Source organism: Syntrophobacterales bacterium, from assembly GCA_019429105.1.
GTDB lineage: Bacteria > Desulfobacterota > Syntrophia > Syntrophales > UBA5619 > DYTH01.
The window spans coordinates 1-57,671 of the sequence record JAHYJE010000003.1 but is presented as its reverse complement, the minus strand read 5'-3'; the positions used below and the strand labels follow the sequence as shown (position 1 = coordinate 57,671).

General features: G+C 55.7%; 54 protein-coding genes (1 of these 54 running past the window's edge). 18 read left to right on the top strand and 36 right to left on the bottom strand.

All coding sequences use genetic code 11. The features are described 5' to 3' along the window. The 3 genes in view from K0B01_01825 to fdnG are tightly spaced (at most 12 nt apart) and all read right to left on the bottom strand, a layout consistent with a single transcriptional unit that may run on beyond the window. A protein-coding gene (locus tag K0B01_01825; GenBank protein MBW6484876.1) for a cytochrome b/b6 domain-containing protein crosses the window boundary here: on the bottom strand, nucleotides 1-664 show its 5' portion. It extends 59 nt beyond the left edge of the window; only the first 664 of its 723 coding nucleotides appear in the window; it begins with the start codon at nucleotides 662-664; the stop codon falls past the left edge of the window. Then, nucleotides 661-1,464, bottom strand: a complete 804-nt coding sequence (locus K0B01_01820) for a 4Fe-4S dicluster domain-containing protein (protein ID MBW6484875.1) — start codon at nucleotides 1,462-1,464, stop codon at nucleotides 661-663. The genes K0B01_01825 and K0B01_01820 overlap by 4 nt, the downstream gene beginning before the upstream one ends. 12 nt (nucleotides 1,465-1,476) lie before the next feature. Then, nucleotides 1,477-4,536 carry a formate dehydrogenase-N subunit alpha gene (gene fdnG / locus K0B01_01815; protein ID MBW6484874.1) on the bottom strand — a complete coding sequence of 1,020 codons (3,060 nt, stop codon included), beginning with the start codon at nucleotides 4,534-4,536 and terminating at the stop codon, nucleotides 1,477-1,479. A gap of 568 nt (nucleotides 4,537-5,104) precedes the next feature. Here fdnG and K0B01_01810 point away from each other — a divergent pair. Beyond that, a complete protein-coding gene (locus K0B01_01810) occupies nucleotides 5,105-6,784 on the top strand; it encodes a hypothetical protein (protein ID MBW6484873.1) in 1,680 nt (559 codons plus the stop codon). Here the strand turns inward: K0B01_01810 and K0B01_01805 are convergent. Next, complete coding sequence (locus K0B01_01805; protein MBW6484872.1) at nucleotides 6,754-6,900, bottom strand: hypothetical protein; 147 nt, start codon at nucleotides 6,898-6,900, stop codon at nucleotides 6,754-6,756. The two genes, K0B01_01810 and K0B01_01805, sit on opposite strands and share 31 nt — an antisense overlap. A 31-nt stretch (nucleotides 6,901-6,931) precedes the next feature. Continuing rightward, nucleotides 6,932-7,969, bottom strand: a complete 1,038-nt coding sequence (locus K0B01_01800) for an AI-2E family transporter (GenBank protein MBW6484871.1) — start codon at nucleotides 7,967-7,969, stop codon at nucleotides 6,932-6,934. A gap of 151 nt (nucleotides 7,970-8,120) precedes the next feature. Here K0B01_01800 and K0B01_01795 point away from each other — a divergent pair, with 151 nt between their 5' ends. The 3 genes from K0B01_01795 (at nucleotide 8,121) to K0B01_01785 (ending at nucleotide 12,022) form a co-directional block, all read left to right on the top strand. After that, complete coding sequence (locus K0B01_01795) at nucleotides 8,121-9,266, top strand: methyltransferase (GenBank protein MBW6484870.1); 1,146 nt, start codon at nucleotides 8,121-8,123, stop codon at nucleotides 9,264-9,266. Nucleotides 9,267-9,356: 90 nt separating this feature from the next. Continuing rightward, on the top strand, nucleotides 9,357-10,745 hold the full coding sequence (locus K0B01_01790; GenBank protein ID MBW6484869.1) for an FAD-binding protein: 1,389 nt from the start codon (nucleotides 9,357-9,359) through the stop codon (nucleotides 10,743-10,745). Nucleotides 10,746-10,795: 50 nt separating this feature from the next. Next, nucleotides 10,796-12,022, top strand: coding sequence for a (Fe-S)-binding protein (locus K0B01_01785; protein ID MBW6484868.1), 1,227 nt, complete (start codon nucleotides 10,796-10,798; stop codon nucleotides 12,020-12,022). 29 nt (nucleotides 12,023-12,051) lie between these two features. Here the strand turns inward: K0B01_01785 and K0B01_01780 are convergent, their stop codons facing one another. From K0B01_01780 to K0B01_01705, 16 genes are all read right to left on the bottom strand, one after another. Then, nucleotides 12,052-12,567, bottom strand: coding sequence for a GNAT family N-acetyltransferase (locus K0B01_01780; GenBank protein ID MBW6484867.1), 516 nt, complete (start codon nucleotides 12,565-12,567; stop codon nucleotides 12,052-12,054). A 293-nt stretch (nucleotides 12,568-12,860) separates the two neighbouring features. Continuing rightward, nucleotides 12,861-13,655, bottom strand: a complete 795-nt coding sequence (locus K0B01_01775; protein MBW6484866.1) for a class I SAM-dependent methyltransferase — start codon at nucleotides 13,653-13,655, stop codon at nucleotides 12,861-12,863. Between the two features lie 104 nt (nucleotides 13,656-13,759). Beyond that, on the bottom strand, nucleotides 13,760-14,554 hold the full coding sequence (locus K0B01_01770) for a cation transporter (protein ID MBW6484865.1): 795 nt from the start codon (nucleotides 14,552-14,554) through the stop codon (nucleotides 13,760-13,762). A gap of 126 nt (nucleotides 14,555-14,680) precedes the next feature. After that, entirely contained in the window at nucleotides 14,681-14,992 is a 312-nt protein-coding gene (locus K0B01_01765) for a HigA family addiction module antidote protein (protein ID MBW6484864.1), read from the bottom strand. Nucleotides 14,993-15,794: 802 nt separating this feature from the next. After that, a complete protein-coding gene (locus tag K0B01_01760) occupies nucleotides 15,795-17,426 on the bottom strand; it encodes a DUF4080 domain-containing protein (protein MBW6484863.1) in 1,632 nt (543 codons plus the stop codon). Continuing rightward, entirely contained in the window at nucleotides 17,423-17,833 is a 411-nt protein-coding gene (locus K0B01_01755) for a CoA transferase (GenBank protein MBW6484862.1), read from the bottom strand. Before K0B01_01755 ends, K0B01_01760 begins: the two co-directional genes overlap by 4 nt. Before the next feature lie 9 nt (nucleotides 17,834-17,842). After that, complete coding sequence (locus K0B01_01750) at nucleotides 17,843-18,148, bottom strand: CoA transferase (protein MBW6484861.1); 306 nt, start codon at nucleotides 18,146-18,148, stop codon at nucleotides 17,843-17,845. After that, the gene (locus K0B01_01745) at nucleotides 18,114-18,317 is read right to left on the bottom strand and encodes a hypothetical protein (protein ID MBW6484860.1); all 204 of its coding nucleotides are present in this window, start codon (nucleotides 18,315-18,317) and stop codon (nucleotides 18,114-18,116) included. Before K0B01_01745 ends, K0B01_01750 begins: the two co-directional genes overlap by 35 nt. A gap of 77 nt (nucleotides 18,318-18,394) precedes the next feature. Continuing rightward, nucleotides 18,395-19,423 (bottom strand): C15orf41 family protein, encoded by a 1,029-nt coding sequence (locus K0B01_01740; protein ID MBW6484859.1) that lies wholly within the window; start codon nucleotides 19,421-19,423, stop codon nucleotides 18,395-18,397. Next, nucleotides 19,407-21,620, bottom strand: a complete 2,214-nt coding sequence (locus K0B01_01735; GenBank protein MBW6484858.1) for a hypothetical protein — start codon at nucleotides 21,618-21,620, stop codon at nucleotides 19,407-19,409. The genes K0B01_01740 and K0B01_01735 overlap by 17 nt, the downstream gene beginning before the upstream one ends. Nucleotides 21,621-22,496: 876 nt before the next feature. After that, entirely contained in the window at nucleotides 22,497-22,976 is a 480-nt protein-coding gene (locus tag K0B01_01730) for an AAA family ATPase (GenBank protein ID MBW6484857.1), read from the bottom strand. A gap of 173 nt (nucleotides 22,977-23,149) precedes the next feature. Beyond that, nucleotides 23,150-25,027 (bottom strand): aldehyde ferredoxin oxidoreductase family protein, encoded by a 1,878-nt coding sequence (locus tag K0B01_01725; GenBank protein MBW6484856.1) that lies wholly within the window; start codon nucleotides 25,025-25,027, stop codon nucleotides 23,150-23,152. 84 nt (nucleotides 25,028-25,111) lie between these two features. After that, nucleotides 25,112-25,531, bottom strand: coding sequence for an SCP2 sterol-binding domain-containing protein (locus K0B01_01720; GenBank protein ID MBW6484855.1), 420 nt, complete (start codon nucleotides 25,529-25,531; stop codon nucleotides 25,112-25,114). A gap of 14 nt (nucleotides 25,532-25,545) precedes the next feature. Then, nucleotides 25,546-26,745, bottom strand: coding sequence for an iron-containing alcohol dehydrogenase (locus tag K0B01_01715; protein ID MBW6484854.1), 1,200 nt, complete (start codon nucleotides 26,743-26,745; stop codon nucleotides 25,546-25,548). An 85-nt stretch (nucleotides 26,746-26,830) separates the two neighbouring features. Continuing rightward, nucleotides 26,831-28,636, bottom strand: a complete 1,806-nt coding sequence (typA, locus tag K0B01_01710) for a translational GTPase TypA (GenBank protein ID MBW6484853.1) — start codon at nucleotides 28,634-28,636, stop codon at nucleotides 26,831-26,833. Between the two features lie 50 nt (nucleotides 28,637-28,686). Next, complete coding sequence (locus tag K0B01_01705; GenBank protein MBW6484852.1) at nucleotides 28,687-30,240, bottom strand: DEAD/DEAH box helicase; 1,554 nt, start codon at nucleotides 30,238-30,240, stop codon at nucleotides 28,687-28,689. A 379-nt stretch (nucleotides 30,241-30,619) separates the two neighbouring features. Here K0B01_01705 and K0B01_01700 point away from each other — a divergent pair, with 379 nt between their 5' ends. Further along, nucleotides 30,620-31,105, top strand: coding sequence for a zinc ribbon domain-containing protein (locus K0B01_01700; protein MBW6484851.1), 486 nt, complete (start codon nucleotides 30,620-30,622; stop codon nucleotides 31,103-31,105). A gap of 202 nt (nucleotides 31,106-31,307) precedes the next feature. On the opposite strand, the gene ilvC is transcribed toward K0B01_01700, so the two are convergent. The 4 genes from ilvC to K0B01_01680 form a co-directional block, all read right to left on the bottom strand. Further along, nucleotides 31,308-32,357 carry a ketol-acid reductoisomerase gene (ilvC, locus tag K0B01_01695; GenBank protein ID MBW6484850.1) on the bottom strand — a complete coding sequence of 350 codons (1,050 nt, stop codon included), beginning with the start codon at nucleotides 32,355-32,357 and terminating at the stop codon, nucleotides 31,308-31,310. A gap of 143 nt (nucleotides 32,358-32,500) precedes the next feature. Next, nucleotides 32,501-32,995, bottom strand: a complete 495-nt coding sequence (gene ilvN / locus K0B01_01690; protein MBW6484849.1) for an acetolactate synthase small subunit — start codon at nucleotides 32,993-32,995, stop codon at nucleotides 32,501-32,503. A gap of 82 nt (nucleotides 32,996-33,077) precedes the next feature. Beyond that, nucleotides 33,078-34,736, bottom strand: coding sequence for a biosynthetic-type acetolactate synthase large subunit (gene ilvB, locus K0B01_01685; protein ID MBW6484848.1), 1,659 nt, complete (start codon nucleotides 34,734-34,736; stop codon nucleotides 33,078-33,080). Nucleotides 34,737-35,115: 379 nt separating this feature from the next. Then, nucleotides 35,116-36,453 (bottom strand): Gfo/Idh/MocA family oxidoreductase, encoded by a 1,338-nt coding sequence (locus tag K0B01_01680; GenBank protein ID MBW6484847.1) that lies wholly within the window; start codon nucleotides 36,451-36,453, stop codon nucleotides 35,116-35,118. Nucleotides 36,454-36,565: 112 nt separating this feature from the next. On the opposite strand from K0B01_01680, the gene K0B01_01675 reads away from it, so the two are divergent. Next, entirely contained in the window at nucleotides 36,566-36,730 is a 165-nt protein-coding gene (locus tag K0B01_01675) for a hypothetical protein (protein ID MBW6484846.1), read from the top strand. 25 nt (nucleotides 36,731-36,755) lie between these two features. Here the strand turns inward: K0B01_01675 and K0B01_01670 are convergent, their stop codons facing one another. From K0B01_01670 to hpt, 4 genes are read right to left on the bottom strand one after another with little or no spacing between them, the layout of a single operon-like run. Continuing rightward, nucleotides 36,756-38,102 (bottom strand): amidase, encoded by a 1,347-nt coding sequence (locus K0B01_01670; GenBank protein ID MBW6484845.1) that lies wholly within the window; start codon nucleotides 38,100-38,102, stop codon nucleotides 36,756-36,758. Continuing rightward, on the bottom strand, nucleotides 38,095-39,072 hold the full coding sequence (locus tag K0B01_01665) for a D-glycerate dehydrogenase (GenBank protein MBW6484844.1): 978 nt from the start codon (nucleotides 39,070-39,072) through the stop codon (nucleotides 38,095-38,097). The genes K0B01_01670 and K0B01_01665 overlap by 8 nt, the downstream gene beginning before the upstream one ends. A 56-nt stretch (nucleotides 39,073-39,128) precedes the next feature. Beyond that, entirely contained in the window at nucleotides 39,129-40,145 is a 1,017-nt protein-coding gene (locus tag K0B01_01660; GenBank protein ID MBW6484843.1) for a zinc-ribbon domain-containing protein, read from the bottom strand. Nucleotides 40,146-40,193: 48 nt separating this feature from the next. Further along, the gene (gene hpt, locus K0B01_01655) at nucleotides 40,194-40,814 is read right to left on the bottom strand and encodes a hypoxanthine phosphoribosyltransferase (protein ID MBW6484842.1); all 621 of its coding nucleotides are present in this window, start codon (nucleotides 40,812-40,814) and stop codon (nucleotides 40,194-40,196) included. Nucleotides 40,815-41,025: 211 nt separating this feature from the next. Between hpt and K0B01_01650 the strand changes: the two genes are divergently transcribed. The 12 genes from K0B01_01650 (at nucleotide 41,026) to K0B01_01595 (ending at nucleotide 52,071) form a co-directional block, all read left to right on the top strand. Next, nucleotides 41,026-43,578: a TIGR03960 family B12-binding radical SAM protein gene (locus tag K0B01_01650; GenBank protein ID MBW6484841.1), complete on the top strand. Its 2,553-nt coding sequence runs from the start codon at nucleotides 41,026-41,028 to the stop codon at nucleotides 43,576-43,578. A 100-nt stretch (nucleotides 43,579-43,678) separates the two neighbouring features. After that, nucleotides 43,679-43,990 (top strand): 50S ribosomal protein L21, encoded by a 312-nt coding sequence (rplU, locus tag K0B01_01645; GenBank protein MBW6484840.1) that lies wholly within the window; start codon nucleotides 43,679-43,681, stop codon nucleotides 43,988-43,990. A 12-nt stretch (nucleotides 43,991-44,002) separates the two neighbouring features. Continuing rightward, entirely contained in the window at nucleotides 44,003-44,260 is a 258-nt protein-coding gene (gene rpmA, locus K0B01_01640) for a 50S ribosomal protein L27 (GenBank protein ID MBW6484839.1), read from the top strand. A gap of 439 nt (nucleotides 44,261-44,699) precedes the next feature. Further along, nucleotides 44,700-45,737: a GTPase ObgE gene (gene obgE / locus K0B01_01635; protein MBW6484838.1), complete on the top strand. Its 1,038-nt coding sequence runs from the start codon at nucleotides 44,700-44,702 to the stop codon at nucleotides 45,735-45,737. A gap of 70 nt (nucleotides 45,738-45,807) precedes the next feature. Continuing rightward, entirely contained in the window at nucleotides 45,808-46,956 is a 1,149-nt protein-coding gene (proB, locus tag K0B01_01630; GenBank protein MBW6484837.1) for a glutamate 5-kinase, read from the top strand. Between the two features lie 74 nt (nucleotides 46,957-47,030). Beyond that, nucleotides 47,031-48,566: a hydroxylamine oxidase gene (locus K0B01_01625; protein ID MBW6484836.1), complete on the top strand. Its 1,536-nt coding sequence runs from the start codon at nucleotides 47,031-47,033 to the stop codon at nucleotides 48,564-48,566. Between the two features lie 29 nt (nucleotides 48,567-48,595). Then, the gene (locus tag K0B01_01620; protein MBW6484835.1) at nucleotides 48,596-49,819 is read left to right on the top strand and encodes an FprA family A-type flavoprotein; all 1,224 of its coding nucleotides are present in this window, start codon (nucleotides 48,596-48,598) and stop codon (nucleotides 49,817-49,819) included. A 59-nt stretch (nucleotides 49,820-49,878) separates the two neighbouring features. Continuing rightward, nucleotides 49,879-50,583 (top strand): Crp/Fnr family transcriptional regulator, encoded by a 705-nt coding sequence (locus K0B01_01615; GenBank protein MBW6484834.1) that lies wholly within the window; start codon nucleotides 49,879-49,881, stop codon nucleotides 50,581-50,583. A gap of 38 nt (nucleotides 50,584-50,621) precedes the next feature. Next, nucleotides 50,622-50,786, top strand: a complete 165-nt coding sequence (locus K0B01_01610) for a hypothetical protein (protein ID MBW6484833.1) — start codon at nucleotides 50,622-50,624, stop codon at nucleotides 50,784-50,786. A 5-nt stretch (nucleotides 50,787-50,791) separates the two neighbouring features. Further along, complete coding sequence (locus K0B01_01605) at nucleotides 50,792-51,571, top strand: AAA family ATPase (GenBank protein ID MBW6484832.1); 780 nt, start codon at nucleotides 50,792-50,794, stop codon at nucleotides 51,569-51,571. A gap of 27 nt (nucleotides 51,572-51,598) precedes the next feature. Further along, entirely contained in the window at nucleotides 51,599-51,832 is a 234-nt protein-coding gene (locus tag K0B01_01600) for a CooT family nickel-binding protein (GenBank protein MBW6484831.1), read from the top strand. Between the two features lie 65 nt (nucleotides 51,833-51,897). Then, complete coding sequence (locus K0B01_01595; protein MBW6484830.1) at nucleotides 51,898-52,071, top strand: DUF3842 family protein; 174 nt, start codon at nucleotides 51,898-51,900, stop codon at nucleotides 52,069-52,071. Between the two features lie 29 nt (nucleotides 52,072-52,100). Here K0B01_01595 and K0B01_01590 read toward each other — a convergent pair whose 3' ends face one another. From K0B01_01590 to K0B01_01560, 7 genes are all read right to left on the bottom strand, one after another. Continuing rightward, nucleotides 52,101-53,075, bottom strand: coding sequence for a hydroxyacid dehydrogenase (locus K0B01_01590; protein ID MBW6484829.1), 975 nt, complete (start codon nucleotides 53,073-53,075; stop codon nucleotides 52,101-52,103). Between the two features lie 36 nt (nucleotides 53,076-53,111). Then, nucleotides 53,112-54,200 carry an ABC transporter ATP-binding protein gene (locus K0B01_01585; protein MBW6484828.1) on the bottom strand — a complete coding sequence of 363 codons (1,089 nt, stop codon included), beginning with the start codon at nucleotides 54,198-54,200 and terminating at the stop codon, nucleotides 53,112-53,114. Next, the gene (locus tag K0B01_01580; GenBank protein MBW6484827.1) at nucleotides 54,193-54,969 is read right to left on the bottom strand and encodes an ABC transporter permease; all 777 of its coding nucleotides are present in this window, start codon (nucleotides 54,967-54,969) and stop codon (nucleotides 54,193-54,195) included. The genes K0B01_01585 and K0B01_01580 overlap by 8 nt, the downstream gene beginning before the upstream one ends. Beyond that, complete coding sequence (locus K0B01_01575) at nucleotides 54,966-55,823, bottom strand: extracellular solute-binding protein (protein ID MBW6484826.1); 858 nt, start codon at nucleotides 55,821-55,823, stop codon at nucleotides 54,966-54,968. Before K0B01_01575 ends, K0B01_01580 begins: the two co-directional genes overlap by 4 nt. A gap of 122 nt (nucleotides 55,824-55,945) precedes the next feature. Continuing rightward, nucleotides 55,946-56,296, bottom strand: coding sequence for a LysR family transcriptional regulator (locus K0B01_01570; protein MBW6484825.1), 351 nt, complete (start codon nucleotides 56,294-56,296; stop codon nucleotides 55,946-55,948). Then, nucleotides 56,293-56,796, bottom strand: a complete 504-nt coding sequence (gene mobB / locus K0B01_01565; GenBank protein ID MBW6484824.1) for a molybdopterin-guanine dinucleotide biosynthesis protein B — start codon at nucleotides 56,794-56,796, stop codon at nucleotides 56,293-56,295. Before mobB ends, K0B01_01570 begins: the two co-directional genes overlap by 4 nt. Before the next feature lie 597 nt (nucleotides 56,797-57,393). Beyond that, a complete protein-coding gene (locus K0B01_01560) occupies nucleotides 57,394-57,669 on the bottom strand; it encodes a tyrosine-type recombinase/integrase (GenBank protein MBW6484823.1) in 276 nt (91 codons plus the stop codon). Between the last annotated feature and the right edge of the window lie 2 nt (nucleotides 57,670-57,671).

Below are 57,671 nucleotides of genomic sequence, written 5' to 3'. Positions count from 1 at the left end.
GTCCATAATACCACTTCGCATGGTGTTCGGCCGCATAAGTGGCGGAGGTGACGCCGAAACGCATGCTGACCAGGGCGGCCCACATCAGCGGATGCGCCACCGCCAGAAACAGATGGACTATGAGCATGCAGAAGGCGACGATCATGGCCAGGTCATGGACCACCACCATCCAGCGGAACAGTTCAGGCGATACGATTCCCTTGCCGTACCACATGATCAAACCGCTGACTACGAACAGTATCCAGGAGACGATCATGACCACCGCATTGATCTTTTCCCCGGTATTGAACCGGCCCTGCGGCGGCATGGCATCGTGCTTTCCCCATACGTAATAACCGAAGGCGTTTTTCAGCCAGCCCAGATCATCCCTTCCAAAGCCGAACTCTTTCAAATGCATCCACAAGCGCCGCGGTTGCAGGATGCCGTATATCAAGGGTACCGCGATGAAAAGAATTGCTGTCAAACGGTGCATGAGGCGCATCCATTGCCCGGCGTCCCCCTGAGCCAGGGGTTTGAAAACGTCCAGATAGAGAACGAGACCTGTGACCACCAGAGGGATGAAAAGGGCGGTATTAATCCAGTGCAGGAAACGCTCTACAAATGTGTACTTCGGGATCCAGCGGATCTGGAAGACATGTCCTGCTTTTTCTCCTTGACCGTTCATTCGACTTCCTCCATATTGATATTCCGGCGGATAATCAACCAGGCCACCAAGGTCCCCAGCACCGTTCCCCCAATGGCAATCTTGCCCAAAGGCTGAATGACGTTTTGCCACATCACGGCCAGGGCTGGATACTGGGGATTCGCCGGAAGTCCATAGGCCTCTGGTTTTTCGACCAGCACATACAGGCGCCCGAGCCCGCCAACGGCCTCCTCCCCATAGAGATTGGCCGCGGCGAATCCACGGGTCTTGAGCGTTTCCACCCGTTTCTTTCCCGCCGCGATCATCTGGTCCCGGTCACCCCAGTGGAGGGCCTGGGCCGGGCAGGTCTTCACACAGGAGGGAATCAGACCGTTATCCGTACGGTCCTGGCAGAAGGTGCATTTGGAGGCCTTAGCCTTCCCTGTGAGCACATTGGAAACTTCAAGTTTAGGGACGCCGAAGGGGCAGAACTGGGAGCAGTAACCGCAGCCGTTGCACAGATCCGGCTCCAGCGTCACCCTGCCGTCGGCCTGCTTCTTCAGGGCCTTCGTCGGACAGACGTCCACACAGACGGCCTCTCCGCAGTGCATGCAGCCTTCTTTCAGAAAAAGCCACCTAAATCCCTGAGGGCCGTCATATTCGGTAAATTTAATCCGCGTCCACGTCTGCGGGGTAAGTTTCGGAGGATTCTCATAGCCGCCTGTGTTGACGGTCTTTGAATAATTCCACCCCGTAAGTTCATTCCACTGCTTGCAGGCCACCTGGCATCCGCGACAGGCGGTGCACTTGGATTCGTCAATCAACATCGCTTTGCGCGCCATAAGCTCCCCTTTCTATGCCTTTTTGATATCGACCAGGAATGCCTTGTATTCCGGAATCGTCGTATTGGCATCCCCCACGTGGGGCGTCAGATCGTTGGCCGTATCTCCCGTCGCCAGGCCGGCCCATCCGAAATGCCAGGGCATTCCGACTTGGTGGACGGTTTTTCCCTCCACCATGAAAGGCTTGAAGCGGGCCGTAACCACCGCTACCGCTGTGATTTCCCCTCGGGCGGAACTGACTTTGACGCGATCTCCGTTACCAATCCTGCGCTCGGCCGCCAATTCCTTGCTCATCTCGACAAACATCTGGGGCTGGCATTCGGTCAGCCAGTCCAGCCAGCGCGACATCCCCCCGGCCTGCCAGTGCTCGACAACCCGGTATGTCGTGGCCACGATGGGGAATTTGTCCAGCTTCCCCACATTGTCCCCAATCGCTTTCCCCTGATCCGTCTTCCAGATTTTGATTGCCGGATTGTGCAGGCGGGAAGAAAAAGGATTCTTCGCGACCGGCGTCTCCAGGGGTTCGTAGTGTTCCGGCAGCGGTCCCTCGCCGAGGGGGGAGAAGAGCCCCCCTCGCCCGTCCGCGCGCATGATGAAAGGATCTTTCCCGCCGGGATCCGAAGGGGCCTTGGTGGGGGCGAAATCGGGAACGTCGTAGCCCACCCATTTTTTCTGGGTCATGTCCCACCAGATCAGTTTTTTCTCCTCGCTCCAGGGCTTGCCGTTGGGATCTGCGGAACAGCGGTTGTAAATGATGCGCCGGTTGGCCGGCCACGCAAAGGCCCAGAACGGGTACATTCCCAGCCCACCGGGGTCTTTCTGCCCCCGACGCTTGGTTGCGGGCATCATCTTCCCGGTCCCGTCATCGGCGGGCGCAAAATATCCCCCATAGATCCAGCAGCCGCACGCCGTGCTCCCGTCTGCCTGCAACAGGCCGAACGTTTTCAGGATTTCTCCCTCCCGGGCGACGATATTGCCCTGCGGATCCTTGATCGGGGCAATGGCATATCCGTTGAGTTCCCGGGCCACCTTCTCCACACTCAATTCCTTGCCGTAATCCCAGTTGAGATGAAGGAGCGGATCGGCGAAGGGTCCGGGGGCGGCAGCATAGAGCGCCTTCAATTTAAGCGCGATAAGATTGAGGATCTGATGATCCGGCAGCGCCATCCCTGGGGCAGCGGCCACCTGGGAGCGCCATTGAATCAAGCGGCCGCTGGTGGCGATGCTTCCCTCTTTCTCCATGGCGTCCGCCGCCGGCAGGATAAAGACTTCGGTCTTGATATCGGCGGGTTTTACGTCCGGGGCGCGCCAGAACGAACAGGTTTCGGTATCGAAGATCTCCTGAACGACCATCCATTTGAGTTTCTTCAGGGCCTCCCGCTCCAGCCGGGAATTGGGTCCGCTGACCGCCGGATTCTGTCCCATGAGCCACAGGCCTTGAATTTTCCCGGCGTACATATCCTCAAACAGACTAATCCAGTAATGTTTGGCTGGACTCTCCACCTTGGGCAGATAATCATAGGCGAATTGGTTTTCCGCAGTTGCATGATCTCCCCACCAAGCCTTCAGCAGACTGACGAAGAATTTCGGTTTGTTGGACCAGTAGCCCGTTTTGGGGGTTTCCTTCTCAAGGTAGGCGGCCAATGTGGGATGATCCCCCGCCCTGGGGATGCCCAAATATCCGGGAATCAGATGCGCCAGGATGCCCTGGTCCGTCGACCCCTGGACGTTGGACTCGCCGCGCAGCGCATTCACCCCGCCTCCCGGAACGCCCATGTTGCCCAAAAGCAGTTGGATCATGGCCATACAGCGTATGTTCTGAGATCCCACGGTATGCTGCGTTTGCCCCATGGCATAGAGAATGGTCCCGGATTTGTTGCGGGCCCCCGTGGAGGCGTATAGTTTATAGGCCGCCTCCAGTTTGTCCGGCGGACAGCCGGTGATTCCGGAGACCGTTTTTAGCGTATACCGGGCGTAATGACGCTTCATAATCTGAAACACGCAGCCGGGGTTCCGCAGGGTCTCGTCCCGGAGCGGGTTTCCCTGGGCATCGATCTGGTACTTCCATGTGCCCTGATCATATTTGCCGAAACCGTCGCCGTTATCCACGAACCCTGAAAACACGCCATCCAGATCCGCGGGGCCTTTGAAGCCGGGGGCGATTACGTTGGCCGCATTGGTATAATGGATCACGTACTCCTTCTGGATCAATTGCTTGTCCACCAGGTATTTCATCATTCCGCCGAAGAAGGCGATATCGGTGCCGCTGCGGATCGCGACGTAAAGGTCTGCCTGCGAGGCCGTCCTTGTGAAACGGGGATCCACGACGATGAGCTTCGCGCCTCTGTCATCCTTCGCCTTATTGATCCAGGTCATCGATGCCGGGTGATTTTCTGCACAATTGGAGCCGTCGACCAGGATCACATCGGCATTTTTCAGATCCACCCAGGTATTGGTCATTGCACCCCGACCAAAACTTGCGGCCAGACCGGCCACAGTAGATGAGTGTCAGACCCGGGCCTGATGTTCGATATACACCATGCCCAGAGCACGGCTTAACTTGGCCGCCAGATAACCTTCCTCATTGTTGTTGGCGGCGCCGCCCATAAAGGCAATGCCGGTGTTGCGGTTCACCGTCACGCCCTTGTCGTTTGTCTTCTGAAAGGTGGCATCCCGGGTCGTTTTGATCCGTTTGGCCACTTCGGCAATCGTCCAATCCCAGTCCTTTTCCTCAAACTTGTCGCTGCCCGGCGCTCGGTATAGAGGCTTTTTCAGGCGCAACGGGCTCTGGGAAAGTTGCCGGACGGCGACAGATTTCGGATCGAGCGCCCCGCGGTTGACGGGATTGTCGGGGTCCCCCTCCACATTGATGATGTGTCCATCGGGCCCCGTGGCAATGAGCAACCCGCAGCCGCAGGAACAGTAAGGACAGATCGTGGCGGCTTCCCTGATTGGCTTATGCATTGGAAATGCTTTGACTTTTTCCGAGGATACCGCCATACCGGAAGGCAAAAGAATAGATCCTGCGGTAAGCCCTGAATACTGCAAAAATTTCCGTCGAGAGATTCCCATAGACGTCAGATCCTCCTTACAAGAATTGATTTTTAATGGCTGATTTTGATATTGGACAGAAACAACTTTTAGGATGTCGGATTCTACAACTATAAGATTTGGTGCCAATGGAAAACATAACGGCCCCGCAACCGGTGCACAGAATTCCGAGCGGCCGAGCGCCGCCTTCCTTGATGACGTTGCAAAATACGCAATAAACATGCCAGAAAATCATATTTTAATTTACTACTATAATTAGATAATTACGCAGATAGAGTTATTAATCCCCACTCCGATCTGGGCATATGGCCAGATCGAAGTGGGGATTTCACGAGATTCCATGAGCTATACCGAACATCGGCGGGGATAATTGACGGCTACAAGAAAAGTCCCCTGCTGCGTTCAAGCTTTTTCATTGACAAGTTCCGCTGACAACGATATCAGGCATTTACGAAAAACTCCGTACGGAAAAGGAGTAAACAACGAGGAGGAAGCGCTTGCCGCCAGTCTGGCCGCGCAATGAATCGCCGCTGCAGACGAAAACGGAGCAGCCTTTCTACGCCCCACAGAGGAAAAGGAGCTATAAATAGTGACTTCACCATTAACTTTATCAAAACGCCTTTACGGAAAAGCCAGCAATATTGATTTGCTGTCGCTTTCCGGCGACAAGCTGCTCCAGCGCATCCTCGACAGCGAAAACCCCGGGGAGTTGGTGCGGAAATTGCCCGCCGAGGATCTTTTCTGGATCGTCAAGCGCATCGGCCAAGAGGACTGCCTTGCCCTACTTGAAGTTGCGAGCGAAGAACAATGGCAGTATCTGGTTGATCTCGATGTCTGGCGCAAGGATCTGTTGTCCCCCCAAAAGGCCCTGGGCTGGTTGAAAATCCTTGCCGAAGCCGATCCGGAGAGGCTGTCCGCCTGGCTGTTCGAAGAGGAGCAGACATTTCTGTCGCTGCTTTTGTTCCGCATGGCCGAGGTGATCATCAAGGATGAGGGTGATGACACTGACCTCCCGAACACCTGGTTTACGCTGGATGGACGGTTCTACATCAAGGCCTTTCACGAAGAGGACCAGGAGACGATCGAGGAGCTGCTTTCCCTGCTGGGAAAGAACGACCACGAAGAGTATCAGGAACTGCTCTTCGGTCTTGCCGCGCTCAGCCCCACCGAGGCGGAGGAGGAATTGTACCGCCTCAGGAACAACCGCATCGCCGAGCATGGTTTTCTCCCGTTTGCAGAGGCGATTGCAGTTTACGCCCCGCTTGCCGTGTCTGCCCTCGACGCGGAAACGCTGCCGCTTGCGCCCGGCAAACTCTTTGACCAGAGCGAAAACGAGCTGATCCCCACGCTGCCGCTTTTACAGGTTGCCAAGGAGAGTCTGTTTTCCCTGTCTCTTTCCCGCATTTCCGATTCCCTGCTATTTGACCGCCTCTCTCTGGAATTCGCCGATCTTGCCAACCGGATTATCGCCGCCGGAAACTTCCCCGAGCTCTCCGATCCGGATGTTCTTGCCGCTTCCTGCAAACAGGCAGCAGGATACTTGAATATCGTTCTGGAGCGTCTCTGCGGCAATAATAGCGCCGCAGCAGAAAATCTTTTGCGCAAACACTCCCTTTTGACTCTCTTTCGCTCCGGATACGGTTTTGCGGTCAGCCTGCAACGGGACGCAAAACGGTGGCGGCAGGAAAGCTGGTTCTTTGGCCAGGGCTGGAAAAACGAGTTCTGGGGAAGCCCCTGGGGCGACACTTTGGACGGCCTCCTTGGGGAGCGCCCCCACTTTTTCACGGGCGATAAAAATGACGAACCATTCAATGAATTTGCCAGTATGGAGGAGCTGGATCACGCCCGAGAGCAGCTCCGCATGATGCAGGCCCTCGACCGGATGCTGGCCCGCCTGTCGCCCGTGGGCCACGCTGATCAGTTACGACTTGCCGAACGCAAGGACGTTCACTCCCTGCTGTTCACCCGCTGGGCGCACAAAATTCTGGACGGCGGCCAGTCGTTTACCCCCCTTTCGCGCAGCGAAGCCGGCCGGTTCTTCCACTCGCTGCGTCAAGGGGAAGAACACCCCCCGTATCGGATGCTGTCATATAAAAATTTATTTATAAACGCTTTTCTGGAAGGAGCTCCCGATTTTGAACCAGATGCGGCCAACTCCCTGCGCGCGGCGCTGGAGCTTATCTGGGAGGAATTTTCCGAGGAATACAAAAATATCGCCGAAAACGACCTGGAAGGGCGCTACTCCCCGTTCCTGCTGATTGCCCCGTAGAACAGAAATATCTCCCCGCCCTTGCCCTTCTGGTCCGCAAGAATTGCGGATGCCTTTGCAAAGGTAAAAAACGCCCCGGCCACGCCTAAGGCAAGCCCCGAAGTCATAAGCGTCAAGGCTTCCGGCAGACGTTTAGCGGTTATAGAGCTATTTCCGGTAAAACTTCTCGCGCAGCTCCCAGACGGCAATCAAAAGTGCGGTAACAACCGGGCCGATGACGAATCCGGAAAAACCGAACAGGGCGATCCCGCCGAGCGTCGAAAGAAAGATTAAAAGCGGGTGCATCTCCACATCCCGTCCAACCAGAACCGGGCGGAGCAGATTGTCCACCGCACTGATCAGGAAAAAACCGGCGGCGAGGATCAGGATTCCCTCCCAGACATTGCCCAGTAACAGCATGATGACGCCAGCCGGCGCCCAGATGATCGTGCAGCCGACAACTGGCACGATTGACATGACGACCATCATCCCGCCCCAGATAAACGCCCCCTTTACCCCGGCAATCAAAAAGACAACCGCCCCGATTGCCCCCTGGATGCCGCCGATGATCAGCGTCGCCTTCAGCGTCGAGCGGGCCGTAGCGATAAACTGCTTGAAGAGGAATCGCTGCTGTTCCTCATCGCCAGGCAGGATTTTTGCCGCCATAGAAATAAAACTGTCTCCATCCCGCAGGAAAAAAAAGAGTGTGTAGAGCATGATGCCGAACTGGACCAGCATACCGAGGGTGTTTTGCGTGATACTCGTCAGATGGATCACAAGATAATTCGCCAGGGAGCGCACCGCGTCAGTTGCCTTGGCAAGCGCCATCTCCCGGTTTACACCGGCCAGCCGGGCGAAGTAGTTGTCCGTAAATGCGTCGATAATCCGCTGAAAACCGGCGTTGATGCTGTTTTCTCCGGGCTTCGCCATCTGATACAGGGCCGCGGCTTCATCAAAAATCATCACCCCCAGCCCCGCCAGCAGAACCAGCAGGACAAACACACCGGCAACAAAGAGCAGCGAGAGACTCAGGGTTGGGCGCCCAAGCCGTTTGTTTATCCGGGAGTAGCAAGGGCGGGCAATGCCGGCGATGACAGCGGCCCAGAAGATCGGGAAGGCAAAGGGTTTCAGCAGCCAGAAAAAAAGGAGCGTCACAAACCACAACAGGATCAAAAAGGGAATATTGCTATTTTTTTTGAGTTCCATCTTTTTTCGCCTCCTGCGGCAAAAAGCATTGATATTCTCAGCGTTGCCAGAGCAGCTCCCCTGTCGGCAATCTACCTGTTGCCATTAAAACAGCTTGATTTTCTACCTGCTTCCGGCGAAGATAGCAAACGATTTTTGAGGAGACCAGCCGATGCCGCTTAACGATTATAAAGAAAAAATTCTGATCACCTGCCCGAAGGGAATCGCTCCGTGGCTGGTCGGGGAGGTCCGCGCCCTCGGTTTTTCCGCCCTGAAGGAGGGAGAGGCATCCGTCGAGACGCAAGGAACGCTCGCCGACACAATGCTTCTCAATCTGCACCTGCGGACGGGGCATCGGGTTTTGTACCGGCTCAAAACCTTCCGCGCGAATAATCCCTTCGACCTCTACCGAGGGGTACGGGGGATCTCCTGGGAGGATATCCTCTGGGATCGGGGAGAACACGCCTATCTGTGCGTCACCTCGACGGTGGACACCCCGTCCATTACCGACACCCGCTTCGTCAACCAGAAGACGAAAGACGCGATAGTGGATCGGATGCTGGAGAGGCGGGGCAGAAGACCCGATTCCGGACCGACGCGGGACAAGGCGGTGGTGCATGTTTTCTGGAAGGAAAACGACGTCGAGGTTTATCTCGATACCTCCGGCGAGCCGCTTTCCCGGCGGGGCTACCGCAAGATTCCGCTCGCGGCGCCGATGCGCGAAACCCTGGCCGCCGCGGTTATCGCCGCAACCGGCTGGGACAAAACAGGATTTTTTATAAATCCCATGTGCGGCAGCGGCACGCTCGCGATTGAGGCGGCGCTTCAGGCTGAGGGGATGGCGCCGGGATTGCTCCGGAGCAATTATGGGTTTCACCATCTGCGGGGGTTCGACCCAGTCGAGTGGCGTAAACTCCGTCTGCACGCGCGAGCCGCAAAACATCCAAGCAATGCCCGGATCGTCGCTGCGGATATCGATCCGGAAGCCATCGCTGCGGCGAGACAAAATGCCAAGACCGCCGGCGTGGAGCAGACAATCGAATTCACCGTCTGCCCGCTCGCCGAGACGCCCGTCCCCGGCGGCGGCGTGATCGTCGTCAACCCGCCCTACGGGGAGAGAACCGGAGACATTGCAACGCTGGGAGGACTGTACAAGGAAATCGGCGATTTCTTCAAGCAGCGAGGGAAAGGGTGCAGCGGCTTCATCTTCACCGGCAACCTGACTTTGGCCAAGAGCATCGGCCTACGGACAAAAAGGCGCATCCCCTTTTACAACGGTGCGATAGAATGCCGTCTTCTCGAATATCCCCTTTACTGAAAGCGCCGGGGAATGCCTGCCCTGTTTCACCCGTTGTATCGCCGGCCTGGTTATGCTAAAAACTGCCGGCTTGAAAGGAGAACGCCCAATATGCTGTCCAACGATATAGTACAGAAAATCCGTGATGTTGTCGGCGCCCCCAACGTACTCGATGCCGAGCTTGATCTCTTCGGCTACTCCTACGACTCGTCGTTCGTCCCGCTTGTGCCGGCCAACAAACCGGAGCTGGTTGTCCGCCCTCTGACCACGGACGAGGTGTCGCGGGTCATGGCAATCGCCTCGGAACATGAAATTTTCGTAACGCCGCGGGGCGCCGCAAGCGGCCGCACCGGGGGCAGCATCCCGCTCAAGGGCGGCATTGCCCTTTCGCTGGACCGGATGAAACAGATCATCGAGCTCGACTACCGCAACATGATGGTTACAGCCGAGGCCGGCGTCCGCACGGTTGACCTCTACGACTGCTGCGCCGCCAAGGGACTGTTCTATCCCCCCGATCCGGCCAGTTGGAAATTTTCGACGATCGGCGGCAATGTGGCGGAAAACTCCGGCGGAATGCGCGCCGTCAAGTACGGGGTGACAAAAAACTATGTGATGGGGCTCGAGGTGGTGCTGGCTGACGGCTCGATCCTGCATACCGGCGGCAAGATGATCAAAAATGTCACCGGGTACGATCTGACGAGCATCTTTGTCGGTTCCGAGGGAACCCTCGGCGTGATCACCCGGGTACTGATGCGGCTGATTGCGATGCCGGAAAAACGGGGCACGCTGCAGGTCATGTTCGCCTCGCTCGACGACGGCTGCCGGATGATCCACGATATGCTGCAGGCGGGCATTGTCCCTGCCGCCTCGGAAATACTTGACAAAACCTGCCTCACGATCGCTGCCGAACGGCGGAACATGACACTCCCCGCCGACGCTGCCGCCGCGGTCATCATCGAAATAGACGGAAATGATGATCCGTCTTTGGATGCACAGACAAACAAAATAAAGAACGTTGCCCAATCCTGCGGGGCGCTTTTGTTTCGAGCCGCCGGCTCGCAACAGGAGGCTGACGAACTGTGGGCAATCCGCCGGGGAATCAGCTCGGCCATTTCCACCCTCGCCCCCGACCATTTCAGCGAGGACATCTCCGTCCCCCGCGACGCGTTTCCCGAGGTCGTGCGACTGATCAAAAAGATTGGAGAAAAACATGATCTGCTCATCGCGGTTTACGGCCACGCTGGCGACGGGAACCTTCATCCGTCGCTCCTCTGCGATATTTCCCGGCCGGGTGCAAAGGAAAAGGTGCACCAGGCGATTGAAGAGATCTTCGCCGCGGCGCTCAGCGTTGGCGGCACCCTTTCCGGGGAGCACGGCATCGGCATCACCAAGCGGCCGTACTTTGCCAATGCCGTAGGCGACATCGCCCTCAAAACGATGAAGGCCGTCAAGGCCGCGCTCGATCCCCAGGGATTGCTCAATCCCGGAAAAATATGGTGAAGCACTCGTGGCGGCGCTCCGTCACAAAAAAAGATAAAGAAGAGGAAACAATGGAGAAAGAAGCCAATGGCACGCTCCTTGAGGCGGCGGCAAAAAGAATACACAGTTGCGACCGCTGCGGCTCTTGCCTGACGGTTTGCCCGCTCTTCGGGGTAAAGGAAATCGAAGCGACCGGGGCAAGGGGGAAAAATTCGCTTGTTCTCGCCCTGGCCCGGGGGGGATTGAAGCCGACTCGGGCCTTGCAAAAGGCGGTCGATTTCTGCCTGTTGTGCCGGGCCTGTGTGGAAATCTGCCCGGCCAATGTTCCTACCGACGAGGCAATGGTTGATGTCCGCCAGCACCTCGTTGATCTGTTCGGCGGGCCAAGTCTGGAATACAGAATAGTCGGCGGCATCCTGAAGCGGCGGGGGGTTGTCTCGGCGGCGGCAAAAACCCTGGCGCTGCTGCGCCGCACCGGCCTCAATAGTCTCGTCCCGCACGGCATGGCGCCGGAGGAGTACACCCGCTCCCATTTTCTGGTTTCGTTCGCGGGACCCGCCGCCCTCGGCCGGCAGGCGCCTCCCTCCGACAAAACAGTGACCAAGGGCGCCCCCGTTTCCTATTTTCACGGCTGCGGCATGGAGATGATGTTCCCCGAAGCCGCCGCCCAAAGTCGGAAAATAATCGGAACCACCGCCCCCCTGGTTGAAAAAAGGAACGTCTGCTGCGGCCTGCCCCATCTGGCCCACGGCGAACGGCAGGATTTTCTCGCCCTTGCCCGTAAAAACATCGAAATCTTCGCTGACGCCGAGGTTGTCGTCACGGATTGCGCAAGCTGCGGCGCGACCCTTAAAAATTACGGCTCGTTCTTCACGGACGATCCGGAGATAAAGGAAAAGGCGGAAAGATTCAGCAACAAGGTTATGGACCTGACCGAATATCTCGCGCAGGCTGGTTACACCCCTCGCCAGAGGACAGACGCGGTTTTGACCTATCACGATCCCTGTCACCTGGCGCGTGGTCAAGGAATAACGAAAGAGCCGCGCGCGCTGCTCCGCAAAGCGGGAAATTTTGTCGAGATGAACGGGGCCAGCGTCTGCTGCGGCGGCGCCGGTTCGTTTCATGTCGATCATCCCGATACAGCGGCCAAGATTCTGGCAAATAAACAAAAAAATATCGAAGAAACAGGCGCTTCTCTGGTCGTAACCGACTGCCCCGGCTGCCTGATTCAGCTTTCCAAGGCGGCTGCGGCCTCCGGCGGGCTGTTCAAAGCCGTCCATATAAGCCAGGTGCTCTGAAGCCGCAACGGGCGCATCTTCACGGATATTTATAATTTTTTGGCGTAATCGATCATGTGACCGACGCCAAATCCCATTTTGCTGAAGAAATCGCGGAGCTGCATATCACGCTCGTCGATCGGTATCCGGAGCTCCCTGACCCCCAGTGATTTGTATTTTTCGATCAGCGCGTCGGCCAGTTTCTTCGCTACCCCCTTGCCCCAATGCTCGGGGTTTACCCCCATGATCAGGATAAGCCCTATCTCCGTCGGCGGCTCGCCGATGGAGGCCTTGCGGCTGATAATGAATCCCGCTACCTTGCCATTCATTTTCGCGACAAAGCTTGTCTCCAGCATCCCGGCGATGTCTCCGGTAATCATGTCCGCATAGCTGCTCGCGTTTTTCCCCCGGCCTATCCTGTCGATGGTCAGGATAGACTCCGTCGTCGCGTGGAGATAGGTGATCGCCTCCCCGATCCTCCTTATCTTCTTGTCAATCCCCAAAACGGCGTCAACGTCCTCGATAAGCATCTTCTGAACAATCACTGCGCTTTTCAAATCGTCCATACTGTGCACCTCCTTCGCAAAAGTTGACCGGCCAACATTTTAACCGCCGTGCTGTCTCCCGGATGGGCAGTTCGGCGAAATCATAAACGTCTGATCGAAAGAGAGAGGCCTTATGCCGCGATGTGTTTGGGAAGATTATGATTTGTTCATAGTAAAAAGCCGACGCGTCTGTCAAGAAAATTTTCCGGCGGAGGGTTGTTCAAGGAGGCGTGTTTGCAGAAAAGCCGCGGCAATAAATGGCTCTACATTCAGGGAGTCCTCCAGGCAGAGGAACGAACAAGTAGCCGCCGTAATTATGCTTTTGCCATCCGCCAGACCACAGCTCCCCCGTCCGCAAAATCTGCGAGGGAGTCACATAAAGCACATGCCCGGTTACGGCGCTCTTCGTAGGCGAGGCCTGGAAAAAGCGAGGAGGATTGGGCAGGGATGGAAAAGAAATCTTTCAGAAACCCGATATCCAGCGGCCGTACCCAACGGTAGTGGCTTACCGGCCCCTTATGCTCTGCCAGCGCCCGGCACGCCGCTTCGTAACTGGCGATCACCCGGAATTTGGGAGGGGTGTAACCGGTTCTCCGAAACGCCTCGTCCAGCAGATCCTCGTCCTGCGGGCCGACCAGCAGGGGATAGAAGGAAAAGGCCATTTCTCCTCCTTTTTTCAGACATCGAGCCGCTTCCCGGACGGCCTGGTCAACATCGGGAAAAACGAAAATGGAGGCATTGTAGAGTACATAGTCGAAGCGTTCCTCCCCCGCCGCCGTGCCGGGCGCCTCGCCGTCGCCCACCACTAGGCGGACATCTGCGAGATCGCCCAGTCGCTTTTGGCCAGCCTCGACCATTTTCGGGGAAAGGTCGATCCCCAGAACCCGGCAGCCGTAACGTTCACAAAGGACGCGCGCTGAAATGCCGCTGCCGCAGCCCAAATCCAGAACCGCTGAACCGGGACGTACGCCGACCCAGTCAGCCAGTTGTCCCGCCATTTCCGCAAATAAGCGATGCTTGTCTTCAAAATCCTGGTAAATTGCAAAGCTCTGATCGAAATTGGCGGCGACGCTCTGTTTGACCTTGCGGCTGAAATCCGGGGACTTCATCGTTTTTCCTCCGAATGTTTTCTGGCAGTTGCTGTTTTGCGGACAACCACCCGGTTAAAAATATTTTGGATATCAGCTTCCTTATCTTGAGTCGCAAAGGAAAATCACTTTGATAATTGAAGAATTCTATACGCTCCCCTGCCGACAAGGATGAAAACGATCGTTCCGACTGCCAGGTCAGGCAGTTTCGACCCTGTCAGATAGACAAGCACGCCCGCGGCAATAACGCCGAGGTTGGCAATTACATCCAACGACGTGAAGATCATGCTCGCCTGCATATGAGCGTCTTTACTCCGGGACTGCTGAAGCAGTTTAAGACAAATTGCATTGCCGGCCAGCGCGAGCAGCGAGATAATAATCATCAGGGAAAAATCGGGCATCTCTGCGCGTCCCCAAAAACGCCTGATAACCTCGGCAAACCCCAAAACGGCCAGCGCCATTTGGAAGTAACCGGCAACCTTGGCAATATTTTTTTTCCGTGAGACCGCTTTCCCGACAGCAAACAGCGAAAGCGCATAGACCAGGCTGTCAGCCAGCATATCCAGGCTGTCAGCAACAAGCCCCATGGAATCAGCAATAAAACCCGTGAGCATTTCCAGGATAAAAAAGAAAAAGTTGATGGCGAGGACTTGCCAGAGGATCCCTCTTTCCTGACGGCGGCTCTCTTTTCGGTCCTGCATATCAATCTCTTCCGAGGAAACAAATTTGGTGTCGAATTGGAGACTGTCGAGGGCAGCAAGGATGCTGTCATAGCTACCCGCGTGGCATACCTCCAACCTGCGGCCCGGTATATCAAACTGCAGGGATTGGATATCAGTCAGGCCCGCCAGTTTCATCCGGATCATCTGCTCTTCAGCCGGGCAGTCCATCCGGGATATGTGGAATGTCGTTTTCAACATAATTTTTTTACTGCTCTCCTTTTTGTCTTCACCCTATATTTTTCAGTGATCCCCGTCGATAGACACCTGATAGAGGCAAATGCCTCGTATCACTTGAGGGCACGCTTTGTTGGCTTGCCTGCTCGCTTACACATGACTTGGTGTTTGGGTTAATACCTTGACTTCACGATTAATTTTGTTGCTCAATTCGCCTTCTGCAACTTCCAAATCATAGCGGACTTGCAAACGAAGCCAAACTGCCGCACTTGTGCCAAAATAACGGGCAAGACTCATGGCAGTATCAACGGTGACTGAACGTTCACCATTAACAATCTGACTGATACGAATTGGAGTAACGCCGATGTCATGCGCCAAGCTATACTGACTTAAGCCAAGAGGCTTCCTAAAATCTTCCGGCAAAATCTCGCCAGGGTGAATAGGTGATAAAGTTTTGTCCATCGTATTTTCTCTCATCCGTGATAATCCACAATCTCAAAATCTTTTGCCGACTTTGCCGCCTGTGGACTTTCGAAACCTTGCAAGCAGGGGAACTATTGGATGTGACTTATAATATCGGGACAACCATTTATCAAGCATTCTTTTTTTGTCTTTCCGTATATCACGCCAATTTCAATGTCATTTCCACTCAGAAGGTTAAATTATCACAACGGTCACGCCGGCGTCGCAGGCGGGATGTGATGGACATCGGCAATGGTCATGAAAAATGGTTCCGCCATGAACAGCCAATCCGCTGATGAAGCCGCCGTTGCGTCGAGCATCCGCATTCAGGATTGCCACGTTTACAAAGATTGAAATACCGCTATTTCGTCCATTTAATCAGCAAATAGCGCTGCACATGAAGATTCGTTTTGCGCAAAAATCGATAAAATGGTCGCCTTCCCAATGCCCTGAGCGGCTGTTTCGAAAAATTGCTGCGCCGCAACAATAATTAAAACATCGGAGCCAATTGCAAAACTATTTGTCATTCCCGAAAGCGGAGCTTAATGTACACAATGCTTCTATCGGGAATACGGTTTTTCAAGCAGTTAGAACCAGATTATGAACATTAAACTTCGTTTTCCCGCTTAAAATCATTGCGGGAATGACAGAATGTGAGAGTTTTGCAATTGCCTCATTAGATCATAGATAAAAGCGAACGAAAAAGATGAGTGGCGGTGGCCAAGGATTTTGCCGCGAAGCGCCACCGCCCGCTTCCTGCTTGGTTATTGTGCCGATGGTATTTTATCCCCCGTTGAACACGTCAGGTAAGGCAAACCTGAATATCGATCATGCCGTGGTTTACGGACAGAACGGCTTCGCAGGACTTTTCCGGTAGGCTGAAGACAAGTTCCTCAATGTTGATCGTTCCGGCTTCCATCTGCGCCAGTAATTCCATGGGGTCGTGGTTGAAGGCTACGCGGCAGGATGGCGGGGCCTGGCGGTCCGGATCGGTCGTTTGGACATCCATCAGTTTGGCAGCGTAGCCGAAGTAGCTGATGATGTCCGCGGCAACGCTGCCCAGCAGGGAATTGCCTGTTTCCTCAAAGAGAGACGCGACGAAATCCCGTTGCGTTCGGACGAGGCACTCGGAGGGGTGGGCTTCCAGCCAGGCGGCGAAGCGTTCAAAAAAACATGCAGGCGACATTTCCAGTGGTTCCACGATGATATCGAACCAGGGCACGGCCTGGCCTTGGTTGTAGAAAACATCGCAGCCCTGAGCGATTCGAGCGGCCAGCGCCATGTCCTCACGGCTGAAGGTCGGCGAGGCGATCACCTGATAGGGGCTGCCGGGCTCGTGTTCCAAATGCCAAGCCGGCGCTGTTTCGGCCAGGCGGGTGCCCGGCAGGACGGCGAGGCGGAAGATGTCCAGGTGATTGGGAACGAGGGTCATGGCGAAATCAACGCTCGTGCGGAAACCTTCCAGGGAGTCGCCGGGCAGCCCGTAGATGAGGTCGAAGCCATAGGTAACGTCGGCCTTGTGCAGGAGAAGTATCTTGGCCTCGAAATCGGCTATATCGAAACTGCGACCGATGTTTTGGAGCACCTTATCGTGAACGCTCTGCAGGCCTATCTGCAGGGAGCATCGGATGGCCGCAAAGAGCCGGGCCATTTCCCGGTCGATGAATTCGCTGCGAATCTCGAAAAAAAAGTGTATATCCGGGGCCTTCAAGGCGATCAGGCGCAGTATCTGCCTGGCCTTTGCCTTGTGGTAGTTGAATGTGGGATCCAGTACGAAGACCTCGCTGACGCCGGCGGCGGCGAAGAGTTCCAGCTCGGCTTCCAGCCGGTCCGGGGGAATCCGGCGGACACCCAGTCTGCCGCGGGATTCGAAGCAAAAATCGCAGGTGAAGGGGCAGCCGCGGGACAATTCCCAAAGCACACCGCTGTAGTTGGCCAGTTGGAGGGCGCCCTCCAGAAAAGGGGAGGGCAGGGTGGCGAGATCCTTGACGGAAATCGGGTTTGCGGAGGCAGCAATCTCCCGCGGCGTCGCGCCCTTGAGAAGGCGACCCACGGTCTCGACGATGAGCTCTTCCCCTTCGCCGGCCAAAACAAAATCCAGCGCGGGATCGCTCCCGACGCCCACCGGATCCGCCGTGACTTCGGCCCCGCCGGCAAAGAGGACAAGCCCCGGCTGGCGTTGTTTCAGAAGCGAGGCCACCTCCAGGCTCAGGCTGCGATTCCAAACATACATCGAAAACCCGACATAATCCGGATCCAAGGCAAGGATTTGGTTTGCACACTCTACAACGGTTTGATTTAAAAAGAGATTAACGATGCGTGTTTGTATCTTCCGCCCGAATGATCTCTTCAGCATAGCGGCGAGCATGGCAGGCCCCAGCGGCATGGCCCTGGCAGATGCCTTGATATGGATGGCCGCTAAAACCAGCTTCATTGTTTTGCCTCCTGACGTATTATTCCAGTTTCTATTTTGCTTATCGCCTCCTGAAGATTGAAAACAGGCTCCGCGCAGGCGTCGGTATTTTTGAATATTGAATGCCATTCAGCCATTGTTTTAATGGATATGTCGGCATAATCGCCTTCGCCGGTCGTTAATCTTTTTATGTACGCAGTCAGCACGGCGATGACAAGATTCTTGGAGTCGGCTGCGATATCCGCAATCTGTATCCCGCTCAGCAACGGCCCTGAATCCTTTCTTCCCGAAAATGATTCAATTCCGGATAACGCGAGATAATTGATATCATGCCCCGCTCTGTCCGCGTAACCGCCTGTCTGGCCGTAGCCCGTCAGGGAACAGTAAATGATCGAGCTTTTAACCCGTTTCAGCCTGTCATATCCCAGCCCGAGCCTTTACATCACGCCGGGCCTGAACTGCTCAAGCACGATATCGTATTCCCCGAGAAGTTTGTAAACGATCTCCTTCGCTTCATCGCTTTTTAAATTCAAGGCAAGGGATTTTTTGCCTCGATTTACCCGCGCGTAAACGGCGGACATACCTTCCTGTATCGGAGGAGTAATCCGCATAAGGGCGGGATTATTAAAGTTCTCAACTTCAATAATCTCAGCCCCCATATCGGACAGCATCATGGTACCATAGGGACCGGGAAACAGATAGGTGAAGTCAAGAATCTTCATGCCATGCAGTGGATAGTTCATTGTTCCTGCCATCCCCCCAAAACCGGACCGGCAGGATATCGAACGCATGCAGAATCTCGACGGGAACATAGGAGCAGAGCGTTCCAAACACCAGACGCCCGCTTTTCTCTTTCTCCTCCCGCGCGATTTCCTTGTGACGGTAAACCAGATCTGCTAATTCCGGATCCATATTTCTCCCTTTTTACATCATACCTCGTCCCCGCTATTGTTTCTTCGCTGGCTGTATCAGAACCTGTAAAATATCAACTACCGAGTTTTGTATTGCTGCAGTCCGGTACAATCAATCAAGCGGTCGAGGTTACGTGAGGTAAATACCTTGCCTCTCGTTGCGATAAGCATCTTCTTCATGTCCTCACGACGTACCCCGAACCCTCGCCCGGCAATGCAGGCAATTACCTCGAATTTCGGTTTATCCGTTGGTTGCCCGGCCATGCTCAGCGCCCCCAGATGCTGGATTCTGGTGGCCTTATCACGGGCCGTGCCGTCGTCTTCCGTAATTTTTGCCTCGATGATGATCTGGGGATTAAACTCACTCGGGACGATGAAATCGGGTGTCTGGTCGAAGCCGGGTATTCTCTCCGCCCGCTTTGTTTTCCGGTAACTGATGCCAGCTTTGCTCAACGCATCCTCAACGGCTGCCTCAAGGCTGTCTCCGACAAGATCACTGACGGAATCGCGGTGACCGGCAAAAGGTCGCCCAAGAAAACGCTCGTAGAGAAGCATGGCATAGGGAACGCCCATTCCCGCAAGCGTCTGTACTCCGGAAATGCCTGTTTTTGTATCAGCCTTGTCGAGGCGATGGATTTTATCGGTTGTAGCCGGGGGTGCTCCTTCTTTCAGCAGCCGGCAAGCAGTGTCTATCAATGCCTTCACTCGTTCAACGGTGACTTTACCGTCGGCAAGAGGAGAAAGGGGTGATAAACGTATTTTTCGGTCAAGGGCGCGGACAAAGCCCTGGCTGACTTCAACACCTGTCTGTAGAGTGGCGAGATACGCCCATTCCGGCGGCGTGAAGCCCAGCATGGTCCGTAATACCAGGATCACAATGGGGGCTTCAAAAGTCTTTTGAAACAGCGATTCGGGTTTAAGGAAGGTGAAGCCCTTGGTGGCTTGTTTCAGCGCCTCGTAACCCTGTTCGAAAACGGGGTAGTCGATGAAACCGAGGCCTTTCGGCATGATGAGAAATTCCGATTCGAGGCACGAAAAAACCGCGGTAACGAACGTGTCGATATCTGCCTGAACTTCGGCAAAAGGTAGTTCAAAAGGATATTTCATCACCAACTCCTCCATATAAAGTCCTATTTTCCTGAACATAATCATTCTGCTGAAGCCGCGGCGCATTCAGGTACCTTTCCGCCAGATGATCCTCGATACATTTCAGTGCCCGTCCTTGCCTCAGCTCAGCAGCCGCGATGGCGAGTTTTGCCGACGCCGGTTGCGTCTTGTCCCAGGCCACGCGAAGCCGCCAGACGGCAAGACGGGCCAAATGGCCGTAGATAATGCAACGGATGTCGCCGCGGGTCGGTTTAAGGCCGCCGATCTTCAGTTTATCCAGATCATCCAGGACCAGGGCGGCAATCTGTTCCGGCGATTCCGCAAGCCATTTGCGCGGTATCGTTCCGGTCGAACGGCAGACAAAAACCGTATCCACGATCGACGAACCGGTGCCGCTGATATGGATCGATGCACTCATTTCCGCCGGGCAGGGGATGGAAGCGGAGCAGGTCAGTCCGGCATCCAGGATCGCCACGATCACGGGATGATACGCCTCCAACTTGTTGTGATGGTAGGTGAAGGCCATCGGTCTTCCCGGTTTCAGGGCCTTGGCCATGTTCTGAAAGACGTCGGACAATCCGAGGGTAAAGTGTTCAAGACCTCGTTCCATCGTGATATTGCCGGTCAATTCGTCAGGGTTGCGAGTAGAGCAGAACTGAAATATCGGGTTTTCCGGACTGACCAGTTTCCGAACCCAGACATAACAGAAATCCATCAACTCGGCGTACTGGACGTTGCCGAAATAGGGGGGATCGGTAAAAACGCCATCAAGACTGTTGCCGGGCAAATCCGCATTTGTGGCGCTCCCGCAAAGAAGATGAACGCCACGGGGTTCTGTGGTCGAATCGCCGTTTCTCCGGTCGCCAATCCATTCTTCCGCGATGGGTGTCTGGATTTTTCTGCTCCCTTCATGGCGGGTCTCGAAGGGGTGATCGCAGTAGGCCTTTGCTTTCACGTATTTCTCCAGGATGTTTGACCAACCGCCGCTCCCCACGCTCGTGCCGCCGCCGTTGGCGATGCCGAGGAGGTTCGATTCACACTGGATCAGCCCGACGGGAAAACCATGAACGGAGAAAATATCGAGAGACTTGAGAGCCATGGCATCGTATCGGCAAAGCATGTTCTGATAGCGCAAGAGATCCGAAAGGTTTGTGATCAGCGCGTTTCTGATCCGTTCATCCCGCTCCTCGGCAATGGCCCGGCAACTCAGTTCCAGACCCAGCAATTGGCGGTTATTGAACATCTCCCGGTATCTCTTGTACCCCCAGCGAAGGAGACGGTCGGTTTCGTCGCCGTGCAGGATTTTGTCATCGGGGACATGGGCTGTTCCGATTTGTTCAAGCATGGAGGAAGCCCAGGTGTAATGAAGCAGGTCGTTTTCATCCGGCCGTTTGAAGAAACGACCTTGGTGGGTCGCCTTGCAGCGGCGGCAATGATATTCGATGGCGAACATGCGGTGACTGGGTGGGCCTGCGGCCGGGTTTGGGTAAACATTAACCTTCCCGCATCGGGGGCAGGTGCAGTTGCTTCTTTTTGCCGGTCCGGCGAGGGATATTTTGCCGCCACAGGACTTGCATATACCTGGATTTGTTCGGTCTTCGACGCCGTTCAAGTCTCCGCAGGCTGAGCAGATGAAAACATTCTCCGGATGCCGCCGGTTTTCGGCCAGCAGGTAGCCGGGAAACAAGTCGAATTCATGACCGCAATCGCGGCAGTGCTGCTTTTTCACCCAGAGGAAATACTTGACGTGAGCGTCCGGGGAGCCGCATTCCAGACATTGGGTGCGGTAGAAGGCGCCGATCTGTGCCTCCAGGCCACGGGTAAGATTTTCCGCCGATTTTCGGTACTTTCCCAAATCAAGATGTTCGATCTCACGGTTCACAATCCAGTAGGCCATCGGATTGATGTCATAGCCGGTCACATCGCAGCCAACGCGGTTAGCCTCGATGAGCGGCGTGCCGCCCCCCATGAAGGGATCGGCGATGGCGATTCCTTTCAGGTCGTTTGATCTGTAGAAAGCTTCCCGAAGAGGTTTGTCGCTGAATTCTGAAAGGATAAGACCCCGGAACAGCGTACCGGGCCGGCGGGCAAACCACTTATGTACGGCAATGATAGGGCGATAGTTCTGCTGGATCTGTTTTTCCCGCAGGGCAAGGTCGGAAATAAAGGGAATGTCGAATTTTTTTTCGATGGACATGATGTGCCTATAATCTTTTCTCCGAGGCAATGCAACCTTTCGTCACGTTCCATTCCTTTGGCTAAAATAGCTTTTCCCGATCTCGATCCTCCGTTGAAAACTCCTGAAGGTCCAGCGCGGCGATCCACTCCATGTGCAGGGTTTGCTCTCTATAAGCGAAGCAAATACCTCCAGGCGGCCTGCGCTCCGGGCGCCTCCCGCTCCTGTCCGGGCGCGTACTCGTGAAAGAGAAGCCGCCCTTCCGCTTCCGGCCACTGGGCGACGCCAAACGCCATGGCGGCCTTCTCCCGTCGGAATGTTTCAGCATCAGCCAGATTCCAGCAGGTATTGACGAACATTTTTCCCTCTCCGTCGCACAGATCAACCTCGCTGCCGTTGGCATAATAGAAAAGATCCTTGCGGCTGCGCCGGTTCTCCAGGAATACCACGGTCTCCAGTTTGTGGCCCAGATCACGGTTCGGAAACGGCTGGTAGGCGGCAATCAGTCCCGTGTCAATCACATGCAGCTTCTTGGGATTGTGCTCCTGCTTCCGGAGCGAGGCTTCCCGTTTCGGCTGCAGAAACGCCAGAAAGGCGTCCTCAAGGTAGCCGAGATAGTCAAAGAGGGTGTTCTTGGAAACGTTATACCCCAGAGATGCGAAGTCCTTGTGCAGTTTGCTCACGTTCAGGAGCGAACCGGTATTGCGGAAGCAGTGCCGCAACAGATCGCGCATCAGCTTCTCGTTGCGCACCCCATATCGTTCCACCACGTCCCGGTAGAGCATCAGAGACGAATACTCCTCCAGAATCAACGGCCGCAACGCCTCATCGGCTAGCACGATCTCCGGAAAGCCGCCGCAGGACAGATACGACTCCAGTTCATGGCGAAGGCGGCTCTCATTGTCGGCGCTGTGCGGCACGACCTCGATCTCCCGGAACATCAGATATTCCCGGAAAGAGAGCGGGAACACTTCCAGGGTAATGCTGCGGCCCCGCAAGGCCGTGGCCAGGTCGCGCGTCAGCAACTGCGAAGAGGCTCCGGTGATGAACACCTCCACGTCTTCCGTGTCGCAGAGGCGGCGTATCCACCGCTCCCAGCCGGTCATCCTCGAAATTCAGATACATGATCCGACGACGATCAACCCTTTGCAATGCCAGCCTCTGGATGGCATCAAAGAACAGGAACGTCTTGCCGGACCGTCTGACGCCGGCCAGACCGACAACTTTGCCGGTGCCGGTGGGGATAACCAGTTCCCGTGGTTTGCAGGCAGGCAACACCCTTTCGACGAATTGACGGATGACGTATTTTAAGTTATCGCTGATCATATGTTCAATATGGCATATGTCATCCCTGTTAGCAAAGACAATTATTGCCACCCTTTTGCTCTATCCCGTTGAGATACATCCAAACGACGAAAGTCTCGTCTTTCAAAGGTTTCTCTATTGGGCCTCTTTCCGCAGGATCTTCTTGTCGATCTTGCCCACGAAGGAGATTTTATTATCGGGTTGAGCCGACGGCGAAATGTTTTTCCATGCCTGAAAACTTCGCTTTATGGACATTCTGCGGTAAGCTTGTCGAGTTCATCGGCCATGCCGCAATCTGCCAGCGCCGCTTTTGTCGGCAGGCCGCTTTCGGGATCTATTTTCATAATTTCATAGAAACGCGCCTTCATCTTTTCCAGATCAAAACGGGCGCCATCCGCCTCGCCGCCGCTTCCCGGCGCCCGCATCCGCGGGGTTAAATCATCGTCCTTCCCGCTCAAACCGTAGCGGCCGTTGATCAGCCGCTTCAGGTAGAAAATCCGCCGTCCCGCCCTCAGGAATTCTTCGGCATCCCACTCGTAACCGGCAACGGTTTTGAAGAGGGCAAGCCAATCCGGAATCGTCACCTCGGCATCGGCAAACTGGCAGAAACAGGCGCTGTTTTCGATCGCCCCCAGCGCCACGGAAACCGCGGCCGCCGCTGCCTTGTCTTTTTCTGACTGCGGCTCCAGGATGTACTCGAAGCCGATCTCCGGATAGTAGCGGGCGCCCATTTCTATAAACAGCATCGGATCGGCGACATGGCACGTCCCGCGAGCGCTCATCGCGTAGGTCAAGGCCAGCCCGTAACCACCCCCCCGGGGGTCGTGCATCGGCGCTTCGAGCCCCTTGCTCTGCGCGGTGTAGTCGAGCCCCTTGCCCAGTCTGCGGGCCGCCTCCCGGCTGCCCTCCGCCAAAAGTGCGCCCAATTTTCCCTCTTTTTTGACGATTGCCGGCAGCAGAATATCAAGCACCGCCGTCATGTCTCCCCAGTGCAGCGCCAGTCCGCCTGTGTCCTCCCGGGTCAGATCGCCCTTCTCAAAGGCCTCCATCGCCCAGGCGATCGTCGCCCCGCAGGAGATTGTATCCACCCCGGAATCGTTGCAGAGCCGGCTGGCCTTGCAGGTTGCGGCCAAATCCAGCGACCCCAGCAGCGTGCCGAAGGCGACGATTGTCTCGTATTCCGGTCCTCCTCCTTCCGGCACCGCAAACGGCTCCTCCTTCACCTCGACAATCCGCTTGCAGGCAATCCCGCAGTACAGGCAGCCGGTGCGCCGCGTCAGATATTTTTCCGTAAGCGTTGTCCCGTTAAGCGCCTCCGCGGCCTCCTCCCAGAAATTGGAAGTCCAGTTTTTAACCGGGACATCGCCGCTGTAAACGCCGCCGATCAGATTCGCCGCAGTGCCGTTTTCGCGCAAGACGCTCGAGGCCAAGGCGTCGTTTATCCGTCCGTTCAGATCTCCCCGGAGGATTTCGTACCCTTCGGCGTCGGCAAGCGCCATCTCCTTTTTGCGTGCCTTGACGACGACCGCCTTGAGGTTCTTGGCGCCCATCAGCGCCCCGAATCCCGCCCGGCCGGCCGCGTTTTGCCCCTCATGAATGATATTGGCGAACTTCACGCCGTTTTCCCCGGCCGGTCCGATCATCATCGAACGGCTGTCCTTGCCGAAACCCTCCTTGAGCAATCTTGTCGCCTCCTCCGTGCCGCGTCCCCAATACTGGGCAGCCGGCAGAAGCGTGACCTGCTCGCCCTCGATGCTGATCAGGGAAGGTTCAGCCGCTCTCCCGGTAACAACCAGACCGTCAAAACCGCAATAGCGCAGCTCCGGCGCGAAATAACCGCCGCAGGAGGAATCCCCCCAGTGTCCGGTGAGGGGGGAGCAGCCGGCGACGCTGCCGCGGCTCGCGCCGGACAGTTTCAAACCGGCAAACGGGCCGTTCATGAAGATCAGCATCGCCTCGGGAGCCAACGGATCAAGGGAGAAGTCCCCCCGCTCCTGGAAGATTTTGGCCGCCAGTCCGCTGCCGCCGATGTAGAGACGATACCATTCCTCGGGCAGTGTTTCTATTGCGATCGAGCGTGTACTGAGGTTGATGTTGATGATCTTTCCGGTATTGCCTTTCATCGCTCGCCTCCTCTTGTTTTTTAGCAGTTTCCCCCGGACTTTTCTCTTGGCAGGAGCAGCGCCTGACTGGACAGGGCGCCACGATTATTTGACGATCTTGTCTTCCATCCCCAGCTCTTTCAAAACCTGCTCGTAGATAACGGCAACCTTTTTGAGCTTCGGGGCCAGCTTCAAGAGCCCGGTCGCAGAACCCTTCACCCGGATCTTTTTGCGGGTGATCGCCATAACCGGGTTGAGCTTGTTTAGCCAGGACAGATGGGCGTCATCCGCGGAGAGGCTCATGATCAAATCCGGCGCGCCCGGAGGATCGCCGGCGCCGAATTCGTACTTGCCGTTGCGGGTGTCAACCCAGATCGCGCAGCCCGGCCCGCTTTCAGAATAATCGAAAAGTATTAGTTGATTGACCTTTTTCATCGACTCTCCCAGCTCCGGATCATTGGCCACTCCTGCGAAAAGCCCTGTGATTGCGGTTACCGCCTCTTGTGAATCCTTCCAGTATAGCATGATTTTTCTCCTTTCTAATGAGCCTGCTGATAGAGGGTTAAGATATCGTCTTCCTCGACATACCGCGGATTGTAGCCGATCTGCCCGTCGGCGGCTGCGAGCTCCACCAAGGGCTGCAGGGCGTCCCGGTCCGTCGGAACGGCGAAATCCTTCAGCGTCTCGGACAAGCCAATCGTCGCCAGCAACTGTTTCACCGCCTCGACGGCTGCTGCGGCGGCCATCTGTGGATCCATCTTTCCGACCTCGATCCCCATCGCGTCGGCAATCATCCGGAATTTTTCGCTTCTTTCATCAATAATATTGAAGGCCATTACATGCGGCAGCATGATCGCATTGGCCAGCCCATGAGGGATTCCATAAAGGGCGCCGAGGGCATGGGCCAGGGCGTGCACCGCCCCGGTCATCGTGTTTCCGAACCCCATGGCCGCCATCGTGCTGGCCAGCATCATATTGCCTCGGGCTTCGCTGTTTTGGGGTTCGCGCACCGCCTTAGGCAGATATTTGAAGATCAGGCGGATCGCGTGCAGCGACAGTGCGTCGGCAATCGGTTCCGCGCCGGTGGAGAGCGCCGCTTCTATCGCATGGGTCAGCGCATCCATCCCGGTAAACGCGGTTATTTTGGGGGGAAGTTTGAAGGTCAGCTCCGGATCGAGCAGCGCGAGATCGGCGTTGCAGTAAGGATGCGTGACCGAAAGCTTCGCCTTCGCTTTGGTATCGAGGACAACCATCGCGCTGGTGATTTCGCAACCGGTTCCCGCCGTCGTGGGAAAGGCGATATGGGGGGCAAGCGGCTTTGCCCCGTCCCACAGCCCCGCCTGATCGGCGAGGGGTTGAAAGTCATGATCGCCGCTGCCGATCATGATGTTCACCGCCTTGGCGGTGTCCATCACGCTCCCGCCGCCAACGGCAATCAGGCAGTCGGCGTTGACGCTGCGGTAAAAGGCCGCCCCGGCGTTGATTACCTCGATCCGGGCGTCCTGCAGAACGCCGTCAAACACGCCGGCCAGCTCCAAAACGGAGTTTTTGACCTCGGCGATGACCATCTCCGCAACGCCCGCATTGACGAGCCCCCGGTCGGTAAAGAGGGCGACTCTCGTTCCACCGAGTTGCGACATCTCAAAGCCGATCTCCTTGCGAACGCCCGGCGCGTAGAGGATCCGCGGCCGGTTTACCCAGGTAAAAAAAGGTTCAAAGGCAATTTCCGGATATTTCATCTTTCACCTCCATCAGTTTTAACTTACGGTCGGTTTCCTCGGATATTACTCTCTTCTTCCCTTATCAGCTTGAATATTTTATTTTTTATTTTACCGTGGGCCGGGAATGGGCGGAAAGATCGGCCTTTCTGAGGCGGATGCTTCCCGGCGTAATCTCCACCAACTCGTCTTCAGCGATAAACTCGATGCACACATCGAGCGACATGAGCCGCGCCGGGCGCAGGATTACCGTCTGATCGGAAGTCGAAGCCCTCATGTTGGTCAGCTTTTTCTCCTTGACGATGTTGACGTCAATATCCACCGTGCGGTTGCGCTCCCCGACAACCATCCCGGCATAAACCTCCGTGCCGGGGGAAATAATCAGCTCGCCGCGATCGGCCATCGCATGGCAGGCATAGGCGGTCGTTTTCCCCGGACGGTCGGCAACAAGCGCGCCGGTCAGCCGCTGAGGGATGGGACCGGCCCATGGCTCGTAGCCTTCAAGCAGCGTGTTCATTACCCCGGAGCCTTTCGTATCGGTCAGAAAATGGCTCCGGAAGCCAATGAGCCCCCGCGACGGGACGATGAATTCGAGGTTCACCCGCCCGCTGCCCTTGTTGACGAGACTGACCATCCGCCCCTTGCGCGCCGCCAGTTTCTCGGACAGCACCCCGATAAACTCCTCCGGGACATCGATAAACACCCTTTCCACCGGTTCGAACTCCTTGCCGCCCTGCATTTTGGTGATGACGCGGGGCTTCGAAACCATGAACTCATACCCTTCCCGACGCATGGTCTCGATGATGATCGCCATCTGCAACTCCCCCCGCCCGCAAACCTCGAAGGCGTCTGCCCGTTCCGTCGGCTTGATCCGGACCGCCACATTGCGCAGGGTTTCCCGTTCCAGCCTGTCCTTGATATGGCGGGAGGTGAGGAATTTCCCCTCCCGACCGGCCATCGGCCCGTTGTTGACAAAAAATAGCATCGACACCGTCGGCTCATCAACGTTGATTCGCGGCAGGGGCTGGGGGTTTTCCAGCGAGGAAATCGTGTCGCCGATATTCAGATTCTCCACCCCGGCAAAGGCGGCGATATCGCCGGCCTCTATTTTTTCGACGGCCACCTTCTTCATGCCGACAAACGTATAAAGGGCTGAAAATTTAACAGCTTGTGTTGCGCCATTTTCGCCGCAAAGGGTATAGGCCTGGCGGAGTTCCAGAACGCCGTTCATCAGACGCCCGACGGCAAGCTGCCCGACGTAGGAGTCGTAATCCAGATTAGTTACCAGAAACTGCGGAACCGCCGCGTCGTCCGCCTCCGGCCCGGGGATGGACGTCACTATCGCCTGAAAGAGCGGCGTCATGTCGTTAGAATTATCCCCCAATTTGACGTGGGCGACGCCCTTTTTGGCGTTTGTGTAGAGAATCGGAAACTCGATCTGCTTTTCCGTGGCGTCGAGATCGATGAAAAGGTCGTAAACCTCGTTGATTACCTCCTCGATTCGCGCATCCGGGCGGTCAATCTTGTTGATGATCAGAATGATCGGGAGTCCGCGCGCCAGGGCCTTTTTCAGCACAAAGCGGGTCTGGGGAAGGGGTCCTTCGCTCGCGTCAACGAGGAGAATCGCCCCATCCACCATATTGAGACTCCGCTCGACCTCGCCGCCGAAGTCGGCATGGCCGGGGGTGTCAACGACATTTATTTTCACATCCTTGTAAAGAATCGCCGTGTTTTTGGCCATGATCGTGATTCCCCGCTCTTTTTCGAGCTCCATGGAATCCATGACGCGCTCCTCGATGACCTGATTCTCGCGAAACGTGCCGGTCTGCCGTAAAAGCCCATCCACAAGCGTTGTCTTGCCGTGGTCAACATGGGATATGATGGCGATATTGCGTATTTTTTCTTTTCTCATCTGCTTTCTTTCAATCCTTCCCTTATGTATGTTCCTGATTTGTAAATTGTCTATTGCTGTGCGGCTGCTGACCCCTCCCCGGAGGAACTGCGCCGGGGTTTTCTCGTCCTCGGCCGTTTTTTGCCTGCACCGCCATTCGGCGCCACCGCCGCGGTTATCGCCACGCTTATGGACGGCGACTGAGGCGCCTTGTGCAGCGTTTTGTTGTAGTAATCATCCAGAAGCATCGCGATCAGCGGGGAATCTTCTTCCGCTTCGGAAAGGGTTCTGCCCAGAGAAATGAAGCGCCGCATCCTTTCCCGCTCGAGGTTGTCGCGCGACCGGAGATCAGCTTCCAGGCCGGCGATGACCCGCTGGGCGACGATCTCCGCGACATCATTTTCCTCGGGGAGTTTTCGTTCTTCCATATCGGTGATGTTGAAACTGCGAGCAATGGCCTTAAGCGCAAACTGCTCCATCCCGGCCGCCAGGGTAATCGCGGTGCCGCTTGCCCCCACCCGCCCGGTTCTTCCCGCCCGGTGGATGTAGAGCTCCGGGTCCTCCGGCGGTTCATATTGAAAGACATGGGAAAGATCGGGGATGTCAATCCCCCGGGCTGCCACGTCGGTTGCCACCAGAAAACGCAGGTCGCCCTTGCGGAGCCTCCCCATGACCTTTTCCCGGTCGCCCTGGGAAAGATCGGAGCTGAGTTCATCGGCATCGTAGCCAAAGCGTTTCAACACCACGGTGACAAAATGGACCGTCGAGCGCATATTGCAAAATATGATTGCCGAAATCGGGTTTTCCATCTCAATGATTCTTATCAGCGCCCGTTCCTTCTGCACTCCCTGAACAATGTAGAAAAGGTGCGCTGTATTGGCGACATGGATATGGTCGCGGCTCAGACTGAGGAAATCCGCCTTGCCCAGAAACTCCTCGGCCAGCCGGATGATAAAAGGCGAAAAGGTCGCGGAAAACATGCACCCGTTGAGGGGGTGCTTGGGGAGAAACTGCTGAACCCTTTTCATGTCCGGATAAAACCCCATCGAAAGCATCCGGTCTGCCTCGTCGAAGACGAAAATGCTCAATTTGTCGAGCTTCAGGGCGCCTTTGAGGAGGTGATCCAGAATGCGCCCCGGCGTTCCGACAACAAGCTGCGCCCCGGCGCGAATGGCCTCAAGCTGGGGTTCGTATTTGACGCCGCCATAAACGACGACTGTTCTGAGTCCGCTCCCCTCGGTTAAAAGCTCCGCTTCCCGGGAAACCTGCAGGGCAAGCTCCCTTGTCGGCACCAGAACCAGCGCCTGGCACGCCTTTTTCTGCGGATTTATCCTCTCGATGATCGGCAGCAAAAAGGCGCCTGTCTTGCCGCTCCCCGTCTGCGACTGCACCATCAGATTCCTGCCGGCCATGATATAGGGAACGGCCTGGGACTGAACCGGCAGCAATCCCGTCCAGCCGGCCATCGCGCATGCCTTCTGGAGGCGCGGCGAAAGGTCGGAAAGGGTAATTGCGGCAAGCGGGTTTTCCGGATGTTCTTCATCGCCATTGCGCACCGGTTGTTCCAACTCCATTGTTTGACTATTTGCTGTCTGATTTTGCTCCTCTTTATAATCCTCTTCCATCTCTCACCTTCTGCCCTGCTCGGGCGTTATCTATCTCTTTTCCCCGGGTCTTTTACCCGGAGAACCCTCTCCATCGCCATTCCTGACGGATTCTTCGCCAAGGGCCGCAGCCATCAGAATACTTCATACTCAGCGGCTTAAAGTCAACCGACCCGCATACCGCTATACGCCGGCGGCGGGATATTGTCAAGTAATTTGCTGTCTAAGTTACGAATATCTGTATAATTTAAATAGACAGAGGCCTCCCTGCCTCAAGCGGAAGAAGCGTAAATGTCAGTTTTAATGGAATCGCGTCCTTATATTTTTATGGTGGTTCAAAAAATAGTCGTTTCATGCTATACGTACTACAGCGTTATGAAAAAGGAGAAAACCACAAAATATGCCAATTTATGAATTTTACTGTGAAAACTGCAACACCGTCTTTAATTTTTTCTCCCGGGGCGTAAACACGCAGGCAGCCCCCATCTGCCCGCGCTGCCAGGGTCCTCTGAAGCGGCAGATGTCTCTCTTCGCAAAGGTCTCCAGGGGCAAAGAAGAATCCGCCGGCGAGGAAATGCCGCAACTCGACGAGGCGAAGATGGAAAAGGCGATGGCGATGCTGGCCGGCGAGACTGAGAAAATGGACGAAAACGATCCGCGCCAGGCGGCGCAGTTGATGAGGAAGCTGAGCGACGCCGCGGGAATCTCCTTCGGCGACGGCATGGAAGATGCCCTGAACCGTTTGGAGCAGGGGGAAGATCCGGACCGCATTGAAGAGGAGTTGGGCTCGCTTCTGGAGGCGGAGGAGCCGGTTTTATTCAATAAAAAAGGGAGCGGCCGAAAAAGAACCGCTCCTTGCGTTGACGAAACCCTGTACGACCTCTGAAAAAAACTGGGGTCAGAGACACATTATGTCTTAATTTATGGCAATTTCTGAATTATAACACTCCCCGAAATCTGGACAGGGCAGCATGGTGCATGGTAGGCTGCCATAACGGGAAAACGCGGTGAGAGACGCGCGGGCAGCAAAAAACCCGTGCGCCTCTGCTGAAGAAGAACCAAATGCAAGCAATAAAAGTAAGCGCCGTTTATTTCCGGTTTTCCGGACGAAGCGCGCGGACAGCGGCGCCCGCCTGCCACATCTCGCTGTTTTTCATCGTCTCCAGTTCGGTGTCGAGTTTTTCCCGATAATCAGGGGCGCTGTTTGCCGCAAGGACAATCCGCGTTTCCTCGCCGGAACGGACGCTTTCATAGAGCTTTTCGAAAGTCGGGGCAACGGCGTCCCGGAAGGGGCCCTTCCAGTCGAGGGCGCCGCGCTGGGCGGTCGTGCTGCAGTTGGCGTACATCCAGTCCATACCCTTCTCCGCAACCAGGCGGATCAGGCTCTGGGTCAGTTCTTCCACCGTTTCATTGAACGCCTCGCTCGGGCTGTGGCCGTTTTTCCGCAACACGTTGTACTGGGCTTCCATGACGCCGGCAAGACATCCCATCAAAACGCCCCGCTCGCCGGTCAGATCGCTGAAGACTTCCTTCTCAAACGTCGTCGGGAAAAGGTAGCCGGAGCCGACGGCGATGCCGAGGGCCATGGTCTTTTCCGTCGCCTTGCCGGTGGCATCCTGGAAGACGGCGTAACTGGAGTTGATGCCGCTCTTGTCGAGAAAATTGTTTCTCACCGAGCGGCCGGAACCCTTGGGCGCCACGAGAATCACATCGATATCAGCCGGGGGAACGACGCCTGTCTGCTTGCTGTACGTAATTGAGAATCCGTGAGAAAAATAAAGGGTTTTACCCTTGGTCAGGCACGGTTTGACAATGGGCCAAAGCTGTGTCTGTCCGGCATCGGAGAGCAGATACTCGATAATCGTCCCCCGCTTCGCCGCCTCTTCTACCGAAAAAAGGGTTTCTCCGGGGACGAAACCGTCGCGGATGGCCTTTTCCCAGGTAGCGCCCCCCTCACGCTGTCCGACAATCACCCGAATCCCGTTGTCCCTGAGGTTAAGAGCCTGGCCGGGACCCTGCACCCCGTAGCCTAAAATCGCGATCGTTTCCCCGCTGAGGACCGCCCGCGCCTTGTCCAAAGGAAACTCATCCGAGGTAACAACATCCTCCCAAACGCCACCAAAATTGATCTTTGCCATATTCCGCTCCTTTCGTTGTTGTGGAAAGCACTCGCTGTGCTATATCCCTGAATAAAACCCTTCACAGGTTTTCCCTCTCCCTTCTATTGCCGTCCGCCAGGGAGTCCCTCTTGTTCGAAAAAACTCTTCAGTTTTTTCGTTTTTTACCGGCCGGACGGCTGTCGGAAAACGGCAATCGCCCCGGTGCGATTCATCTCCTCCACCCCGAACGGTTCGAAAAATTTGAGTATCGCCGCAGTCTTGTCGGTATTGGCTGTAACTTCCAAAATCAGATAATCCTCATCCATCGCGACGATTTTGCAGCCGAACAGATCGATTGCCCGGAGAATCTCCCGGCGGTTTTCCTCCTTGATGCGCAGACCGATGATCATCAGCTCCCGCTTGACGGAAGGGATATCGGTCAGATCGGTCACCGAAACGATATCGACCAGCCGGTCGAGCTGTTTTTTGATCTTGTCGGTGAAATCCCTGTCCGCCCGACTGGTAAGCGTGATCCGCGAAACATCGGGATTGGTCGTTTCGGCGACGCAGAGGCTCCGTATATTGTAGCCCTTGCTGGAAAAGACGCCGGCAATCCGGGAGAGCACCCCGGGCTGGTTGTTGACGAGCAACGAAATGATATGTTCCTGAACTGCCATTATTTTTAAACCTCCTTTACCTGCCTGTACGTTTGACGCCCTCTTGAAAAGCCGCGTCCACCCCTGCTTTTCGTCCCGTTGTTTATTTGCCGGAAATCATCTCCACGTTTGACTTGCCCGGAGGAATGATCGGATAGACGTAGGTGTCCTGATCGATGACCGCCTCCACAAGATAGGGGCCTTTCGCCTCTTTCATCCGCGCGATTGCCGCGTCCGGGTTGCCATGCACGGGAATCCGTTCGGCGGGGATGCCGAAGCCGCGCGCGACGGCGACAAGATCGACCGTGTCGCCGAGGGCGCAGTTTGTAAAACGCGCTTCAAAAAAGAGATCCTGCATCTGCCGGATCATTCCGAGATGGCCGTTATTGAGGACAACGATCTTGAGCGGCAGACAGTACGAGCTGATTGTCGCCAGCTCCTGGATATTCATCAAAAAACCGCCATCGCCGCTGACAGTCACCACTTCCCGCTCAGGGGCGCCGATTTTCACGCCGATCGCGGCGGGGAGGGAGAAGCCCATTGTCCCCATGCCGCCGGTGGTAATGAGGCTGCGGGGAGAACGACACTGCCAGGAGCGGACGGTCCATATCTGGTTGAGTCCCACATCGGGAATGACAATCGCGTCCCGGGGCAGCGCGGCCTGAATTTTGCGAATCAGCAAACCCGCCTCCCCGCAACCGTCATCGCCCTCTTTTGCCGCCGACAGCGCCCGTTCCTCGTTTATTCTTGTTTCCCACTGGGAGCGATCACGGGGAGGCACAAGTTCGGAAAGAGCGACAAGGGCGTCTTTGATATCACCTATCCATTGAAAATCGACCTTGATGTTTTTCCCGATCGAGGTGGGGTCGATATCGATCTGGGCGACCGACGCCAGCGGCGCGAACTTGGCAATGACGGAGGTACTCCGCTCAGTAAAGCGGGAGCCCAGGGCGAGAATGAAATCGGACTGGTGAATCATGCTGTTGGCAAGTTGGTTTCCGTGGGTGCCGATGAAGCCGAGGTCGTAGCCGTTGCCGGAGATGATCGAGCCGATGCCCATCATCGTGGAAACAAAGGGTATGCCGGTTTTCTTGACGAAAGCGGTTGCCAGGTCGCAGGCATCGCCAAGTTTGATTCCCCCGCCGATCAGGATGATCGGCCGTTCGCTACGATTGAGCGCCTCGGCAATCCGGACAAGCGCCTCGCCGTTTTCATACGGCAGCGGTGTGTTTTCCGGAATGCTGCGTTCGTTGCCGCTGTCAGGGGTGCCGAGAATATCCCGGGGGATGTCGAGCAGAACCGGGCCGGGCCTGCCCGAGCGGGCCAGGCGAAAGGCGCTGCGCAGGGATGAGGCAATCTGCTCGGGGTCCCGCACCATGAAGCTGTGCTTGGTGATGGGCATCGTAATCCCGATGATGTCCGTCTCCTGAAAGGCATCCCGGCCCCAGAGTTCGCTGTTCACCTGGGCGGTGATCGCAACCAGCGGGGTGGAATCCATGTAGGCGGTGGCAATGCCGGTCACGAGATTGGTAGCGCCGGGGCCTGATGTGGCAAGGCATACGCCCGTTTTGCCGGTTACCCGGGCATAGCCGTCGGCAGCGTGCGCCGCCGCCTGTTCGTGGCGCATCAGGTAGTGGCGGATGGGACTGTCGGCAAGCCGATCATTGAGGGGCAGGGTGTTGGCCCCCGGATACCCGAAAATCGCTTCCACCCCTTCTTCTTCCAGAACTTGTAAAACAATGTCCGCGCCAATGGTTTTCATTTCAAAATTCCCTTCTTGCAGTAGCTGTTAATCCCTGTTTACGCTGTTTTCCCTGTTGGGGCGCACGTGCCGGGCCCCTGGTTTTAATTGTCAAACCGCAGCCCCTAAAAACAAAAAAGCCGCGATCCTTTGCGGGGTCGCGGCTCGCATCTTCTATTTGATTGTGTCAAAGACGCCGAGCAGCAACCCTCCCGGGGATAATTACTACTACTACGCCCGATATAAGCGATAACGCGTAAAGATCAATCTCTGATTTCTTAATAAACTGATTATTCATGGCTCTTCCCGTTTATGAACATTAAACTGCGCTTTTCGCTCCTGTTTGTGGAGTCACCCATAACAAAATGAAAATGGCTTGTCAAGAAGGTTTTCCGAAGCGCTATGCAAATAGTTTTTCCAGCTCCCGACGAAGCTTGTAGGCACGCGTTGTCTCATCCATCGCTACATCATCCCAGCAGAGCATCTGGCCTTGCTTAACCGGACGGATGACTTTGACGTCATGGGCGAGTCCCAAGGGCAATCCGCCCAGGGCGACCGATTTTTCGGCCGGCAGCAATTTCCCCCAGACGGTGTAACCGCCTTCACCATCGAGGATAGTTCCCGGCTGCAGATCGCTTTTGGCGGTTGCCGCCACATCGGCATTCCAGCATTCGGCTGAGCCCGTTGCCTCCCTGCGCAACGCCACGCTCGCCACCGACATGCCAACCTCCAGGCCGATCAGATGCCAGCGCTTATAGAGGGTGAAATATCTTCCACTGGGATCCGTATGGGCGTTGTATTCCTCAAAACAGTTTTTGATGTATTCTGTCTCGGCCTCCACTGTCACCCAAACACCCATGCGGATGTCATAGGGGATCTTTCTGCCGTCCACCTCCAGCGAGGAAATGACTTCGACCATTCCCTTTTTTTCCAGAACGCCGCCCTCGGAAATCGGGCGGGTTACATAGGGAATATCCTCAACGCTGGCCGGAGGGTAAAGCAAGCCATTGCTGGGCACAGACAATCCGGTGGCATTGGCGACGGCGGCGCTCTCAATGGCAGGTTTAGAGCCATCCAGAAAACTGTTGAACATCTTCGGGTTCAAGCCGCCCCGCGCCGCCTGCTCCGGCGTGAGCCCGTAATAGCCCCAGACGGTATCGGGCGTGGATTGATTGAAGTGGGGGAGCCACTTATGGCCGCGACCGGCGGCAACAACCGGAAAACCGCACGTCCTTGCCCAATCCACCAAATCGCAAATCAGGGCCGGCTGATCGCCGAAGGCCAGTGAATAGACCACCCCCGCTTCCGCAGCCTTCCGGGCGAGCAGGGGACCGCAAAAGGCATCGGCTTCGACTGTCACGTTGACGACGTGTTTGCCATGCCTGAAAGCGAGCAGGCAGTGTTCAACCGCGGCGAGTGGCTGTCCCGTGCATTCAACGATGACGTCAAGGGCCGGATGTTTGACCAGCGCCTCCCAATCTTCGGAAATGCAGGTGAGCCCCGTTTTTAGCGCGTCATCGAGGGAAGGAGCAGCGGATTGCTGCTCCTTCCAGCCAACGCGCGCCAGGTTGCGTTTGGCCCCTGCGGGCGAGAGATCGGCGATGCCGACCAAATGAACGCCGGGGATATTGGGCAGTTGCGCCAGGTACATAGAACCAAACTTGCCGGCGCCGATTAGTCCCACACGGATTGCTTGATGATTGGCGGCGAGTTGTTGCAGTTTTGCATGCAGACTCATAAAGTCCCCCCTCTGGAGATGAGCAGACAATGATGTTGACACTGTTTTTCTGTGATATTATAGGGGAAATAATTAACGTAGTCAATCAGCAATCATCGGGAAGGAGGACAACATGCTTTCAGAAAACATCCCACGCGGGTACAAGGACCTTGTCTTATCGTTGGCTTCTTTTTTCCTTGCCTGCATTTTCTTGAGCGCTCCAGTCTTTGCCGGCGTGAACGCTTTCGAGGTGGTCGCGTTCCTGGCGATTCCTCCGGAAATTGCTAATTATCATTGAACTATCAAAGATAAAGCTTGAAATTTCAACATACATCATTACCGCTTGCATGGAAAGGAGCCCAGACGGGAAAGGGCAGCCGCTCTTCGCACCACAGGGCCGTGGACAAGACAAGATCGTCATTCCCCGCGGCGCCGACAATCTGCAAACCCAGGGGCAGGCCCAGGGGACCTTGGCCCGTCGGGATGGTGACTGCCGGAACGCCGCAGAGACTCCAGATGGAGCAGAAGGCGGGGTTGCCCGTCTGGGCAAGGGTGGCCGGCGCCTCGCCTGTTGCGGGCGGGGTAATGATGGCGTCGAACCGGGCAAGAAAAAGCCTCAGTTCATCGCGGAGGCAAAGGCGCTGGGAAAGGGCCCGCTGATAGGCAACAACCCCGATCTTTGCTCCTTTGGCAATGATGTCCCGCAGGGTTGCGCTCAAAAGCGGGGCATGCTGAAGGGCAAGTTCCTCCATGTTAAAGGCCGCTTCGGCCGCCATGAGCGTCTGGATTGTTCCTTGCGCAAGCTCAAAGCTCTCCGGCAGTTCACACTCTTCAACATGGGCGCCGCCTGTTCGCAATTTTTCGATGGTGTTTTGAAAATTTTGCCGGGCGTGTTCGTCGGCCTGCTCCCAGACTGGGGTCTTTACTGCCGCCAAAAACGGCGCGGCGCCGCGTTTGACTACGGCGGGGGAGATGTGTGCATTTTCGGCGGACAGTGAAGCCGCAAACCAGGCGGCATCTGCGACGCTGCGGGTAAATACGCCCGGCTGATCCAGCGTGTGGCTGAATGTCAGCGCCCCCTCTACCGGGATAACCCCCTGGGTCGGTTTGAAGCCCACTATCCCGCAAAAAGCGGCGGGGCGGATGACGGAGCCGTTGGTCTGCGTTCCGATGGCGGCGGGGACAAAACCGGCGGCAACTGCCGCCGCCGAGCCACTGGAAGAGCCGCCCGGCGTATGGAGTATGTTCCAGGGATTGCGAGTCTTGCCGGGCGCGTAAAAGGCACACTCCGCGGTAACGGTCTTTCCCATTACAAAGGCGCCCTGCTCCTGGAGTCGTTCCACCACGCGGGCCGATTTTTCAGGAATATTGCCGGCGAATGCCGCAGAACCCATTTCCGTCGGCACTCCGGCAGTAGCGAAGATATCCTTCACCCCGACGGGTATCCCCTGCAGCGGGCCGGGCGCCTCCCCCCCCTTGAGGCGGCGATCGGAAATACGGGCGGCTGTGAGCGCCGCCTCGGGATCAAACCAAGCCCAGACGCGGATTTCTTCGTCATAAAGGCTAATTCTCGCAAGCAACGCCTGCGTGTATTCTTCGGAGGTGAAACGCTTTTCCGCAATTCCCTTAACCGCGTCAATCAGGCTCAAGGCGGAAAGCGGTCTATCCATGTTTGACCTCCGGATTAAGCAGGTCCGGGGGATTGCCGGCAGTCAGGGCGGCAACGAGGTTTTCCGCAGCCTTCATCGCCATTCTCAGACGGGTTTTCTCGGAAGAACTGGCGATATGGGGCGAAAGCACCACGTTGGTCAGCTCCCGGAATCCCGGATTCAGCGCCGGTTCCCCCTCAAAGACATCCAGCCCGGCGCCCGCTATTGTCCCCGAGCGCAGCGCCGCGATGAGGGCTTTGTCATCAACCACCCCCCCCCGGGCGGCATTGATGAGAATCGCGGATTTTTTCATCCGCGACAGCTCCTGCGCGCCGATCAGATGATGGGTCTGCTGGTTGTAAGGCACATGGAGGGTAACGATGTCCGCACGGCTCAGGAGTTCCTCTTTTGATACATAGCGCGCCCGGCAGGCTGATTCGAGCTCCGGCGAAACGCGGTTTTGATTGTGGTAGAGCACCTCCATGTCGAATCCGAGCGCCCGGCGCGCCACGGCCTGCCCGATTCTTCCCATGCCGATGATTCCCAGCGTGGCCTGATGGATGTCAAGACCCAGCAACTGCTTCAGCTTCCACTTTTCCCATTTACCGTCCCGGAGGTACCGCTCCGCCTCGGTCAGCCGGCGGGCCGCGGCGAGAATCAGCGTCCAGGTGAAATCGGCGGTTGTATCGTCCAGAACGCCGGGGGTGTTCGTGGCCATGACGCCATGGGCGCTGCAGGCGGCAAGATCTATATTGTTGTAGCCGACGGCGATATTGCAGACCGCCTTCAGGCGCGGGCAGCGGCCGAGCAGCTCCCCGTCGATCCGCTCGGTCAGGGCGATCATCGCCCCGTCCTTGTCGGCAAGCCTCTTCGCCAATTCCTCGGCGGTAAGCACCCTGTCTTCCTGATTGGCCTCAACCTCGAAATGAGCCGCCAGCAAATCCAGCGCCTCCGCGAATACCTCCCGCGTGATCAATATCTTTTTTTTCATGCTTCCTTCCTCTTTTCCCTGTAACATGATGAAAATCTATGCAGAGCGCGTCAAAATCATAAGGCTCGCTCTGCGCCCGCGATGGTAACGGACGTCTTGAGCGCCCCGGTTTGCTCCTGCATGAAGACAATCATGAAGGGGATTTCACCGTTCGGCAAAACCCGCTCGCCGGAAAAGTCGCTTCCCTGGGGAATCGACAGCTCCCGCTGAATCTCTGCCTCCGTCATTGCCCCCAGTTCCTCGTCCGTCAGAGTATTGCCGCAATAGACTATCTTTTGCCCGAGGACAACATCATAGGGGTCGACAACGACCAGGCGCACTTTTATTCCGGAAACCGGATAGGCGGCCTGATTCACGACAACCCCCTCAATAACATGGAGACTGCCCGTGATGATGTTCGTGACGGTACGCTGGCGCAGATCCTTTACCAGCAAGGATTCAAACGGCGCCCTTGTATCAGTCTTCTCTACCGGAACAAGGTTTTCCAAAACGGGAATACCCTTGAGATAGGGAGCAGCCTCCTGCAGCGCTTCACGTCTGATCTCAGGAGAGACGAACAAAACAACGGCGCCTGCGACAATCGCGATGAATAAAAGGAGCGCAATCAGCGCCAGGATGATTCTTCCCCAGCGTCGCCGCTTTTTGGGTCGTTGCTGCGGTTTGGCAACCTTCTCCCGGAGCTCCTCCTCTGTTTCATTCACCTGACCAAGGAGCGACAAATCCTCAGGCTTTATATCGTGATCAGGGAAGCCCGCCAAGGGGTCGCTTTTAACATCGATCACCGGCTCACTTTCCGCTAAAGGCTGCCCGGGAAGCGGCGGCGCCTGCGTGATTTTCTCGTCTGTATTGCCCATGGTTCCGTTGCCCGGAGGAAAACGATCATCGGGCGCCCTCTTGGCATCGCTGATTCTGACCGAAGCAATCTCGTCCGACTCCCCCAGGCGGTGGTTGGACGGTTGCGGCTGGAAAAAAACATTCTGGCAGCGGCTGCAGCGCACCCAGACGCCGTCGCTCGCAAGCAAAGAATCATCAAATCTGTACTGGGTTTCACACTTCGGGCACTGAATAATCATAGCCCCTCCTTACATTCAGGCAATTTATAAACATTCAGCTTCGCTTATTTAATTTTCCCTTAATACGCGTACTTCAGGAAAATAACGATATTTTTCGTCATAATCAAGCCCGTACCCGACAACAAACTCATCAGGAATGGAAAAGCCGACGTAATCGGCAGTAAAGGGCACGCGCCTTCGGGACGGCTTGTCGAGCAGGACACAGACCTTCAGCGACGCCGGCTGCCGTTGCTTCATAATATCAACAAGGGAAGAAAGGGTGAAGCCCGTATCCAATATATCCTCCACAATCAGCAGATCGCGCCCCGCAACCGGCGTCTCGACATCCTTGCCCAGCACTATCCGTCCCGAACTTTCCTGATTTCTTCCGTAACTCGCAATCCGGACAAAATCAACGGCACTGGGAACCTGGATCATGCGGAGCAGATCAGCCATAAAAATGAAGGCGCCTTTGAGAACGCCGACTACGAGCAGATTCTTCCCCTGATAATCTCGGGTTATGGCGGCCGCCAATTCTGCTACCCGGCCCATAATTTCCTCTTTCGGCAAGAGCACCTCGGTCGCCGATTCTTTCACTACAGCCCCCCCTTGCCATCTTTCGCACGGCTTTGCAGTGTTTGCCCGATACCATGGTTCATTTTCAACCTTAGCTTTTCTTGCCCCCAACATGGCGTTTGCTCAAGGGGATGGAACCAAACCGGAAGAATGGTCGCCCACTCCCGCAAAAAAGCTCTTTTGGAACACTAAACGACACCGTAAAGACTGTCAATAAAAAACATAAAAAATAAACCTGATTGCAGTCCTGTTGCTAAAATGTTACTGAACGCAGCCAAAATAACGAACCGCTTTTATGCAGACTTTCTGCAAGAAAAGGAAGTAAATGACCAATTTTCCAGCAATTAATCTTGACGACCTCCTTCTTTCCGTCGAAAAACCGAGCCGCTACAAGGGAGGCGAATTGAACGCCGTCCGCAAGGATCCGGCAGGACGTCTCAGTTTCGCCCTTGCCTTCCCGGACGTTTACGAAATCGGGATGTCGCATCTCGGGCTCCAAATACTGTACGGGATTCTCAACCGGATGCCGGATGTCCTCTGCGAACGCTGTTACGCCCCCTGGCCGGACATGGAGGAAAAACTCCGCCAGAACGGACTTCCCCTCTGCTCGCTGGAATCACGCCGCCCGCTTTTTGCCTTCGACATCGTCGGCTTTTCCCTCCAGTACGAGCTCTCCTATACGAATATCCTGATGATGCTCGATCTGGGAGGGATCCCCCTGAAGCGGGGAGAACGGGGAGACACGCACCCGCTGATAGTCGCCGGCGGCCCCGCGGCGTTCAACCCTGCCCCGCTTACCGATTTTATCGACCTTTTTGTCATCGGCGAGGGAGAGGAGGTCATCTCGGAAATAGCGCTTGCGGTACGGGAGGTGCGAAGTCGCGGCGGAAAAAGGGAGGAACAACTGGCGGCTCTGGCCGCCATCCCGGGAATCTACGTTCCATCCGTCCATCAGGAAAACGAACGGATAAAAAAGCGGATAATCGCCGATCCCGGCAGATGGCGCGAACCGCTTGCCCCCATCGTGCCGCTGATGAAGACTATTCACGACCGGATAAGCCTGGAGATCGCCCGGGGCTGTACCCGGGGCTGCCGCTTTTGCCAGGCGGGAATGGTATGGCGTCCGGTTCGGGAAAGAACGCCCTTCGTACTCGAGGAAATGGCCGAAGGGATGCTGAAAGCGACCGGTCATAACGAAATATCACTGCTCTCGCTCAGTTCCGGAGACTATTCCCACATCGAATCGCTGCTGGCGACACTGATGGACCGTTATTATCCCCAGCGCATCGCGATGGCCCTGCCCTCGCTGCGCGCTGAGACAATCACCCCCCGGCTAATCGAGGATATCAAGCGGGTCCGGAAAACCAGCTTTACCCTCGCCCCGGAAGCGGGCACCCAGCGGCTGCGGGATGCAATCAACAAGGGGAACACCGAGGAGGCGCTGCTGACAACGACAGAGCGGGTATTTGCGGCCGGCTGGCGGGGGGTGAAACTCTACTTCATGCTGGGCCTTCCCGGGGAACGTCAGGAGGATCTCGAAGGCATCATCGAGCTTGCCCACAAGGTGCTGCGGACGGCAAAAAACCGGGGACAGGTCACGGTGAGCCTCTCAAGCTTTGTCCCGAAACCGCACACCCCTTTCCAGTGGGAGCGCCAGATCGGGATCGAGGAAATAAACGAAAGGCAGGATTTCTTCAAACAGCGTCTCAAAAACCGCAGTATCAGCGTCAAATGGCACGATGCCCGGATGAGCCAGCTCGAAGGCATTTTTTCCCGCGCGGGAGCGGAAACCGGGGCGCTGATCGAACAGGCGTACCGGCTTGGCTGCCGGTTCGACGGCTGGGGTGACAAGCTCCGTTTTGATTTGTGGGAGGAGGCCCTGCGCCGGACAGGAATCGACGCCGCTTCTTATCTGCGGGAACGGTCCACTGACGAAAAACTGCCCTGGGGAATTATCGACTGCGGCGTAAGCCGTGAATTCCTCCTTGCCGAAGCCGCAAAAGCCAAGACAGAAACGGCAACGCCGGACTGCCGCACCGGCCCGTGCAGCAACTGCGGCGTCTGCGACCATAAAACCATCCGGGTCGTTACCGCCCCCAAGGACGCTCCGGCCGGTCAGTTTATTTCCACCTTCGCAAAAGCGCCGCTTTCTGCCGGGCGGGAGCGAAGTTTTCGCCTGCGCTTTACGAAACTTGCCGCGGCGCGGTTTCTTTCCCACCTGGAACTTTCGTCTGCGCTCAGCCGGGCGATGATGATGGGCGGCATCTTTTTCGCCTATTCCCAGGGCTTTCACCCCCATCCGCTGATCTCGTTTTCCGCGGCCACGTCGGTCGGCATGGAAAGCCATTGCGAGCTGGCCGACATCCGCATCCATGATCCCGCAATCGCCCTTCCCGAGCTCCCGAACCTGATCAACGGCGGCCTTCCGGAGGGTGTAAGGGTGACGGCAATCCGGGAACTGTTTCCCAACGACTATTCCCTTGCCAAACTGACAACGGGGTTTAATTATACGATTGTTTTACCGGATAAAATGGAGGAAGGCAACCTGGAGCGAATTGAGGAAGCAATGCAGCGCTTTCTGGCGGAGCGGCATTTTCTGGTCAACCGGGGAAACGCTCCCAAGGCCGGCGCCCCTTCCCCTAAAGAAAACATCAAAGATATTCGCCAGTTCGTGGCGGCAATGACGCTCGATAAAGCCGCAGGGGTTATTCACCTTGCTGCGAACGCCGGCGCAATGGGCACAATCCGTCCCACGGAACTTCTGACCGCGCTTTTCGGATTCACCGACGAGGAATCCCACCGGTTTCGCATTGTCAAAACTGCCGTGCGCGCAGCCGCTTTCGCCGGAGCTGACGATCGGAAAATTTTTCTGGGGTGATAAATTTATTGCCCACGCAGCAAGCTGATAAATTGTCTTGACAAAAGTGCCTTCCTTTCGGTATCATCCACGTTCAAATTTTTTTAGAGGGATATGAGCCATGTATGCAGTGATAAAAACAGGCGGCAAGCAGCAAAGGGTCTCTGAAGGAGACGTGGTGGCCATTGAGAAGATAAATGGCGCAAAAGGGGATACGGTCGTTTTTGACCAGGTTCTCATGGTCGGCAAGGACGATGATATCCGGATCGGCAGGCCCGTTGTTGAGGGCGCCAGGGTGACCGGCGAAATAGTCTGTCAGACAAAGGGTGACAAGATAGTCGTCTTCAAGATGAAAAAAAGGAAGGGCTATCACAAAAAAACTGGTCACCGTCAGGAACTGACCAGCATGAAAATCAAGGAAATATCCATTTAGGGGGAAGACGCTATGGCACATAAAAAAGGACAGGGAAGCTCCCGGAATGGAAGAGACAGCAATTCCCAGCGGCGGGGCGTAAAGAGGTTCGGCGGTGAAAAGATAACGGCCGGAACCATTATCGTGCGGCAATTGGGCACTGTCTTCCATCAGGGGAAAAATGTGGGGCTGGGCAAGGACTACACCATTTACTCCCTGATCGACGGCTTCGTAAAATTCGAGCGGCTTGATAAAAAGAGACAGAAAATAAGCGTTTACGCTGATGCGTAATGCGGTTGACTGCTCTGCGGACACCAGCGGCGCCATTGGCCTCTTTCCCTCAAATACCGGGGGTTGGACATCCAGGCGGATTTTGTCAGCCAATGTTATCCCATGAATAATTTTTCCGATAGCGGCAGGTGGAGAGCTTGGGCGACCTCCTGCCGCTCTTTTTTTTCCGCCAGTTTGCGCAGCCGGTTAGGGAGGCGCAATGCCAATTCTCTTTTCGCCGCTCCATTCCTGCCCCCTTTAGATAAGCCTCACAAAAACAGCGCGGCTTATGCTTGTCCTCTCCAAAATTGAGCGCTGGATGCAGAATGTTTTCCAGTATCACGAAAAATTTATTTAGATCAGTTGCTTAAGATCATGCTTTCAGGGGAAAATGCCCGTTCCAATATCCCTCGTCAGTGCGGGACGGCATCTTTTTAGTTTATATGAGGTGCATTTTAAGATGAAATTTATTGATGAAGCGAAAATTTATGTCAAGGCCGGCGACGGAGGGCGAGGCTGCGTCAGTTTCCGCCGGGAAAAGTATGTTCCCCACGGCGGACCGGACGGCGGCGACGGAGGACATGGTGGAGATGTAAGCATCCGGGCCTCCCTGAGCAGACGTACACTGCTTGATCTCAAGTTTCGCCAGCACTACGTTGCAAAACATGGAGGACACGGCGAGGGAAGCAAGCGAACGGGCAGGGACTCGGAGAACGTGGAGATACTTGTTCCGGTGGGGACGGTAATCCGGGAAGCGGAGACCGGCGAGCTGCTTGCCGACCTGACTGTTGACGGCGCCGTCTGCATAGTCGCCAAAGGGGGCATGGGAGGTCGGGGAAACGCGAGATTTGCCACCGCCACCCGGCAGACGCCGCGCTTCGCCCAACCGGGGATAGAGGGGGAGGAGCGCTGGATCACCCTGGAGCTGAAGCTTCTTGCCGACGTCGGGATTGTCGGACTTCCCAATGTCGGAAAATCCACACTTATTTCAAGAATATCCGCGGCCCGGCCCAAAATCGCCGACTACCCTTTTACAACGCTGATTCCCAATCTGGGCGTTGTCCAGTTCGGAGAACATGAATCGTTCGTGGTCGCCGACATTCCGGGACTGATAGAGGGCGCCCATACGGGGCAGGGCATGGGCATAAGGTTTCTGCGTCATGTCGAGCGCACCTCGGTTTTGTTGCATATAATCGACATATCGCCCGAAGAGAGCCGCGGCGCCTGGCATGATTATGAACTGATCAACCGGGAACTCGAATTTTTCAGCCCGGAGATGCTCGCAAAACCCCAGATCGTTGCCATCGGCAAGCTCGATCTTCCCATAACCGAGGAGCGCTTAAAAAAGGAAATTGACATCTTCGCCGAAAAAGGCATAAAGTTATTCCTCTTTTCGGCGGTAACGGGAAAAGGCGTTCCGGAGTTAATCCGCGAGATGGTCTTGCTGATTTCACGGGAAGAAAAAACAGGCGAATCACAGGACATCGTTGATCAATAGCGCCTTTGTTTCCATTTTGTTCGGGATGGACAGGCTAAGAGGAGAAAGTCCCTTTGAGGAGCGGTAAATTATGACACGCAAAGAACAGCTTGGCAATGTCAAAAGAATTATCGTCAAGGTCGGCAGCGCCGTCCTGACAGGCGAGGACGGCATTGACCTTGAAGTAATCGAACAACTGGTTTCCGACATCGCTGCCCTGCGCGAGCAGGGATTTCAGGTAATTTTTGTCAGTTCCGGGGCCATTGCCTCCGGCAAACACCGGCTGGGAATCGAAGGAAAACTGAAAAGCCTGCCGCAGAAGCAGGCGGCGGCGGCGGTAGGACAGGGAAGACTGATGCGGGTATATTCCAACGCTTTCGGCAAACACGGGCTCTTTGTCGGCCAGGTGCTGCTGACGATGAGCGATATCACCGACCGCAAGCGGTTTCTCAATATTCGCAACACCCTGTTTCAATTGCTGGACTGGGGGGTAATCCCGGTCATCAACGAGAATGACACAGTCGCCGTCGAAGAGATAAAGTTCGGAGACAACGACAATCTGGCCGCGATGTGCGCCAATATCGTCGAGGCGCATCTTGTCGTCAATCTGACAAGTACAAACGGCCTCTACGATCAGAATCCGAGCCACTCCCAAAAAGCAAAGCTGATCACCCTGGTGACCGAAATAACCGAGGAAATAGAAAATGCCGCGAGCGATGAAGGCACCAGTGCGGGGATTGGCGGCATGAAAAGCAAGGTTCTGGCCGCGAAAAAGGTTATTGCCATCGGCACCCCTTACATTATCGCCCCCGGCAAGCGGAAGGGAGTCCTTCAGGAAATCATGGATGGCAAGGAGGTGGGCACCCTCTTCCTTCCTTCCGCGGATCATCTGAACAGCCGAAAATACTGGATTGCCTTCACACTGCGTTCCCGCGGACGTCTGCTTGTGGACGACGGGGCCAAGGCAGCGATAGTGCGGGATGGAAAAAGCCTTTTGCCCTCAGGAATAAACCAGGTAGAAGGGGAGTTCGCTTTGGGAGATCCTGTCAGTTGCGTTGATTTGACGGGAAACACAATCGCCAAGGGGCTTGTCAACTACGGTTCCGAAGACATGCGGAAAATCATCGGCTTGAAGAGCTCGCAAATTGAGTCGGCCCTTGGCTACAAGGACTACGACGAGGCGATCCACCGCGACAACCTTGCCGTAACCATCCATCAGAACGGCAAGACAAGGGGTTGATATGCCCCTGCAAGACTCCTTCACGCCTGAGCAATTGGAAAGCGGAACCAACATAAAATATTCAGGAGGCCGTTATGAAGAAGAGGCACACCGTTATTTTCTGGATTCTGTTAATGTCGGTTTCAATATTGGTATTTTCCGCACAATCAGGGGCCGCTGCGCTCAGCGAAGCAACAAAAACCTGCCTTGGCTGTCACGAGAACGTAACTCCAGGCATTGTGTCAGACTGGCAAAAAAGCCATCATGCAACCGTAACCCCGGCAGAGGCAATAAAAAAACCGCTTCTGGAACGGCGGGTCTCATTTAAAGACCAGCCCCGGGGGCTGGAAACTATTTTTGTCGGTTGCGCGGAATGCCACGCCCTGAATCCGGATGCCCACAAAGACACGTTCAACCATAACGGCTTCAAGGTGCATATTGTGGTCACTCCCGGGGATTGCGCAACCTGTCACCCTCAGGAAACGGACGAGTACTCCCGGAACATCATGTCCGAGGCGCATGGCAACCTCTTGAAAAACCCCGTTTATAAAAGCCTGATGGATGCCGCCAACAGCCTGCAGAAATTTGATGGCGCCCACGCCCGGCTCACCTCTGTTGACAAGCTTACCGAGGAGGATTCCTGCATCTACTGTCACGGTACGAAGGTTGAGGTCACGGGCAGCAGGAGCCGCGAGACAGCCATGGGCGAGATGGAATTCCCGGTTCTTTCCGGCTGGCCGAGTGGCGGTGTCGGGCGGATAAATCCGGATGGCACCAAAGGGGCCTGCTCCGCTTGTCACACCCGCCACGCCTTTTCGATCGAGATGGCCCGCAAACCGGCGACCTGCTCGGCGTGCCACAAGGGCCCTGACGTCCCGGCTTACAAGGTTTATCAGGCAAGCAAGCACGGGAATCTCTACGAATCAACCGGCGACAAGTGGAACTTCGGGGCTGTGCCCTGGACTCTCGGCAAGGATTTCACCGCACCGACCTGCGCGACCTGCCACGCAAGCCTCCTTGTAAACGAAGCGGGTGATGTTGTCGCCAAAAGGAGCCACCAGATGAACGACCGAAGCCCCTGGCGTCTGTTCGGTCTGATATACGCCCACCCGCATCCCCTGTCCCCCGATACCACAATCATCAGGAACAAGGCGGGGCTCCCCCTGCCGACAGAACTAACGGGAGAAGCGGCGGCCGTTTATCTGATCGATAAAAAAGAGCAGGAAAAGCGGCGCGCCTCCCTGCAGACAATCTGCCTTCAGTGCCATGCAACTTCCTGGGTGGACGGTCATTTTGCCCGTCTGGAAAAATCCATCGAGACCACCAACCAGATGACCAGAACCGCCACGGACATCATTCTTTCCGCCTGGGAAAAAGGCCTTGCCCAAGGGCTTGCAAAGAATGACAGCATTTTCAACGAGGCAATCGAGCGGATGTGGGTCGAACAGTGGCTTTTCTACGCAAACTCTACACGTTTTGCCTCGGCTATGGGGGGAGCTGATTACGGTGTTTTTGCCAATGGCCGTTGGTATATGTCAAAAAATATTCAACAGATGTCTGACTGGCTGCATTTTCTTGAAGCAACGCATGCAGCCGGGAAAAATGGAAAGATAAAAAAAGATAAGAAATAGTTCCCATTTAGATAGCGGAGGAAAAGGTTATGAAAGGCGAAAAAATTACGGACGGCATATATCGGTTGGGGGTCAACTTATCCGGAGATTTGCTTTTTGAGGGGATGTGGCCGATCCCGGACGGAATCTCGATCAATTCCTACGTTGTCCGCGGGAAGACAACCGCGCTGATCGATCTGGTGGAGGATATCGGCGAAAAACCCGCCGAGTACGAACAGGCCCTGGCCTCTTTATCTCTGAAACCGACAGACATAGACTGCCTGATTATAAATCACATGGAGCCGGATCACACTAGCTGGCTGCCGGAATTTTACCGGAGAAATCCCGATCTGGAATTTTACATTACCGCCAAGGGGGCAGCCGTACTGAAGGCATTCTGTGGAATAGAAAAAAATGTTCATATAGTGAAAACGGGCGATACGCTTGATCTTGGCGCCGGGAAAATGCTGACATTTTACGAGGCGCCGAACCTGCACTGGCCGGAAACAATGGTGACCTTCGAGAGCAGTTCGGGAGTCCTCTTCTCCTGCGACGCCTTTGGTTCTTACGGCGCCATAACCGACACGATTTTCGATGACCAGCTCTCCTCCGATCAGTACGATTTCTTCATGCAGGAGGCCCTGCGCTACTACGCAAACATCGTGGCCGCTTTCTCCTCCTTTGTTGAAAAGGCGATCAGCCTGCTCAAAAATCTCGACATCAAAATCATCGCGCCCTCCCACGGCATTGTCTGGCGGGAAAATCCCGGGGCGATCATCGCTGCCTATTCACTCCTGGCGCGCTATATGAACGGTCCGGCGGAGCCGGAGATAACGGTCATCTGGTCGAGCATGTACGGAAACACCGAAAAGGTCGTCGCCGCAATGATCCAGGGCGCCCGGAGCGAGGGAATTCCCGTTCACGTTTACCGAACGCCGAAGGATGACATCGGCTTTATTCTGGCCTCGGCGTGGAAGTCGGCAGGGCTGATAATCGGGATGCCTACCTACGAATACCGGATGTTTCCCCCGATGGCCTGGGTGCTCGATATGTTTGCCCGCAAGAAGGTGATGAATAAAAAGGTGCTGCGCTTTGGTTCCTTCGGCTGGTCGGGCGGCGCTCAGCGCGAGCTGGAGACGCTGACGGAGAAACTCAAATGGGATTTCATGAGTCCGGTAGAATGGCAGGGCGCTCCGACCGAAGATGTTTTCACCCTTGCAGCAGCCAGAAGCCGGGAACTGGCGGCAAAAATAAAAGCCGAATTCGGTAAATAGCAGGGGCACGGCATGCCGTGTCGCTACCTAAAATCAGAGACATACAAGAGATCATCTTGATGAAAGAAGCCGATTTGGAAACATTAAGCTCCGCATTAAGCGGATCAGATTTCTTGCTCGGCATACCGACGGAACAGGGAGAGGAGATTGTCAGGCAAGGCCGCCTGCATGACCTGCAAACAGGGGCTGTTCTTTTTCGTCAGGGCGATCCGGCAACCCGTTCTTTCCTCGTTGTCGCGGGGCGTCTGAAACTCGGCAAGCTCCATGAACTAGGCAAAGAGGTTTTGATACGCTACATCGGCCCGGGAGAATTTGCGGCGATGGTAGCGGTATTGCAGGGGCGGGAGTACCCTGTATCCGCCGAGGCGATCGGCGTAACGCAGGTTGTCGAATGGGACAAACAGACGATGCTGAAGCTGATGGCCTCATATCCGCAGCTGTCACTGAACATGATTCGCAACTCCCTGGATCGTCTCGAAGAACTCCAGAATCGCTACCTGGAGCTCTTCGCTGAACAGGTAGAGCAGCGCATCGCGCGTTCCCTGCTCAGGCTTATGAAACAGTCCGGCAGGAGAATAGGCGACGAAATACTGATCGATTTTCCGATAAGCCGTCAGGAACTGGCCGATTACACCGGAACCACCCTTTCTACCGTCAGCCGAACAATGAGCGCGTGGGAAAAGAAAGGCTGGGTCAAATCCAAAAGGGAGCAGATCATCATCGCCAATCCCCATGCCTTGGTGTTGTTCTCGGAGAAATTTTAATTTGCTCCAGTGCTGACGCATATTTATGAGGATCATAATTGAACGCCGAAAAGGTAAGAGAGATAGAGGAACGGATTGCCGAGCTGAAGGCGCGGTGGCCGGCACATTCGGTCAAGCCTTCGATGTGGCAGGAACTTGAAGACCTGGAAGAAGAATTAAAAAAGGCCATGAACGAACAGCAGCATTTTTCGAAGGAGAAATAAAAGGCATGAAGATATCGGTATGCGCCAAAGGCGGCAGCGGTAAAAGCACGATTGTGACGCTATTGGCGAATGAAGCAAGCAACAGGGGCCGCCGCGTGCTGGTAGTGGATTCCGACGAATCTAATTCGGGACTCTACAGAATGCTGGGGTTTGAGCGGCCGCCCTTGCCGCTTATGGAGCTGTTCGGCGGGAAAGCCGGCTTGAAGCAGAATATGAAAAAGCTCGAAATATTTGCCGAGGCCAAAATCCCGGTTGACGAAATTCCCGCCGGGCATTTGCTGCAGCAGGACCGGATAATGCTGGTCAGCATCGGAAAAATCATGCAGTCGCTGGAAGGCTGCGCCTGCCCGATGGGGGTCTTAAGCCGGGAATTCCTGAAGAAGATCTCCGTCAAAGACGGCGAGCTGGTGATCGTCGATATGGAAGCCGGGGTCGAGCATTTCGGCCGCGGGGTGGAAACGAGCATAGACAATGTGCTGATCGTTGTCGAACCGCCTCTGGAATCAATGGAGATGGCAACAAAGATTCATGGCATGTCCCAGGTAAGCGGCATAAAAAATACCTGGGCGGTGCTGAATAAAATCCCCAATGAAGAAATCAGGCAAAGGCTCGAAGCAGAACTCGCCCAAAGGGGCATCAAGGTTATCGGCTGCGTGTATCTTGATCAGGAGATTTTCATGGCCAGCGTGGATGGTCGTGTTCCGAAACAGGGAGCGGCAGCCAATGAAATCAAAGAGATAATGGACTTCATCCTCGCAAAGACCGAGGGAAAATATTCCAGCTAATGATTTTTGAAAAGGAGGTACTTTAAAATGTGTTTGGCGTCGGCCTACTTTAATAACGAAAATGGTCCACTTATCATGAAGGATATCGCGCACTTCAGAGTGGATGGCGACAATCTGGAGATAGAGACGCTTTTCGGGGAACGCAAGGCAGTGCAGGGGAAAATCATCGAGGTTGATTTCTTTGCTTCAAAAATATTTCTCGAACAGAACCAGGCGACCGTAATTGAGGGCGACTCTCACCCGTCCCAGCTTGAAAAATAGCCCTGATTTCGAATATCCCAAGCTTTCTTGAAATTGAAAAAGGAGAGAGACGCTTGTCGAAATCCATCCATGTGATCGACGGTCAGGGGGGAGGAAACGGGGCCACCCTGATCAAGTATTTGCGGGAAACATATAGAGACTCGGTCGAACTGATCGCCCTCGGGACTAACGCAATCGCCACGGCTCAGATGATCAAGGCAGGCGCTGATAGAACATACAAAGGTGTTCGCGGCAGTTGAAACGCCAGACGAGCTATAGGAAATGGTCGCTATATTACCGGATACTGCGGCTGCCGGCCCTCCAGCACATCCACGACCCCTTGGGCTACCATCGTCGCCATATTGTACAGGCTCTCTTCGGTCATCGCACAGAAATGCGGCGTAACGATTACGTTTTTCATGTGCAGCAGCGGATTTCCCGGCCGCGGCGGCTCCGGGTCATAGACATCGAGGGCCGCGCCGGCGAGCTGCTTGCTTTGGAGCGCGTCAATCAGCGCGGCCTCATCTACCACGGTGCCGCGCGCCGTGTTGATCAGGTAGGCATCCTTCTTCATCAGGGCCAGCATGCCCGCATCGAGCAGATGGCGCGTTTTCGCGCCTCCTGAACAATGAATGTTGACAAAATCGCACTGGGGAAGCATCTCCTTGAGACAAGACATTTTCTGCACTCCATAGCCGGAGAGCGTCTCCTCATCCACATAGGGATCATAGCCCAAAACGCGCATGTTGAAGGCCGCTTTCATTCTCTTCGCCACAGAGGAACCGATTCTGCCGACCCCGACCACGCCCAGCGTTTTTCCCCATAGATCGGCATTGATCAACCCTTTTTGACGAGTCAGGATCGGCATGGTTGCTGTGTCGCTGAGCAATTGTTCGGATTGCATCACGGCATGCGCTTCAACGATTTTTCGCCCGAGACAGATGATAAAGCCGATGGCAATCTCCACCACGCTTTCCGTATTGGCAGCCGGGGTGTAAACGACCGTTATCCCCAAATCAGCGGCCGCGGCGATATCAACGGTGTCATAGCCCACGCCATGCCGCCCGATCACAGCAAGCTGCGGCGCCGCTTCCATGATCTGCCGGGTAATTTTCGTATTCCTGACCACGAGGGCGTTGCAATCGCCGATTGCGCTCAGAATGCCTTCCAGATTTTGCGGCTGCGGATAGACCAGTTTAGCCTTTTTTGCCAGCATCGCCTCCCCTGCCGGGTGAATCCGCTCTACCAACATAATTTTGTTCATAAAAATTCCTCAGTTTGCACTTTTTAATCCCCTCAATCACAGTAAAAACAGGGTTTCGCCCTTGAAAAAAATCGAAATGCCGTCCCCGACGTGCAACTGCAATTTTTTCAATACATAATCGGGGACTTCAATCTCCACAACGGTTGCGCTTCCCGCAGGCAGGAAAAGCAGGGTATGGGAGGCGCCCTTGAGCAGGATGCCGGTCAGGATTCCGGCAAGCAGGTTCTCCTGAGAATGACTCGGGCGATCGGCTCTCAGCACCATGACATTTTCCGGTCTGATCCCCAATGTGCAAGGGGCGCCTATTGCGGGAGGGCGTAAGCGGGCGGCGCTCATCGGGATGGTCAGTTCCACTCTCAGCGAATCACAGACGACATGCAGCGCCGATGCGGTCAGCGCTTTCACCCGACAGACAAAGATGTTGCCAATGCCGAAGAACCGGGCCACCTCTATATCCGCCGGTTTTTCGTAAACATCCCTCGCCGTCCCGGTCTGGCGGATGGCGCCGTCGATCATGACCGTGACCCGCTCGCCGAGGAAAAAAGCCTCCTCCATATCGTGGGTCACCATCAGCACGGTAAGCGAAAAGCGTTTCTGCAGCTCCTTGAGCAGATACCAGAGCTCCCGCCGCAGCCCCTGGTGCAACGCCGAGAACGGTTCGTCCAGGAGCAGATGATTGTTGCCGGCGGCGATCGCCCTGACTAAGGCAACCCGCTGCCGCTCGCCGCCGCTCAGATTCTTGATCGACCGCTGCAGCAGCTCCTTGATGCCGACGGTCTCGATCAGCATCTCCACCATCCGGCCATGTTCCGGGTCTTGGACGCCCTTCATCCGCAGGCCATAGAGGATGTTGTCCTCCACCGTCAGATGGGGGAAAAGCGCCAGATCCTGGGGAACATAGGAGATTCCCCGCTTTTCCAAAGGCTGGTCGGTGATCTCCCTGCCAGAAAGCAGGATGCTTCCCCGCGAGGGTCTTTTCAACCCGAGGATTGACTCCAGCAGCAGCGTTTTGCCGCTGCCGGTGGCGCCGACAATGACATGACAGCTCCCCTGAGCTACCTTAAGCGAGATGCCGCCGAGGGAAAAATCCCCCGCTTGCACCGCAACATCCCTTAACTCAAGCATGCATCCCCTTTCGGCCGATCAGCCTGACCGCATACAGGGTGCCGACGCCGATGGCCGTCATGATGAGGATCAGCACGACGGTTCCGTCGATATCGGCGGTGGAAAGCTTCATGAAGATCGCCACCGGCAGAGTTTCGGTTTTCATCGCCATCGTCCCGGCCAGCGTAATGGTGGCGCCGAATTCCCCCAGGGCCTTCGCCCAGGAGAGGATGAACGCCGCAATCAGCCCCCGTTTGCACAAGGGCAGGGTAACATTGAAAAAGGCGGCGGCAGGAGAAGCGCCCAGGGTGCGCGCCACATCTTCGTAGCGCCTGGGGATCTCGTCCATCGCCGCCTTGGTCAGGCGGGTAGCGACGCCGAGCGTTGTTACGAACTGGGCAAGGATAATCCCGTTGCTATCGAAAACGAACTGCATCCCGCGGGTCTGTATCCAGTTTCCGAGCGGGTTGCTGAAGAAAATCAGGAGCATCGCGCCGAGGGCGGCGGGAGAGACGATCAGCGGCAGCTCCAGTATGGTGTCGATGGCATCCTTTCCCGGAAAGTCGCAGCGCGACAGTGCATAGGCTGACGGAACGGCAAGGGCGGTGGCAAGAAGCGCCGCCACGGTCGCCGAAAAGACGCTGAGGCGGATGGAAAAGAGCGTTCTTTCCGCAAGCAGGGTCTCCATAAACAGCCCGCCCCGGTAAAAATAAAACAGCGACAGCACCAGCACCGCAAAGAGCGCGAAAGTGCTGAACGCGAAAAGGATCGAAACCCGGCGCAGGCTCATTTGGGCCGCCATTCCGCCGGCAGCGCATATTCGCCGCCGACCGGCTTTTTGGCGCCGATCCAGACGCTCGCCTCTTCGGGAGACATGAAGTAATGGTACTTGCGATAGATCGCCTTTCCTTCTTCGGAAAGGAGAAAAGCGATAAACTGTCGGGCACGCGCCTGGTTTTTGCTGTAGGATGCCACGGCAACCGGGATATAGCCGATGCGTAATATTTCGCTTTTCTTCAGCGGGATGGTTTCAATCCGCGCCGGATCCCAGTGTTGAAAGACGCTCCAGCCGAGGACCGCATCCACCGCTTTCAGCGAGATAGCCGTGGCGGTTTTCTCGCAGCTTTCCGTGTAGTTTACCAGATTCTTTTTGAAGGCGGCCTTCTCGGCCGGGGAAAACTCCTTCTCGATGGTTTCCACAGCGTAGAGTCCGACGCAAACCCCTTCGGGATTGGCGATGGCCACACTGATCCCCGGTTTGATCAGGTCGCGGAGGTTATGAATTCCCTTGGGATTTCCCTTCTGCACGTTGATAGCCAGGACAAGGTAAGCCACCTTTTGCTCGGTTTCGGCAACAATCGCCCCTTTTTTTCTGGCAATCTCCATGAAATCCGATGAACCGGGAAAGTAGATGTCCCCCTTTTGGGCAAGCATCATCTGGGAAAGAACGAACCCCGAGCCGCCGAAAATAAGATCAACCCCGAGCCCGGTCTTTTTTTCAAAGGCAGCAGCCGCCTCCTCGGTCGGGGGCTGACTGGCGGCGCCGGCAAAAACCAGCAGGTCTTCACCGGCATTGGCGTTTGGACAAAAAACGGGCAGAGCCGATAAAAACAAAGCCGCCCACAGAACCAATCCATAACGCATGAATCATTTCTCCTTTCGCTGGTCCTTCCCTGGATTAGATAAGCTCCCTCCGCAAATCCGCGGGCAGGCTACGACCTGCAAGTCGCCTCTTTACCAGTTATAACAAAACCGCCTAACGGCGGTCATAAAAAAAGCTCCCGGAACTTGTAGTCGATCAGCTCATTCATTCCCCGTTGCAGCGCGGTGAATTTATCCAGCATCAGAACCGCCTCGGGGGTTAGGGAGGAGGCTCCTCCGCCAACCCCCCCTTTTTGCCGGATTACCAGGGAAAAACCGAGTCGCTTTTCCATGGCATCAATGTACGTCCATACCTTGCGGTAGGGAATTCCCATCTGCTTCGCCGCGGCATTGATCGAACTTCCTTTCTGAATCAGGCGCAGCAACTCTTCTCGCCCCCGGCCGAAAACCGGTTCGCCGTCGATCTCCAGCCAGATTTTGGAGCGCACCTGTAGTGGGGACGCGGGGTCTCTCATTTCAGAAATTTCTCCTCGATAAAGTCAACGACCGCTGCCGCATCGTTAAGATCGAGCACCGGTACATCGAGTGCAAGCGGTTCATCGCTTGCCACCGCCAAAAGCGTCGGATCGTTCTCCTCCCCCCGGCAGATCAGCGTGACGCTCCGCTCTTGACGATGCAGCTCGATTTTCGGCAGCGAACCATGTTTGAATCCCTCGGTCAAAACGATATCCACGTCGGTGCAGTAGGACTCGATAAGTTCCTCAAGCGCCGGGGATGAGGGGTGTTTTTTCACGAGCGCCAGTTTTTCGGGAGAAGAGATCAGCATGACGTCGGCGCCGGCAGCGGCCAGGCGATAGCTGTCCTTCCCCGGGTGATCGATGTCGAAACGGTGGGCGTCATGCTTGATAACGCCCACCCGGTAACCTCTCTGCTTCAACAGGGCGATGACCTTTTCCATCAGGGTCGTCTTGCCGGTGCCGGACTTTGCTACAAACGAAAGCGCCTTTACGGTCATGTGCAATCTTCCTTTCTGATTTTTTCGAGCTCTTCGGGTGCATTTACTTCGCAAAAGATTTTCCGCTGCTGTTGAAATCAGTTATTTCTTATCTGTTGCAGATCTCGCCATAATCAGTGGATAGCGGCCCTTATAACAAAAACGCACAACGGACGGCAACAAAAAGATTACTTGATAGACTCGCTGCTGCCCAGGTTGTTGAGGCTGATCCTGCTGCCTGGTTCCTTTATGCCGTTCCTTTTTGCTGACAATACCGCCCTCTCCTGCGAGGCCGTGAAAATCGGCGTTGCTGCGTCTGAAGCTTGCGTTACCCGTTTCAGGGTTAGCCCCCATAATTTATCAGCGTCAAATTGGAAGAGCGCTGAGTGGTTAACTTTTTCTTGACTTTTGCTTTTTCAAATATGATAGCAACAGTGGGCTGATTATCTTGATGGCATGAAACAGGGGGGAGTAAGCGGTGATGAGGCCGGTCGTCAATAGTGGGCACCATTCTTTTTTCATAGAAACATTGTTCAAAGGCTGCGGGAGACAGGTAAAGAGCGCAAACTGGAACCTGATGAGCTGTATTCTCCCAAGAAAAATCGACAATTTTCCGAATTAAAGGTTGTCGAGCGGGCTTCGCACCGCAAGCCCCGGCCGGTTGAGTACATGGGTGTAGATCATCGTGGTGGCGACATCGGCATGGCCAAGCAGTTCCTGTACAGTTCTGATGTCGGCCCCGCCTACCAGCAGATGGGTGGCGAATGAATGACGCAATGTGTGCGGTGTTACCCGCTGGGAAAGGCCTGCCGCCCTTGCCGCCTTGCGGATGGCGTTCTGAAAAGCTGCATCGTCGAGATGGTGCCTTCGCCGCAGGCCGCTGCGCGGGTCGATCG

Excerpts from the sequence above, each read along its gene's own strand:
- K0B01_01820 (MBW6484875.1), bottom strand. The coding sequence starts at position 1,464 with ATGGCGCGCAAAGCGATGTTGATTGACGAATCCAAGTGCACCGCCTGT.
- K0B01_01800 (MBW6484871.1), bottom strand. The coding sequence starts at position 7,969 with ATGGAACTCAAAAAAAATAGCAATATTCCCTTTTTGATCCTGTTGTGG.
- K0B01_01795 (MBW6484870.1), top strand. The coding sequence starts at position 8,121 with ATGCCGCTTAACGATTATAAAGAAAAAATTCTGATCACCTGCCCGAAG.
- K0B01_01790 (MBW6484869.1), top strand. The coding sequence starts at position 9,357 with ATGCTGTCCAACGATATAGTACAGAAAATCCGTGATGTTGTCGGCGCC.
- K0B01_01785 (MBW6484868.1), top strand. The coding sequence starts at position 10,796 with ATGGAGAAAGAAGCCAATGGCACGCTCCTTGAGGCGGCGGCAAAAAGA.
- K0B01_01780 (MBW6484867.1), bottom strand. The coding sequence starts at position 12,567 with ATGGACGATTTGAAAAGCGCAGTGATTGTTCAGAAGATGCTTATCGAG.
- K0B01_01775 (MBW6484866.1), bottom strand. The coding sequence starts at position 13,655 with ATGAAGTCCCCGGATTTCAGCCGCAAGGTCAAACAGAGCGTCGCCGCC.
- K0B01_01770 (MBW6484865.1), bottom strand. The coding sequence starts at position 14,554 with ATGTTGAAAACGACATTCCACATATCCCGGATGGACTGCCCGGCTGAA.
- K0B01_01765 (MBW6484864.1), bottom strand. The coding sequence starts at position 14,992 with ATGGACAAAACTTTATCACCTATTCACCCTGGCGAGATTTTGCCGGAA.
- K0B01_01760 (MBW6484863.1), bottom strand. The coding sequence starts at position 17,426 with ATGAAGCTGGTTTTAGCGGCCATCCATATCAAGGCATCTGCCAGGGCC.
- K0B01_01750 (MBW6484861.1), bottom strand. The coding sequence starts at position 18,148 with ATGAACTATCCACTGCATGGCATGAAGATTCTTGACTTCACCTATCTG.
- K0B01_01745 (MBW6484860.1), bottom strand. The coding sequence starts at position 18,317 with ATGGATCCGGAATTAGCAGATCTGGTTTACCGTCACAAGGAAATCGCG.
- K0B01_01740 (MBW6484859.1), bottom strand. The coding sequence starts at position 19,423 with ATGAAATATCCTTTTGAACTACCTTTTGCCGAAGTTCAGGCAGATATC.
- K0B01_01735 (MBW6484858.1), bottom strand. The coding sequence starts at position 21,620 with ATGTCCATCGAAAAAAAATTCGACATTCCCTTTATTTCCGACCTTGCC.
- K0B01_01725 (MBW6484856.1), bottom strand. The coding sequence starts at position 25,027 with ATGAAAGGCAATACCGGAAAGATCATCAACATCAACCTCAGTACACGC.
- K0B01_01720 (MBW6484855.1), bottom strand. The coding sequence starts at position 25,531 with ATGCTATACTGGAAGGATTCACAAGAGGCGGTAACCGCAATCACAGGG.
- K0B01_01715 (MBW6484854.1), bottom strand. The coding sequence starts at position 26,745 with ATGAAATATCCGGAAATTGCCTTTGAACCTTTTTTTACCTGGGTAAAC.
- typA (MBW6484853.1), bottom strand. The coding sequence starts at position 28,636 with ATGAGAAAAGAAAAAATACGCAATATCGCCATCATATCCCATGTTGAC.
- K0B01_01705 (MBW6484852.1), bottom strand. The coding sequence starts at position 30,240 with ATGGAAGAGGATTATAAAGAGGAGCAAAATCAGACAGCAAATAGTCAA.
- K0B01_01700 (MBW6484851.1), top strand. The coding sequence starts at position 30,620 with ATGCCAATTTATGAATTTTACTGTGAAAACTGCAACACCGTCTTTAAT.
- ilvC (MBW6484850.1), bottom strand. The coding sequence starts at position 32,357 with ATGGCAAAGATCAATTTTGGTGGCGTTTGGGAGGATGTTGTTACCTCG.
- ilvN (MBW6484849.1), bottom strand. The coding sequence starts at position 32,995 with ATGGCAGTTCAGGAACATATCATTTCGTTGCTCGTCAACAACCAGCCC.
- ilvB (MBW6484848.1), bottom strand. The coding sequence starts at position 34,736 with ATGAAAACCATTGGCGCGGACATTGTTTTACAAGTTCTGGAAGAAGAA.
- K0B01_01680 (MBW6484847.1), bottom strand. The coding sequence starts at position 36,453 with ATGAGTCTGCATGCAAAACTGCAACAACTCGCCGCCAATCATCAAGCA.
- K0B01_01675 (MBW6484846.1), top strand. The coding sequence starts at position 36,566 with ATGCTTTCAGAAAACATCCCACGCGGGTACAAGGACCTTGTCTTATCG.
- K0B01_01670 (MBW6484845.1), bottom strand. The coding sequence starts at position 38,102 with ATGGATAGACCGCTTTCCGCCTTGAGCCTGATTGACGCGGTTAAGGGA.
- K0B01_01665 (MBW6484844.1), bottom strand. The coding sequence starts at position 39,072 with ATGAAAAAAAAGATATTGATCACGCGGGAGGTATTCGCGGAGGCGCTG.
- K0B01_01660 (MBW6484843.1), bottom strand. The coding sequence starts at position 40,145 with ATGATTATTCAGTGCCCGAAGTGTGAAACCCAGTACAGATTTGATGAT.
- hpt (MBW6484842.1), bottom strand. The coding sequence starts at position 40,814 with ATGTTGGGGGCAAGAAAAGCTAAGGTTGAAAATGAACCATGGTATCGG.
- K0B01_01650 (MBW6484841.1), top strand. The coding sequence starts at position 41,026 with ATGACCAATTTTCCAGCAATTAATCTTGACGACCTCCTTCTTTCCGTC.
- rplU (MBW6484840.1), top strand. The coding sequence starts at position 43,679 with ATGTATGCAGTGATAAAAACAGGCGGCAAGCAGCAAAGGGTCTCTGAA.
- rpmA (MBW6484839.1), top strand. The coding sequence starts at position 44,003 with ATGGCACATAAAAAAGGACAGGGAAGCTCCCGGAATGGAAGAGACAGC.
- obgE (MBW6484838.1), top strand. The coding sequence starts at position 44,700 with ATGAAATTTATTGATGAAGCGAAAATTTATGTCAAGGCCGGCGACGGA.
- proB (MBW6484837.1), top strand. The coding sequence starts at position 45,808 with ATGACACGCAAAGAACAGCTTGGCAATGTCAAAAGAATTATCGTCAAG.
- K0B01_01625 (MBW6484836.1), top strand. The coding sequence starts at position 47,031 with ATGAAGAAGAGGCACACCGTTATTTTCTGGATTCTGTTAATGTCGGTT.
- K0B01_01620 (MBW6484835.1), top strand. The coding sequence starts at position 48,596 with ATGAAAGGCGAAAAAATTACGGACGGCATATATCGGTTGGGGGTCAAC.
- K0B01_01615 (MBW6484834.1), top strand. The coding sequence starts at position 49,879 with ATGAAAGAAGCCGATTTGGAAACATTAAGCTCCGCATTAAGCGGATCA.
- K0B01_01605 (MBW6484832.1), top strand. The coding sequence starts at position 50,792 with ATGAAGATATCGGTATGCGCCAAAGGCGGCAGCGGTAAAAGCACGATT.
- K0B01_01600 (MBW6484831.1), top strand. The coding sequence starts at position 51,599 with ATGTGTTTGGCGTCGGCCTACTTTAATAACGAAAATGGTCCACTTATC.
- K0B01_01590 (MBW6484829.1), bottom strand. The coding sequence starts at position 53,075 with ATGAACAAAATTATGTTGGTAGAGCGGATTCACCCGGCAGGGGAGGCG.
- K0B01_01585 (MBW6484828.1), bottom strand. The coding sequence starts at position 54,200 with ATGCTTGAGTTAAGGGATGTTGCGGTGCAAGCGGGGGATTTTTCCCTC.
- K0B01_01580 (MBW6484827.1), bottom strand. The coding sequence starts at position 54,969 with ATGAGCCTGCGCCGGGTTTCGATCCTTTTCGCGTTCAGCACTTTCGCG.
- K0B01_01575 (MBW6484826.1), bottom strand. The coding sequence starts at position 55,823 with ATGCGTTATGGATTGGTTCTGTGGGCGGCTTTGTTTTTATCGGCTCTG.
- K0B01_01570 (MBW6484825.1), bottom strand. The coding sequence starts at position 56,296 with ATGAGAGACCCCGCGTCCCCACTACAGGTGCGCTCCAAAATCTGGCTG.
- mobB (MBW6484824.1), bottom strand. The coding sequence starts at position 56,796 with ATGACCGTAAAGGCGCTTTCGTTTGTAGCAAAGTCCGGCACCGGCAAG.